Here is a 57,671-nt window from a genome sequence, read left to right on the forward strand (position 1 = left end):
CCATCGATCGCGACCACCCCGAAACGCCCCAACCCGGCCTGCAAACACAACACCAAAACCTGGGCAAACAAGTCAGCTGTGACTTTCGGCGCTATATGGCGGCGTTCTGTGATCGCTATTTGGCGCATTGACCTGGTTGCTCGTGTTGGCTCAGAGCGGGTAGACAGCGTCTTGTATCCCATGGGATTCGAGACATACAGGTATCGCGACACGCCTGTTGGTGACGACCTCTAGTGCTGCGCCCTCAGAGAAGAGTTGCCCGCGCGAGTGCATTAGGTCTCGAGCTGCAAAATCTTACCTACTAGAGTCCCAAGTTCACCTTCAGGCTCCTGATCCAGCCACATCGAAAGCCCCCCCCCGCTCATCAGGGTGATGCACGCGGCGACAACCAGTACTCCAATCACGGCCATCAACCACCAGAGATTCCTGGATTGAGACTGTGGGTTCGACATTCCATGACTCTACGCACATCTGCCGCTCGCACATGAGTGGGACACTCTTGACATGACCTCTGGCGTACAGGCGAATACTCGCTTCAGGATATTGCTACCCGCCGTCGTCATTGTCGTCGTCACCTGGCTGATCTTCTGGATGGCTCAGGGATTCTCAACGATCTGCATTCTCATGGGTCCCTGCCCAGGTCGTGATGTACGCGTGGCGCCCGCGTTGCTTTTCGGCGGGATAATGCTTGCGCCGATGACCGCCGTGATCCTGACGTCCCTCGTTCGTTCGCCAATCGGATGGCTCGTTCGACTGTCATACGTCCTCCTGGTTGGACTGGCGGTGGCGGGGTACGCGGTCGTGAATTTCGTCGGCGGCTTCGGCGTGGACGCACCCTTTCTGGCCGGATTCATCGGAATCTGCGGGACGACCGTGCTCGCCTACTTAGGAATTGCTGGCCTTCGACGCGAAGCCTCGGCGGCGTGACACATCGTTAGCTGACCGCAACGTGGTGGCGCCTTTGGACGCCGCTCCGTTGCTGGTGAGAACGGACTGTAGCTTCGCGGCTGGATCGGTTTCGTCCGGCTGTCTCGTATCCGGACGATGCGAGACAGGTCTGGATGCGAGACAAATCACCTGTTGCTCATCGCCCGCCCGCGTCTCGAATCCCATGGGATACGAGACACGTAGGTTGCGAGTCACATTCGCATTTTGGATGGTATCCCATTGCTGATCGACACTAGTGAGGCCGCAAGGACTCTCATTCGGAGCGCGACGGCGGGGAGACGATTATGACCGCCCCTGTCCCACAGGATTCGGGGATCGGTGTCGATACCGACTCCCGCCCGCCAAGACTCCCGCCGCCGATCGAGATCTCGTCGCCCATCTGGTACTCCTGGCCCGCAAACGTGAGTGTCGTCCCATCCCAAGTGGTGAGGGAGTCGGGAAACACCGGAATGGCACCATCATCGAAACGAACGCAGTTGTCGACGAACGCGAGAGTTCCAATCTTTAGCCCGGCCATCCCGTACCAGTCTTCTGGGAGGGGGTATGTGAGCAGTCCGCTCGGTTCAGGGAGTGGGGGCTCAGCGGTGGTGCAACTGGCAAGCGAGGAGAGGGCTACACAGGCCATGATGATGATCGGTGCACGCCGATGCTGATGGCCGGCACCGGGCATTGATTCGGCCTGACGGATGAGGACCGGTGACAAGGCAACCTCCATCAACGTCGAGAAGTGCGAGCACTGTCACCCTAGCTCGCCAGGCGCACGATCAACGGATGCTTTACCTCAAGCTCCAAGTAGTTCGATACTCATGGCTCATGAGTCGCTTTGATTTGGAGACGCTGCCTGCGAATGTGTCGTGTAGTCGGATCAACCGAGAGCCCGCATGTCTACAGCGATGTGGTGGTCAGGGCCTCTTTTCGCTGTATTCCGAGTTCGGGGCCGTTTGAAACTATATATGTATCTGGCTAGAACGCCCGAATCCGTGCCCGTCTGGCCGCCCGCTGACTGACGCGTGGTCGCATGTCGGTGGAGTCGACCTACACTCGAACGCATTCGAACACACGTTCGACTAAGTGAGGGAGGGCGACGTGAGTGTCACCGTCGTGGACCGCATAGCCACACCCGCCGAGGAGGCCGTCTCCATCGCCTTCCTCGTCACCGGCGACGCGGTGGCCGCAGGCTTCCCATCGCCGGCGCAGGACTACTTCGACGGCTCTCTCGACCTCAACGACCACCTGATCCGAGACAAGACCTCGACCTTCATCGTCCGAGTGTCCGGCGAGAGCATGACCGGCGCCGGCATCAGCGACGGCGACGAGCTCGTGGTCGACCGATCGATCACACCCACGCACGGCAGCGTCGTCATCGCGATCCTGGACGGCGAGCTGACCGTCAAACGGCTCGAACTACACCGCGGGGGAGTAGTGCTGCGCGCCGAGAACCCCGACTACCCCCCAATCCTCGTCCCCGAGCTCAGCGACCTCCAGGTGTGGGGCGTCGTCACCGTCTGCCTTCACCGGCTCCACCGTGCGCTCTGAGCGGCGCATCGGCCTCATCGACGTCAACAGTTTTTACGTTTCCTGCGAGCGGCTGTTCGATCCGAAGCTCAGCGGCCGGCCCGTCGTCGTCCTGTCCAACAACGACGGGTGTGTGGTCGCCCGGAGCGACGAGGTGAAGCAGCTCGGCATCGAGAACGGCACCCCCTGGTTCAAGATCGAACCCCTGATCCGCGCCGGCCGGCTCCCCGAGGTCATCGCCCGCTCGAGCAACTACGAGCTGTACGGCGAGCTGTCCGCGCGCGTCATGGAGCTGCTGGGCCGGTACTCCGCCTGGCAGGAGGTGTACTCGATCGATGAGAGCTTCGTCGGAGTCGACGGCGATGTGACGGAGCGGGAGAAGATCGGCCGAGCAATGCGCGCGGCCGTCGCGAAGAACGTCGGCCTGCCGGTGTGCGTCGGCTTCGGGCCGAGCAAGACTCTCGCGAAGTTCGTCAACAAGGGCGGGGCGAAGAAGCACCCGAGCCTCGGGGGAGTGTGCGATACCGACTGGTACACCCCCGAGCAGATGGACGGCCTCATGGCCTCGCAACACGTCACCGAGCTGTGGGGCGTCGCCGGCCGCACCGCGAAGCGCCTCGCAGAGCTGAACATCCACACGATCCGCGACCTCCGCGACGCCGATCCCATCCTCATCCGCAAGAAGTTCTCCGTCGTCTTGCAGCGCTCCGTCTACGAGCTGCGCGGAATCGACTGCATCCCGCTCGAGGCCGCACGCACGGTCCGGGACCAGCTGATCTTCTCGCGCTCGTTTTCCTCACCCGTGACGACGATCGCGGACATGGAACAGGTGCTCTCCGTCTACGCGCAGCGTGCCGCGCACCGCCTCCGAGCGCAGGGGTCGGTCACCAAGACGATGAGCGTGTTCGCGTCGACGTCGCCTTACGCCGACGCGCCCTACGAGTCCGCCGGCGGCATGGCCGGCTTCCCCGTCCCCACCGACGACCCGGTGACCATCGTCAAGGCCGCCACCGGCACCCTTGTGCCCAGGTTGCGCGAGGGTGCGCGCTACGTGCGCGCCGGCGTCATCCTCACCAACTTGTCTGCGAAGGGCTCTCACGCCCTGCTGGACGTGTTCGACAACGACTTCGACACCAAGGGCCTCGGCGCCACGATCGACGCCGTGACGAAGCGCCACGGCCGCTCCGCGGTCGGCCTTGGCCTCGCCGGCATCCGCAAAGGACCGGTGTGGACGATGAAACGCGATGCGCTGTCGCTGCGCGCGACAACGCACTGGGGAGAACTGGCAACCGCGCACGCACGGTGACCTCTGTCGGCTGCTCTCGCGCTGGGATAGAATGTTCTATAGGAGGTGGTTGCCGTGTCGATCGCTGAGAGGCCCAATGGGGACACTGTTCGCCGGCTACGCAGCTTGCAGGTCGTAACCCGCGTGTCGTACCTCCGCGCGTTGCGGACGGCGGCCGAAGGCACCACTCAGTCGCAGCTCGCCCGCGACATCGGCATCTCGCAGCCGTCGGTCAACAGTGCGTTGAAGTCTGCGGCCGCAGTGCCCGACGTGCGTCCCGGGTTCTCTGGCGCGACGCCCTACGAAATCGCCCAGCGCTACGACGCGGGAGAGCTGACACGGGAGCAAGTCATCGATGAGCTCGGCCGCTGGCCGTATCGTCCAGGCTCGCCCAGCGATGGCTACGACTGGACCACCTTGGACCCGGGGGAGTTCGAGGAAGTAGGTCGCGCTCTCACTGAGCACCTGATCGACGCGGACGCGTACGACGAGATCCTTGACCGCTACAGCGAGCAAGGTCGGTGACGGCGGAGGACTCGTCAGCGATCGCCGCGCACCGTGAGACGGTGCGCGCGTGGGCTCGGGCGGGAGGCCCACTGAGCCCTGCGAGTGAGCGCGCGACGGTCAACAACCGGGACTGGTTCACCCAGGAGTCGGATGGATCGGTCCAGCCTCGCGCTGCCCGCCGACTCATGCACGCCCGCCTCGTGAACGAGTACCGCGCTCACTTTCCCGACGTCCGCTCGGAGAAGAAGGCGATCATCCTCGCCGGCCCACCAGGAGCGGGAAAGTCGACAGTTCTCGCAGACGTGCTCGGCGCTCGCACTGGAAATCCCCATCGGAGCGCTCCGTAGGTTCACCCCGACGGCCGCAGAAGGCGTGCCGGGAGGAGACCCATGTACGGAACGTATCTGCGGCGAGAACTCGTCGGCCGCAAGAAGCAGACGATCATCGTGGCCGCCGGCCTCGCGATCGCCATCGCACTCGTGATGATCGTGAACTCGCTCGCGGCAGGCGTGCGCGACGCGCAGGCGCAGGCCCTCGAGTCGGTCTACGGCGTCGGCACCGACCTGACGGTGACCGGTGCCATGCCCGAGCCCGGGGAGGGCGGCGGCCAGCGGTTCGACTTCGGCGAGGAGGGCGGCGCGACGGGCGAGGACGGCACGACCGAGCTCAGCCAGTCGCAGCTCGTCTCGGAGCCGATGCGCGCCACGCTCGACGCGAGCACCCTCGACACCGTGACCGCCGTTGACGGCGTGTCGGCGGCATCCGCCACACTCAGCCTCACCAACATGACATTCTCGGGCGAGCTGCCGGCGGCCCCCGACGACACCACGACGACCGAAGGCGGCACGCAGGGAACTCCGCCGCAAGGTGAGGGCGGAGGCGGCGGCTTCGGAGGCGGCTCGTTCGGCGTCGACTCGTTCACGGTGCTCGGCATCGACCCCACCTCGACCGCTGTCGGGCCGCTGTCGGCCGTCGAGATCAGCGACGGCCGCGCGCTCGAGAGCAGCGACGAGGGCGGGAACGTCGCCGTACTGGACGCGACCTATGCTGCGACGGCCGAGGTCGTCGTGGGCGACACCATCGACATCGGCGGCGAGGACTTCGAGGTCGTCGGGCTCGTGGCATCGACCTCGGACGAGGCAGACACGGCGTCGAACGTGTACATTCCGCTCGATGTCGCTCAGACGCTCTCCGGCGTCGGCGCGGTCGTTTCGACCGTGTACGTACAGGCCGAATCGTCCGACGCGATCGCGGCCGTGCAGGCCGATCTCGAAGAGGCACTGCCCGACACCACGGTGAGCTCGCAGGCCGACCTCGCCTCGACCGTCTCCGGCTCGCTCTCCAGCGCCTCCTCGCTCATCACGAACCTCGGCACCTGGCTCTCGGTGATCGTGCTCGCCGTCGCGCTCGTGCTGGCCGTGCTGTTCACCATCTCGGGCGTCTCGCGCCGCACGCGCGAGTTCGGCACGCTCAAGGCGATCGGCTGGTCCAACGGACGCGTCGTCGGACAGGTCGCGGGCGAATCCGCGGTGCAGGGACTCCTCGGCGGCGTCGTGGGTCTGGTGCTCGGCTTCGCCGGCATCGTGGCGATCAACCTCATCTCGCCGACGATCTCGACGGCGGCCGCGGCCGAAACGTCGACCCAGGGCGGCCCCGGAGGCGCGGGCGGCGGTCCCGGCGACGGCGCGTTCGGCAACGCGGTCATGCAGCAGGGTTCTACCGACATCGTTCTGCAGGCACCCGTCACCCTGTGGGTGATCGTGGCAGCCGTGGGCATCGCGGTGCTCGGCGGACTCGTCGCCGGTGCGTTCGGCGGATGGCGCGCGGCCCGGCTCAGCCCCGCCGAAGCGCTGCGATCGGTCGGGTGACGCGGCGATGACCGAGATCGCCCCGCCCGCTCTCACCAAGAAGCCGCTCACGAGCTTCACCACGACAGGAGACGAAGACATGACGATGATCGACACCGGCCCGGCCGGAGTGGGGGATGCCCCGACCGCGGCGCTCTACCGACTGACCGATGTGACACGCACCTATCGGCAGAAGCAGCGCGTGATCAAGGCGCTGACCGGTGTCGGGCTCGAGATCGGCGCCGGCGAGTTCGTCACGATCCAGGGCCCGACCGGTGGCGGCAAGTCCACGCTCCTGCAGCTTCTGGGAGCCCTCGACCGACCCTCGTCGGGCTCGGTGATGCTCGCGGGCACGGATCTTGCGAACGCCTCGGATGCCGAACTCGGGCGCGTCCGCGCGCGTGAGATCGGATTCGTGTTCCAGGGATTCAACCTGATCCCGACGCTGACCGCGGCGGAGAACGTCGACATGGCCCTCGAGCCGCTCGGTCTGCCGAAGGCGGAGCGTGCGACGCGCGTCGCCGAGGCGCTCGCGCACGTCGGCCTCGCCGACCGCACCGACCACAAGCCCACCGAGTTGTCAGGCGGTCAGCAGCAGCGTGTCGCGATCGCCCGCGCGATCGTGAAGCGCCCGCGCGTGCTCCTGGCCGACGAGCCGACCGGAAACCTCGACGAGAGTATGCGCGACGAGATCCTCGCCGTGCTGGAGGGGCTGTGCGCCGAGGGGCTCACGCTCATCGTCGTCACGCACGACTCGGCCGTCGCACGCCGCGCGCACCGCCGGCTCCGGCTCGACAAGGGAACCGTGCGAGACATCACGCGCTGACGCAGGAGAGCTCCGAGGACTCTCCTCTCGCCACGACCACCTTCAACCCGGGGAGCAGGGCGCATCGCCGACCGCGACGCGCCCTGCTTCTCGCCGTCGACGACGTCCGGTCGGGCGATGGGGTCGAGATCGCACGCGGACGGGGTATCGGTGGGCGGTTCAGTACAGTAGCCGGTGTGCCACATGACCCGTTGATCAGCGCCCTCGGCGCGGTCATCCGCATCGATGTGTCGGCGCTCGATGCGGCCGACGCCGCTGAGGTCGCGCGAGTGTGGGCCGACGCCGCGCCATCCTCGTCCGACGGGTCGATCCCCGTCGACGTCACCGTGGTGGCGCCCGCAGGGGTGCCGATCGAACGCCTGCTGTCCTCGCTCTCCAAGCGCGTCACGCTCGCCGCGATCGAGGCCAGGCGCGGCGAGGCATGGATGCTGCACGCAGCGGGCATCGCCGACGAGCGAGGACATGTCGTCGTCGTCATCGGGCCATCGGGTCGCGGAAAGACGACGGCGGTGCGGGCGCTGGCGCAACGCTACGGCTACGTCACCGACGAGACGATAGCCATCGATGGATCCGGACGCGTGCAGCCGTACCGCAAGCCGCTGTCGATCATCGAAGGCGCGGTGGCCGTCAAGGCGCAGCGTCCGCCGGGCGAGCTCGGCCTGGGCGCTCTGCCGGCGCCGCAACTGCGAGTGGCTGCGCTCGTCCTGCTGGATCGACGCCCCGACGGGCCCGACGTGCCTATGCTCGAGGAGTGCGATCTGGGCGACGTGCTCGGCGAGCTCGTGGAGCAGACCAGCTACCTCGCAGATCTGCCCCACCCGCTGCGGACGATTGCGGCGCTGGCGGCATCCGTCGGCGGTATTCACCGTGTCGTCTACCGTGAGGCGACGAGCCTCGTCGAAGGGCTCGCCCCGCTCTTTCGCGATCCTGACGCGATCGTCATCGATGTGAGCGAGACCGGTGAGCCGCAGGCTGACGGCGGGGAACGCACGTCGAAGCACAGAATGACAACCGGTCTTTTTCGCGGGGCCTATCTCGATGCTCTTGTCCTGGACCACCCCCGTCGGGTGGCATTGCTGCAGCCGGACACCGACGAGGGGGCGATCCTGCGGGTGATCAGCGGCATCGGGCCGACGTTGTGGAGCGACGCCACGGGGCGTTCGGACGAAGAGCTGGTATCGGTCGTCGTGCGGGCGCACGGCGAGCCGGCGGAATCGGATGCCGCGTCCGCCGTCGCGGCGGCGATCGCTGAGCTCAGCGCGCACGGCGTGGTGGTGCGGCGACAGGACTGATCGTGTCGACGGAGCGGCGGCGCAGCCGCCCGAAACCGCGATGAGGAAGAATGAAGTCGAGCGGCGCATCGCGTCGCGTTGCGCGAAGTACTAGTTGCGCGAAGTACTATGAGCCCAATAGTCTGGCGCCAGACTGGAAACGCTTGCAGCGTGGCCGAGCGCGTGATGCCTGGGGTAATCACGATACGCACGATGGATGGAGAAACGTGAACGACCGAGATCCCGAATCATCAGCCATTCCGAATTCCGAACTCACTCGGCGGGACGAGACGCTCTGGAAAGCCGAGGTCAGCAGACGGGGTACTCTGACCGCTGCCGCCTGGGCGGTTCCGGTCATCGCGATGGCTGCGGCGACACCAGCGGCGGTTGCGAGCGGGGAGTTCAACCTTCAGGCGGACCTCAGAGTCGCTCCTCTCGGTGGCGCCGAGGGGCGATATAACACGGGCAGCAACTACAATGCTGGTGGTTCCGCTAACCCGACGGACTTCCGCCGAGCGTTCGTCATCCAAAATGTCGGCGAAGGGACCTTCACCGGCACGCTGAGGGTCAACTTCTCCTTCCCCCGGATGTGGAACCAGGCCACCGGCAACAACACCAGTGCGTTCAACAACTGGGGCACCAAGGATGTGTTCGCATCCGGTAGTGGCACATTGTTTAGTCCGGCAAACGTGAGCGGTTGGAATACGCCGGTCAATCACTCGACATATGTGCAGAACGTAAAAGGCAGCGGAACGGGGGCCGCGTGGGAGCAGGTGTGGTTGCTGCTCGCTGACACGTACTTCACCATGAGTGGTACCCTCGCGCCCGGCGGCAGCGTCACGTTCGCTCTCAACGCGAATATTCCTAATGCGTGGATTTCCGGCGTCAACGGTGACAACTCTTACCTGCCCGGGTGGATCTATTGGAGATCGCCGGTCACGATCCAGGCCACAACATCGGGTGGTGAGAATCTTGGTACCTACGACACCGGCGTGGGCGCGTGGAATAACGGAATCTGGTACTTCAACGGCGGCGGCCCCTGGGGCTATCTACCTAGTCCTCCCTACGATGCATACGGACTCTACCCCAGCGCCGGGCAGGGGTAACTCCTGACCCGCGTCGGCACGTCAAAGGGTCGCCGAGGTGAGCCCGGTCAATGCGAAGGGGTCACACCGAAATGCCGGTGTGATCCCTTCGCATTGACGTCTCCGTCCCATCCAAGGTGACGCGGTCCTCAGAGCCCGCGCCACCGGTCGATGCGTGTCAGAGCAGATCCCACCGCGTGATCGGCCAAAGGATGACGACGGCCTTCCCGACGATCCCGTCGCGGCTCGCCCACCGCCAGCAGTCCTGATCGGCGTCTGCGACTCGGCAGCGAGCGGCTGAGTCGGATGACGCCGAACGGTGGTCTCCGAGCATCAGGTACGACTCCGCAGGAACGGTGACGCTGTCGAAGCAGCGCGACGACCGTGGGTTCGACGTGCAGTCCAGAGCGCCCGGCTCGAAGGGGAGATCCTCGAACACGTACGGCTCGACGAGCGGCACGCCGTCGACGGTGACCGCGCCGCCATCGGTGCAGCACGCGGCGACCTGGCCCGGCCCGGCGATCACCCGTTTAACCAGCGTATGCCGCCCTGACGGACCGAACCCGGTCACCTCGCCCACCCAGCGCAACACTGAGCGGATCGGATCTTCGCTCGGCGCTGCGCCGCCATCCCAGGCTTCGCCGGCGTCGAAGACGACCACATCGCCTGTCGTGGGCGGCGAGCCGAGGTAGGCGAGCCGGTTCACCAGCACGCGATCACCCGCCTGGAGGGTCTCGTCCATCGATCCCGACGGAACGACGTAGGGCTTCGCGATGAAGCTCAGCACGAGCGCCACGACCGTGAACGCCAGCGCGAGGTGGAACCAGACGGAGCCCGTGATCCGTCGCCACCGCCCCGGATGGTCGATCTCAGCGCTCACGCGATGCTCACAGCGTGAGCGAGCCCGCGATCACGGCGCGGAGGTTCTGGGCGAACGACGCGGGCGAGAATCGCTCGGCGCTTGCCCGGATCGCGTCGGCATCCCATTCCGAAGGAAAGCTGCGCACACTGCGGATCACGCCGTCCACCGTCTCGTCGTCGATGAACAGCCCCGAGACGCCTTCGATGGTCGAGTCGAGGAATCCGCCGGCACGCAACACTAGGGCGGGGTTGCCGAACGCGTTGGCCTCGACGGGCGTGAGCCCGAAGTCTTCGTGCGACATCGACATCAGGGCTCGCGTGTGGGCATAGAGCCATCGGAGCTTCGGCTCGGGCAGGTTGGTGCCGAGAGCGATCACATTGGTGGGCAATGAGGGCGACGGATCGACCCCGACGATGACCAGGGTCTGCTCGGGCATGCGCGCGAAGGCGTCGATCAGCAGTGCCGTGCCCTTGTATCCGCGAGCTCGTGAGACCGACAGGAAGAACTCATCGGGCACGTCCGCGACCTCGGAGCGGGGTCCGGCGATGTCCATCGACATCGGAGGATGCAGCACCTCGGCGCGGATGCCGTAGACCTTCTTGACGCGCTCGGCGACAGAGACCGAGTTCGCGAGATAGAAGTCGGCCGTGCGTGCGGCACGCTGGTCCCAGCCGCGCAGCCGCGGGGCCAGTGCGCCCAAGGCTGCCCGGACGGGCTTCGACTGGTCTTTGACGTAGTCTTCGCGCTGATACAGCCAGCGCGCGGGATTGTGGCAGTAGACGACCTTCAGGGTGTCGGGGTGTGCGCGCAGCCCGTGCGCCCAGCCCGAGGAACTGCACACGAGCACATCGGCGTCGACCACCGGCATGCGCGACCAGGCCGGGGCGAGCAGCGGAAGCCCCCACCGCATGTCACCGCCGAACGAATGCAGCAGTCGTGACGTGCTCTCGGTGATCGTGAACTCGTCGAACCCCTGGAACGTGTTCGCAGGGTCGAAGACGGACGTGATGATCTCGCGCGCGTCGAGCCGACGGGCGATTTCAAGGGCCACACGCTCTGCGCCGCCGCGCTGAGTGAGGTAGTCGTGAGCGACCACCGTCACAGGCGATGACGATGTGCTCATTGCATGCGCACGCGTCCATACTTCCACGAGTCCCCCAGAGACGGCGTCGAATGGTTTCGTGATCTGCTCTGCGGCGTCGTCCGACGGGGCGATCAGCAACAGTGCTCCCACGAGTTTCGGGCGCTACGGAACGGCCTGAGCCTCTCGTTGTTGCAGGCAGCGCGCCAGCAGCCCGCATCCACGTCGACGCCCGGCAGCGCGCCGCCGCTTCAGCGTGAGCGGTAGTGCGCCCGCAGATCGTGAATCGCCTGGGGGGCCGATCGCACGCCGCGGGAGAGGCGGCGCCACCAGCCGGCGATGACCGCGCGCGCACCGCGTCCGATCGCGGGATCGATGGCGCGCAGCTCATCGGCGGTGGGGAACACCGCGCGCCGGATCACGTGCACCCTGTGGGTGAACGACGCTCCGCGCAGTTCGAGCAGCCACGCCGTCATGCGGTGACGCGCGTGCGCGTGCAGCCGCCAGCGGCGCAGCGCCTCGGACGGGTGTGCGTCTTCGGGGACGTCGAAGCCGAGGGAGAGCAGAAAAGGGCGCGCCGTCTGCAGCGCACCGGTGTCGTGTGCGCAGGCGAGAACCGCGCACGCGAGTGCCTCGTCGTCGCGAACACGTGCCAGCAGCGCGGTGTAATCGCGCATCTTGCGGCTCTCGGCGGCGGCATAGCCGGCCTCGCGCAGCGTGTGCAGCGCGAGCACGAGTACGGTGTCGGCGCGCCCCGTGGTGTCGACCTCGACGCCGGCAGCCGAGAGCGACTGCCGTCGCTGCCACACGTGGTCGAACGTCGTCCCGGCCTCGCCGATGAATCCCGGCCAGTAGTGATGTACGTCGATGTCGCAGTTCCAACCCGGATGCACCAGCGTGCGCGAGTGCAGCTCGAGCATGAGGGGAAAGCCCGGTGTCGGGCGCGGAATCCATCCATACTGCGCGAAGGCGGCCAGCAGGTCGTCGAACCGCGCCGGGTCGACGAGCACGTCGACGTCCTGTGATTGCCTCTGCTCACGCAGGCCCTGGGCTGCGGCGAGCGGTCCTTTGAGGATGAGCGCGCGGATGCCGGCGCGGTGCGCGATGTGGTGCGACAGGGCCGTCGCCAGCAGCACGGCGTCTTCGAGGTGCAGCTCGGCCGCTGCAGGCTCGGTGTTCTCCGGCATCAGAGCAGACCCCACCTCGGGATCGGCCACAGGATCATGACGGCCTTTCCGACGATGCCGTCGCGGCTCGCCCAACGCCAGCAATCCTGATCGGCATCCACGACTCGGCATCGAGCGGCCGAGTCCGATGAGCCTGAGCGGTGGTCGCCCAGCATCAGGTACGACTCCGCGGGAACCGTGACGCTGTCGAAGCAGCGCGACGAGCGGGGGGTCGACGTGCAATCGACGGCGCCGGGCTCGAAGGGGAAGTCCTCGAACACGTACGGCTCGTCCAGCGGCACGCCGTCGACGGTGACCGCTCCGTCGTCCGTGCAGCACGCAGCGACCTGACCCGGCCCGGCGATCACCCGCTTGACCAGCGTATGTCGCCCCGACGGACCGAATCCGCTCACCTCACCCGCCCACCGCAGCACCGAACGGAGCGGATCCTCGGCTGCCGGCGCATCGCCGTCCCAGGCCTCATCGGCGTCGAAGACCACGATGTCTCCGGGTACCGGCGACGAACCGGCGAACGCGAGCCGGTTGACCAGCACGCGATCACCCGCCTGCAGAGTCTCGTCCATGGATTCTGACGGGACGACGTAGGGCTTCGCGACGAAGCTCAGCACCAGCGCCATGACGGTGAACGCCAGAGCGAGCTGAAACCAGACCGAGCGCGTGATGCGTCGCCACCGCGTCGTCTGCGCAGTCGCGGGCTGCAGCCCGCCGTCCCCGCTCACAGTGCGCGCGCCCCCGCGATCACTTCGCGGAGGTTGTGGGCGAATGACGCGGGGGAGAAACGCTCCGCTGCAGCACGGATCGCCTCCGTGTTCCACTCGGCGGGGAATGTGCGCACGGCTGTGATCACGGCATCCACCGTCTCGTCGTCGATGAACAGTCCCGATACGCCCTCGACGGTCGAGTCGAGGAACCCGCCCGCACGCAGCACGAGCGCCGGACGCCCGAACGCGTTGGCCTCGATCGGGGTGAGTCCGAAGTCCTCGTGAGACATCGACATGAGGGCGCGTGTGTGGGCATAGAGCCAGCGCAGGTGCGCCTCCGACACATTGCCCAGTGCAAGCACGTTGCGCGGCAGCGAGGGCGACGGCTGGACACCGACGATGACCAGGGTTCGCTCGGGCATGCGGGCGAACGAGTCGATCAGCAGCGACGTGCCCTTATAGCCGCGGGCGCGCGACACCGACAGGAAGTACTCGTCGGGCACGCCGGGAACAGCGTCGCGCGGGCCGGTCACGTCGATGGAGAGGGGGGGATGCAGGACCTCGGCGCGAATGCCGTACACGCGCTCGATGCGCGCGGCCACCGACACCGAGTTCGCGACGTACAGCTGAGCCGACTGCGCCGCGCGCTGGTCCCACGAGCGCAACCGCGGCGTCAGCGCGGCGAGTAGCGCGCGCACGGGCAGCGACTGATCCGTGACGTAGTCGGCGCGCTGATAGAGCCAGCGCGCAGGGTTGTGGCAGTAGACCACTTTCTTCGTGCGTTCGGTGGTCGGCAGCCCGTGCGCCCACCCCGAGGAGCTGCACACGAGCACGTCGGCGTCGACAGGGGGCATCTGGGACCATGCCTGCGCGAGCAGCGGCAAGCCCCAACGCATGTCGCCGCGCAGCGAGTGCAGTGCGCGCGAGGTGCTCTCGGTGATCGTGAACTCGTCGAACCCGTGGAAGGTGTTGGCCGGGTCGAAGACGGACGTGATGATCTCGCGTGCGCCGAGCTGGCGCGCGATCTCGAGCGCGACCCGTTCTGCACCGCCACGCTGGGTGAGGTAGTCGTGCGCCACGATCGTCACCGGTGAAGCCGAGGCGGTCATCGGGACAGTCGGATGCTGTCGTCCGGCTGCACAGAGCCCGCGGAGGCGGGAGGTGCGCAACGGCGGTCCCACGACCGCACCCGAGCAGGCATTGATGTTCCCACGTGTCCCCCAGAGACGGCGTCGAGTGTCACGTCGTGATCTGATCCGCCGCGCGGGCCGAATGGTCAATCTCCGACAACTCGCCCACGAATTTTCGGGTCCGAGGGCAATCTGAAGCAGACTATACCATCTGATCCGCCCCTGGATCGCCCCCTCCGATGGTGTTTGATCGGACCATGTCAGCAATGCCGTCCGCCGACCGGCCGCGGCGCCGCACGCGCAGGATGCGGCGCACGGTGGTCGTATGCGCAACCGTGTGCGCAATCCTGGGGGCCGTAGCGCTCCAGGTGCTCGTCTTTCCGCCGCTCGATGAGCCGGATCCCGTCGATGTGATCGTGGTCCTTGGCCGCCCGGTGCCCGAGCGAGTGAATGTCGCCGAGGACCTCATGGCGCACAAGCTCGGTGCGACACTGCTGATCTCGGTGGACGACTACGGCATCGATGATGCGAGCAACGTCGTTCCGTGCCGACAGTCGCGGCCGTATCCCGTCATCTGCGAGGTGCCCGATCCGTTCACGACGCAGGGCGAAGCGCGCATGCTCGGCCGCTTGGCGATCGAGCACGGCTGGCGCAGCGCGCTCGTGGTGACCTCGACGTATCACGCGGCCCGTGCGCGGCTGCTGTTCGGGCGGTGTTTCGACGGCCGGCTGCTCGTCGTCTCCGACGGCGCCGGTCTGTCCTTGTTCGAAGGCGGCAGGCAACTCCTCTACCAATCGGCGGCGCTGGCCAAGGCGGTCTGGACCCCCGGATGCTGAGCGGCCGGCCGCAGCCGGCCCGACGCCGGCCACTATCGTGGGTCCCGTGAGTGTTCTCGTGACCGGCGGCGCCGGATACATCGGCGGCCATGTCGTGGCCGCCCTGCAGCTGCGCGGGGAATCGGTCGTGGTCGTCGACGACCTCAGCACGGGAGTCCCGGAGCGTGTCTCGGGCCTCCCGCTCGTATCGTGCGACCTCGCGTCCGATGATGCGGCCGATCAGGTCGAGGCGGTCCTGCGTGAGCACGAAGTGCACGCCGTCGTCCACCTCGCGGCGAAGAAGCAGGTCGGGGAGTCCGTCGAGCGACCCGCGTGGTACTACCGGCAGAACGTCGGTGGGCTGGCGAACCTGCTCCTGGGAATGGAATCGGCCGGGGTCTCTGACCTCGTGTTCTCCTCGTCGGCGGCCGTCTACGGCAGCGGGACCGGTGAGCCTGCGCGCGAGAGCGACACTCCCGAGCCGATCAACCCCTACGGTGAGACGAAGCTCGCGGGGGAGTGGATGGTCGGGGGCGCGGTGCGCGCCGGATGGCTGCGCGCCGTGTCGCTGCGCTACTTCAACGTTGCCGGGGCCGGGAGCGAGCTGCTCGCCGACCGGTTCGCGACCAACCTCATCCCGATCGCGTTCGAGCGACTTCGCGCCGGCGAGGCGCCGCGTGTCTTCGGTGATGACTACCCGACGCCCGACGGCACCTGCATCCGCGATTACGTGCACGTGGCCGATCTCGCCGACGCACACCTGGCGGTGCTCGATGCCCTCGCCGCCGGCGGCCCGGTACCGGCCGCTGTCAACGTCGGAACGGGCACCGGATATTCGGTCTTCGAGGTGCTGGCGACCATCAGAGACGTCACCGGCATCGCCACGCCGCCGATCGTGGGCGCCCGCCGACCCGGCGATCCGGCGACGCTCATCGCCGACGCGTCGCGAATCGGCGCGGAACTGGGCTGGTCGGCCCGGTTCGGCCTGCGCGAGATCATCGCGTCGGCCTGGGACGGATTCCGCGCCGCGCGCGCCGCATGACAATGCCGTCGGACTTCTCCGCTCCCGCGAACGGCGCCGCACCCCCGGTCCGTCGCGCGCACGCACTGGCGGTGACCGACTCCGACGACCATGTCGTGGTGCTGCGCCTGGACGATCCCCGGTGCGAGCCGTACATGCTGCAGGGCACTGGCGTCGCGCTGTGGCGCGAGATCGATGACAGGCGCAGTGCCGAGGAGATCGCCCGGGTGCTCGCCGAGCGCTATGGCGCAGATCTGGCGGCGGTGCGACGCGACGTGCTCGCGTCGCTGGCCGTGCTGGTACGCACGGGACTGCTTCTGCCGGGCGGCGACGGCGACGCCGCCGGATCACCCGGACAGTAGCGCGCCTGGCCGTGGACGCTTGCCGGTCCAGCCGCACGCCGCACGAAGAGAGCCGGGCGCCTCGCCGATCTTCGCCGCCGACGAGGGCCAGTAGTATGGGCGGGCATGACTGTGCTGGCGGGGACGGTATCGCGGCAGCACACCGGGCGAACTGAGGGCGGAGCATGACACGGGGGAAGATCGCGCTGGGGCGTGTGACGATCGCCGCCAATAACGGCGCCATCGCGGGTGGCGAGGTGATGCTGCTGAACATCGCGCGCGCCTGCGAGGAACTCGGCGTCGACACGGTCGTCGTCGGCCCGTCGCACTCGTCGGACCTGGTCGATGCGGCGCGTGAGGCGGGGCATCGCACAGTGGTCCTCGAGGCGAGCACCCGCAGGGAGTGGATGCGGGCGCTGCGCCGGTGGGACCGGGATCAGCGCGAGGGACTGCTGTGGTGCAACGGGCTCGTGGCGGCGATCGCGACGACGGGGCACCCCGATCGGATCGTGCACGTGCACTCGACGGTGGCCCCTGCACGCAAGGCAGCGCTGTCGATCGCCCGTCTCGGCGCGCTCGCGACCGTCGTGCCGTCGACCTCTATGCGCCGGGACGTGCGCGCAGCGGATGTCTTCCCGAACTGGGTCCGGCCCATCGAGCGCCGCAACCGAGAACGCCGCTCCGACGAGGCATTCGTCGTGGGATATCTCGGCCGCATCTCGGTGGATAAGGGCGTGCCGATTCTGGCCGGCGCGCTGGGGCGGCTGGAGCAGTCGCATCCCGGCCGGTTCCGCCTGCTCCTGGCCGGCGATGGCCGTTTCGTCTCGCAGCGCGATCAGCGTGCGGTGGAAACAGCCCTCGAGCCGCTCGACGGGCTCGTCGAGCGGCTCGGCTGGATTGAGCCGACGGAGTTCTTCGACCGCGTCGATCTGATCGTCTGCCCGTCGGTGTGGGCCGAGCCGTTCGGTCTGGTGGCCGCCGAGGCGATGGCGACGCGGACACCGCTGCTGGTGAGCGACGCGGGGGCGCTGCCCGAAGTCGTCGGGGGAGATGACGCCGTCATCGTCGCTGCCGGAGACGTGAATGCCTTGGCCGCGGCGATCCTCGATCGTGCCGACGGCGTGGGCGACGCCGCCGCAGCCGTGCAGGCGGGGTTCGCGCGGTGGGAGGCGGAGTTCTCGCCGGAGGCCGGTCGGGAGCGCACCCGGCGACTTCTCGCCGGGCTGGGAAGGATGCAGCCGGAGGTCGGCTATCCCGAGGCCGCGGACGTCGGCCACGAATAGCCGCCGCCATTCGGCGGTGCCTCCCGTACCCGTGCGGCCAGCGCGATCCCGAGCAGCAGGAACGCCGGAAGAGTGAAGAAGACCTCGCCGAGCCTCGTCGCGCAGAGCAGGACCGCTACGGTGGCCGCTTCGATGGCGACGTCGTCGAAGGTGCGGGGTGAGCGCGCTCCGACGCGGAACCCCACGACGACGAACAGCGCGACGACGGCGAGGAGCATGACCCAGCCACCCTCGACGAGCAGCACGAGATACGAGTTGTGGAAGAACCATCGACCACCGGCGACGGTCACTTCGCCTTCTCCGACGCCGAGTCCGTACCACGGCGCCTGGGACACCTTGATCAGGGCCGCGCTGTCGATGCGCGATCTCAGCGCATCCGAACCGGCACGCTCGGCGTAGTGGCCGATCTCCGCGAGGTTGTCCTCCACCCAGCTGAATGCGAGATAGATCGCGAGCGCGAGCACGGCACGCAGCCCGCCGCCGAGTCGGGTGCTCAGGACGAGCCAGATGATGCCCCCGGCGAACGCAGCCATCGACGTGCGCGAGTCGGTCAGATAGAGTCCCGCCGCGCCGGCGATGAGGATGAGGGCCTTGGCCCAGGTCGGCCGGACGAAGGCGATCAGCAGCAGCGGCAGCACCGCGAAATACAGGCCCGCCCTGTTCTTGTCCTCGAGGAAGCCGGTGAGCAGGCCGCCATAGTTGTCGGGAGCCAGGCCCGCGTAGAACAGGGCGGTGTTGGCCACCAGCCCGACCCCGGCACCGATCATCACGGATCGGAGGTCGATCCGCGCGCTGGCGATGAAGCCGACCAGCACCATGAGGATCGCGAACCTGGCCAGTCGTCTTACCGGATCGATGTCGTTGACGAGAGCGACCACGGCGAGGTATGCGACCAGGAGCACGCAGAAGTACACGTACCAGCTGATCGGGCGCAGCGAGCGGCGCGGGTGCCGGAACGCGGCGATGACGATGAGCGCGAGGGCGGCGATGTCCGACAAGGGCAGTTCCAAGGGCCCCGGCAGAGCGATCCGGAACACGAACAGACCGCCGAGCAGGGCCTCGAGCAGGCGGAAGTGCCACCGGTCGGAGGAGGACACGCGGTCGCCCGAGACTGCCTGCGCGCAGGCGTGTGATGCAGGGAGCACGTCGGGACACCTCCCAGAGCGGAACGGACGATCGGCAACGGCTGTGAGTCTACTGGGGCGGTCTTCGCGCGTACGTGACACATGTGCGCCAGCCCGCGTGGGGACCCACCGTGCGTGCTGGTAGTGTGTAGTCGAGCTTTGAAATGTCCGTAAGTGCGCGCTCTCTGGGGAGAGCGTCCTGTTCTTGAGAGGTCACGGCCGTGCCATGACGGTACTCGACTTCCTCCGCCTCACGCGCAAAAACTGGATCATTCTGATCGCCGGCATCGTTCTGGGAGCGATCGTCATGTTCGGCTACACCCAGGTGCAGCCGCGCGTGTATGCGGCCAGCTCCGCGGGCTATGTGGTCGCCGGCGGTGAACCCGGTCTGATCGATGCCCTGAGCGGGGCGGAGGTGGCCTCGAACAAGGCGCGCTCCTTCATCCCGCTCATCACGAGCCGCGCCGTGTTCGAAGAGATCGCAGCCGATCCGGATCTGGACCTCGGCGGCCAATCCCTCGACGGGCGATTGTCGGCGTTCGTCGCGGAAGGCAGCGCCCTGCTCCAGGTATCGGCGACGGCGTCCACACCCGAAGCCGCCGCCGCCCTCGCCAACGGCGCACTGGATGCCGTGGCGACCGTGGTCGGACGTCTGGCCGCCGGGCTCGGCGGCCAGACGTCGTCGATCGCGGTCGTTCCGCTCGAGAACGCCGTCGCACCGACGGCGCCTGTGAGTCCGGATCTGCGCACGAATGTGCTTCTGGGCGCGATCGCGGGGCTCGCTGTCGCGTATCTCCTCATCTTCTTGCGCCGGGCCGCGGACGTGCGCATTCGCACCGCCTCGGACCTGTCCAAGGCTGCCGGTGGCGCCGGCGAGCTCGGCAGGATCCCCAAGTCCTCGCAGCTGGCTGGCGCCGATCGCAAGCTAGCCGATGCCGATGCCCGTGCCGCCGAAGCGTTCCGCCGGCTGCGCACCAATCTGCGCTTTTCGAGCGTCGATGAGCAGGTGCACAGCGTCGTCGTGACCAGCGCCAACGCCGGTGAGGGCAAATCGACGGTGGCGGTCATGCTCGCGAAGGTGCTGGCCCACTCGGGCCAGCCAACCGTGCTCATCGACGCCGATCTGCGCCGCCCCTCCGTTTCGGGCCTGACCGGTGTGGACGGCAGCATCGGCCTCAGCGAGGTGCTGAGCGGCCAGGTGCAGATCGATGACGCGCTGCGCACCACGGACACACCGGGTCTGTTGGTGCTGCCCGCCGGTCATGTGCCGCCGAATCCTTCCGAGATGCTCGGCTCGCATGCGATGAGCTCGGTCCTGGCGGGACTGTCGGAGCACTACTTCGTCGTCATCGACGCGCCACCGGTGCTTCCCGTGACCGATGCCGCGCTCCTCAGCGTGGCGGCGGACGGCACGATTCTCCTCGCGACGGTCGGAAAGACACGCAAGGAGGACATGGCACTCGCGAGGCACACGCTGGACCAGGTGCACGCGCGGATCCTCGGCACGGTCCTCAACAAGGTATCGGGGCGCGAGACCGGTGAGGGCTACGAGTACCAACGCAACGCGAAGTACTACGCCAAGGGCCCGGAGTCCGTTCCCGCGGCCGCGGCAGTGCCGGCTCCCGCGACCCGGGCAGACGGTGAGACATCGTTCGACGGGGCGAGGCTGCGCCGCGCTGCCCGTCGAGGGGACTGATGCCCACTCTGCTGTTCGTCTGCCAGGCAAACATCGCCCGGTCGGCCTCTGCTGAGCTCCTCGCCCGCCACGCCATCGGCGGGGAGGGGGCGTGGGAGGTCGCCAGCGCAGGCGTCGACGCGCTGGCAGGTCACGGCGTCGACCCCGAGCTCGCGCGGGCGCTTCACCGGCGCGGGATCGGCACTTCCGCTCACATCGCACGTCAGGTCGATGCGGACATGCTCGCGGATGCGGACCTCGTGCTCGCCTTCGAGGCGCGACAGCGGACGTGGATGCTCAAGGAGTCACCCGCATCGGTCCGCTCGACATTCACGATCCGTCGCGCAGCGCACGCGCTTCGACGGCTCCCGAGGCGGGCCGAGCCGCTGAGCTTCCTGGCCCTGGATGACGCACCGTACCTCGGTGAGGACGATTTCGCCGACCCTTACGGACGTGGCTCAGCCGCCGCCGAGAGCGCCGTCGCCGAGATCGCGGAGCTGCTCGAGGTCATCCTCGCTGCGGTCGGCGCGACACCGCGGGTCACGGCATCGCCGCTCCGGGGGATGTCGCAGGGCGTGTCACCGGGAGCGCTTCTGTGATGTCGGCAAGGGAGCCGCATCCACGTCCGACCGTGTCCGGCGTCTCGGTCATCGTCGCCCACTACGGCGATCCTGCGACGACGTCTGCGCTCGTAGCTGCGCTGCAGGCCCACTCCGAGCCGCTCATCCGGGAGATCATCGTCGTCGACGATGCTTCGCCGATCGCGTTCCCGGAACGCCTCGGGGTCAATGTCATCCGCCGTCAGCGCAACGGCGGCTTCGGCGCGGCCGTCAATACCGGCGCCTCCGTCGCCGTGGGCGAGCTGATCATGGTCCTCAACAGCGACCTCGATATCGGCGCATCGTTCGTGCGCGATCTCGTCGGGGCCGCGGCGCCGTGGCAGCCCGCGGTCGTGAGTCCGCAGATCGTGCGTCCCTCGGGCGAGGCGGAGTGGGTCGGCCGCCACTTCCCCCGTACCGGACACTACGCGGTGGAGTGGCTGACCCCGTTCGCTCGCTTCCGTCACAGGCGCGGACTGCACGAGGCGGTCGGACACGACACCCGCTGCGTCGCGGGGGCGGTGGTCCCGGTGGACTGGGTCGCAGGTGCGGCGATGCTGATCCCGCTCGCGGAGTTCCGCGCGGTGAATGGCTTCGACGAGGGCTTTCACATGAACTGCGAAGAGGTCGATCTGCAGCGCCGCCTGCGGAGCCGGGGCGTCCCGTCGGTCTTCGCCGGAACGGTCACCGCCGTGCACGAAGGCGGCGGCTCGTCGGATCCTGCGAGGCGACGCCGGTGGCTGGTCGATTCACGGCTTCGCTACGCGCGCAAGTGGGGCGAAGGCCCGCGCCGCCTGCAGCTGACGCTCGCCGGGGCATCGCTGGTGAACTTCGCGGTCAACGGCGTTCGACAGCTTGCGCGGCGACCGATCGATGCGCGGCGGATCCTCCGCGACGAGCTGAGGCTGCTGCGAGGCGCGCAGTGAGCTCCTCCGCGCGGGGACGTCGCGTCCTGCTGGTCAGCCCTGTCTTCCACGGATATTGGCGCGCTGTCCGCGACGCACTCGAGGCGCGTGGGCACACTGTCGTCGTGCACTGCTACGACGCCCCCGCGAACCTGCGCCAGCTCGTGCGCAACAAGGTGGCGCACGAGCTGCCCGGTCGAGCAGCGGCGCGCTCGGCGCAGCGGGCGATCTGCGACAGCGCCGTCACGGCGCTGCGTGAGTCGCGAGCCGATGCGCTTCTGGTGATCAAGGCCGATCTGCTGGGGGAGCGCTGGTGGCAGGCGGTGGCCGAGGCGCGCGTGCCGACGGTGCTCTGGCTGTACGACGAACTGACGCGGATGGACTACTCGCTTGAGACGCTGCGCGAGATCGGTCCGATCGTGAGCTACAGCCCGCGCGACGTCGCGCGACTGCGGGCCGAAGGCATCGCCGCGACCTACCTGCCGGACGGGTTCGACTCGCTCGCAGAGTTCGTCGCCCGACCCACCGGGGCGGCCACCTTCGTGGGAGCGCGCTATCCGGGGCGAGAGCGCCTCATGCGAAGGCTCGCAGCTGCCGGCATCCCGGTGAAGGCATATGGGCGGGAATGGTCTCGCCGCCCGTGGGACATCGTTCGCACCCGGCGGTTCGCGAGCCCCGGCATCCCGGCCGGTCCGGACCTGCCGCGCAACGACTATTACGGCGTGATGGCCGGCTCCCTCGCCGCGCTGAACATCCACGGAGACGATCACGACGGTTTCACGATGCGCACCTTCGAGGCGCCCGGCGTGGGCGGTCTCCATCTCGTCGACCGCCCGGATGTCGACCGATACTACGACGTGGGGACGGAGACGCTGGTGTTCACCTCGCCCGAGGAGCTTGTCGACCACGTCGCCCGGGCGCAGCGCGAACCGCAGTGGGCCGGCGCCATCCGCGAAGCAGGCAGGGCACGGACCCTTGCCGAGCACACGCTCGTGCATCGCATGGGCACAGTGGAGGCGCAATGGCACTGACATTCCCGTCCGACCTCCATGCCTGGCAGCGCTGGCAGAACTCTCGCAACCGGCTGCGCCGTGCACGAGACCTCGCGCAGCGCCCGTCACCGCCCTCGCTGTGGCTGGCCACCACCGGTCCCTCACCGTCGCTGCTGGTCGCGGTGGACTCGACGACACCGAGCTCGGTCGCCGCGTTCGCCGAACCGCTGCGTCATCTCGGGGACGCCCCCGTCGCGGTGCTCTCTCTCGCCGACATCAGCGCGCAGCTGCCGGGGGAATGGACCGTCCGCGCCCTCGACGGCGAGCGCGACCTGCCCCGCGAGCTCGGCGCGGTGACGACGGTCTTCGCCGCGGGGCACTTCCTGCCGGCGGGCGTCGCCGCCCACGCATGGGCGCGCGCGCTCGGCGCGCGGTTCGTCGTCGCGCAGCACGGGCTGCTGACACCGTGGGCGCCGCCCCTGCCCGAAGATGCGCATCTGCTGGCATTCTCCGACGCCGATGCGCGCTATTGGGCCTCCGGACGATCCGACATCACCCACGAGGTCGTCGGATCGCAGCTGTTCTGGCGGGCGCGACAGCGCAATCTCCGGCCCGATCTGCAGGCGCGGCCGCTGTTCCTCGGCCAGCTGCACGGCGCCGAACTGCCCCGGCGGATTTCGGCGCGCTCTGCGGGCCGTTTCTGCGAGAGCGTCGGGGCGACCTACCGTCCGCATCCGTCCGAGACGGACCGGCTATCCCGTCTGCAGCATGCGCGCTGGCGTCGTCGGGGAATCGATTTCGACACCTCCGGCAGACCCCTGAGCGAGAATCGCCGTCCGGTCGTCTCGATCTTCTCGACGGGCGTCCTCGAGGCCGCTGCGGCCGGCATCCCCGCGTGGGTCAGCGCCGTGCGTCCTCCTGCATGGGTTCTCGATTGCTGGGAGCGCTACGACATGTCGGTGTGGGGCGGCGATCCGACCCCACCCCCGGACGTCGCCGATCTCGAACCGGCCCAAGCCATCGCGGGCAGCCTGCGCCGGCTGGCGACAGGAGGATGACGATGAGCGAGGAGACCTCGAACATCCTGTGCGTGATCCCGGTGCGCGGTGGATCCAAGGGCGTACCGGGGAAGAACCGGCGCCTCGTGGGCGGCAAGCCGCTCGTGGTGTGGACGATCGAGCAGGCGCTCGCCGCGCGGCCCGCCCTCGACGTGCTCGTATCGACCGATGACCCGGAACTGGCCCGCATCGCGCGCGAGGCGGGGGCCGACGTGCCGTTCCTGCGCCCGGACAGCCTCGCGCAAGACGAGACGGCGACGGAGCCGGTGATTGTGCACGCGATCGCACATCGCACCTCCGAGGGGCGACGCCCTGACGCGGTCATGCTGCTGCAGGCCACATCGCCGCTGCGGCTGCCCGGCACCATCGATCGGGCCGTCTCGCAGTTCCGCGAGACGGCGGTCGACTCGCTGGTGGGTGTCGTGCCGCAGACCCCGTTCCTGTGGCGACGGGGCGACCCGGTCCTGGCCCACTACGACATCGACGCGCGACCTCGGCGGCAGGAGCTCGACGCGGATGGCTACTTCTACCGTGAGACCGGTTCGCTCTATCTGACCCGCACCGAGATCTACGAGCAGCGGCACAATCGCCTCGGCGGCGATGTGGGACTATTCGTGATGGTCGACGTCGAGGGGATCGACATCGACACAGAACTCGACCTGAGCCTCGCAGCGCACGAGCTGCAGCGGCTATCGACAGCGGACGGCGACCCGACGAGATCGTCCGCACCAGAGGAGACCGCCCTGTGATCATCGAACGCAACCTCGGACCGTACATCGTGTTCGCGCAGGATCCGGTGCTGGTGGGTCTGCAGAAGATCAGCGCCAACGGCGAGCGCATCGTCTTCTGCGTGGACGAGCACGGGATCCTGCGCGGGTCGCTCTCGGACGGGGACTTCCGGCGCTGGATCGTCGCCCACCCCACCGCCTCGCTCGAGATCTCATGCGGCGAGGTCGCCAACGTCGCCGTGCGCTCGGCGGCGGCAGAGGCGAACCCCGCCGAGCTCACCCCCCTGTTCGGGCGCGGAGGGATCTCCCACATCCCCCTCGTCGACGATCGCGGGCACCTCGTCGGGATCGCGATCGACCGCAACGATGTGCTGCGGATCGCGGACCACGAGATCGGCGAAGGACACCCGGCATTCGTGATCGCCGAGGTCGGCAACAACCACAACGGTTCGGTCGATCTGGCCAAGCACCTCGTCGATCTGGCGGTCGAGGCCGGCGCGGACGCGGTGAAGTTCCAGCTGCGTGACATGGATGCCCTTTATCGCCAGGGCGGGGGAGCCAGTGGGGGAGAAGATCTCGGCGTGCAGTACACGCTCGACCTGCTGGCGAAGTACTCACTGTCGGCGGAGAGCCTGTTCCGCGTGTTCGATCACGCACAGGAGCGGGGCATCCCGGTCATGTGCACTCCGTGGGACGCGCCGAGCGTGCAGGCTCTCGTGGACTACGGCATCCCGGCGCTGAAGATCGCCTCGGCCGACCTGACCAATCACGAGCTTCTCCGCGATGCCGGCTCACGTCACCTGCCGCTGGTGCTCAGCACCGGCATGTCGCGCGAGACGGAGATCCTCGAGACGACGGCGCTGCTGCGATCGCTCGGCACCGGATACGCGCTGCTGCACTGTCAGTCGACCTATCCGGCGCCGTTCAAGGACGTCAATCTGGCCTACCTCGACCGCCTCGCCGAGATCGGAGAATGCGTCGTCGGCTACTCGGGTCACGAGCGCGGCTGGCACGTGCCGATCGCGGCCGTTGCGCGGGGGGCACGGATCATCGAGAAGCACTTCACGATCGACCGGACGATGGAGGGCAACGACCACACGGTGTCGCTGCTGCCCGATGAGTTCCAGGCGATGGTGCGGCAGATCCGCGACGTGGAATCGGCGATGGGGGATGCGAGCCCGCGGGTCGTCTCGACGGGTGAGCAGATGAATCGCGTCAATCTCGCCAAGTCGCTGGTCGCCGCTGGGCCGCTGGCCGCCGGCGACGTGATAGGCGAGGTGGACGTCGCGGTCAAGAGCCCCGGCCGGGGCCTGCAGCCCAACGCGCTGCCCAAGCTCCTCGGACGAACGCTGCGCCGAGAGCTGGCAGCCGGCGACTTCTTCTTCGCCGGAGACCTGACCGACACGGTGCCGGTGGGCCGGCAGTTCGAGTTCCGCCGCCCGTGGGGCCTGCCGGTGCGCTATCACGACTTCTCCGCGCTGATCGCGGACTGCACGCCCGATTTCCTCGAGTTCCATTTCTCGTACAAGGACCTAGAGGTCGACCCCGCGTCCGTCTTCGACGGTCCGCTGGAGATGGGTTTCACGACGCATCTGCCGGACCTGTTCGCGGGGGATTTCCTCGTCGATCTCGCCTCGAGCGACGACGAGGTGTGGGAGCGCTCCATCGCGGAGGTCCAGCGCACCATCGACGTCACCCGGTCCCTCAAGGAGTGGTTCCCGCGCGAGAGCGAACCGATCATGGTCGTCACGATGGGCGGGTTCACGAAGGATCGTCACCTCGATCCCGCCGAGCGACCGGCGATGTACGCGCGCATCGGGGACGCGCTGAAGCGCCTCGATACGACCGGCATCCGGATCGCCGCCCAGACGCTCCCGCCGCACCCCTGGCTGATGGGCGGCCAGGCGTTCCACAACCTCTTCGTCGACCCTCGCGACACGGCCGAGTTCGCCGTGGCGACCGGCACCGGGCTCTGCTTCGATGTCTCGCATTCGAAGCTCGCGGCGAACTTCCTCGGCATCCCGTTCTCGGAGGTGGTTGCGACACTTGCACCGCTGACGACGCATCTGCATCTGGTCGACGCGACCGGGATCGACGGGGAGGGCGTGCAGGTCGGCGAGGGAGAGGTCGACTGGCCGCAACTCGCTGCGACGCTGGAGGAGCTCGCCCCCGGCGTCTCCTTCATCCCCGAGATCTGGCAGGGCCACGTCGACAGCGGAGCCGGATTCTGGACCGCGCTCGATCGGCTCGAACAGTGGTTCTGACGCCTGACCCAATCGCGCTGTGGGTCATCCCGGTCGCTGACATCGGTGGGGTAGCTCGCCACGTGCTCGATACGGCGCGTCAAGGCGTGCCGGGGTGGCGCCTTGTGGTGCTGTGCCCGCAGGGTCCGCTCGCCGAAGAGCTCCAGGCGCGGGGAGCCGCAGTGGTGACGGGCGAGTTCGGGCCCGACGCGGGAGTGCTCGCTTCGGTGCGCACTCTCCGGAGGGTCGCCCGCGCGCTCCGCCCCGCCACCGTGCACTCGCACCTGGCCTACGCCGACATCATCGTTGCGGCAACCCCGCTGCCGGCGGGCACGCGCCGGTTCACGACTGAGCACGGAATCGCCGGGCCGGATGCCGTGTATCACGGCTCCGCGGCGAAATCCCGCATCATGGGCGCCGTGCACCACCTCCGGCTCCGCCGCTTCGACGGGGTGATCGCCGTGTCCGAGGCGACCAGGCGCGCGATGATCGCGAAGTGGCGGCCGCGGCAGCAGATCTCCGTCATCCGCAATGGCGTCGATCTGCCCGAGGGCATCGTTCCGCGCTCGCCCGCGGCCGGACCGAGCGGCGCAGACCAGGCGCTCCGCATCCTCTCGCTGTCGCGTCTTGCTCCCGAGAAGCGCATCGATGTCCTGATCGACGCCTTCGCTCTCGTACACGCCGAACGCTCCGACGCGACGCTCACGATCGCCGGCGCCGGCCCCCTCGAGCAATCGCTCCGAGCGCAGGTGACCCGAGCAGGGCTGTCCGGTGTCGTGAGCTTCCCCGGGTTCGTCGATCCCGAAGAGGCCATCGGTGCCGCCGATGTCGTCGTGCAGCTCTCGGTGTGGGAGAACTGCTCGTACACGCTGCTGGATGCCATCGCGCGCGGGGTACGTGTCGTGGCATCGGATGTCGGGGGCAACGCGGAGATCGTGCCGGCGGGCTCACTCGTGAGCGATCCGGAGGATCCTGCCGCCGTTGCCCGCACCTTGGCGGCCATCGCGTCCTCCGGTGTCGAGGCCGAGTGGGGCGAGGTCGACGACGTCGCGGTCATGGTCGAGCGCACGAGCGCCGCCTACCAGCGGTGAGGACGAGGGGATTCTCGCAGTGACAGACGAACGAGAGATCGGATCGGGTCCGCATCCGCCTGCCGTGCGCACGCTGGTGATCTGCCCGACGATCTGCCCCGGCGGTGGTCCTCCCGGCTACACCTACAATCTGCGGGCGGGTCTTGCCGAGCTGGTGGACGATCCCGAACTCGGTGCGACGGCCGGCGGCGTTCGTTTTCTGGGAATCGAACTCGGGACCAGGAATCGTGCGACCGGTGCTGCCCCGGCGGACCTGCGCGAGGCGCCGAACAGACCCGCCTCGGCCCGCCTCGCCGCTGGGACGCGCGCGGCTGCGCGAAGGCTCAGCCCGCGGGCGGCATGGCGTCGGGCTCGGAAGACGCTGAAGCGGTGGCGCACCATTGCCGGCGCCGACATCGTCGTCTTCCAGGGGTATCAGCCGGCGGCGGAGGCGCGCTGGGCGCGCCGTGCGGGCAAGACCGTGATCTACATGCCGCATTCGCCGTCGATCTTCGCCGACGAGGTGCGGATGATGCGTGCGCTGACCGGTTCCGATCAGCCGGTCGGCGACTCCGAGCACCGGGCGCTGCAGAACAAGGAGCGTGCGCTGTTCGCGGCCGCGGACGTGGTGGTCTTTCCCACCGCGCACGCAGTGGAGCCGTACAAGGACGCGTTCGGCGAGGTGCTGGCCTCTCGCCGCGTCGCGTACGTTCTGTCCGGCGTCGAGCCGCCGGCGATCGCCGACACCACGGGTGCGGGGCCGGACGCGCTCTTCTCGGAAGCAACGACCAACGTCCTGTTCGTGGGCCGCTATGTGCCGCACAAGGGATACGACCTGTTCCTGGACGCCGCCGAACGGCTCACCGGCGAGGGGGTGGATGCCGCATTCTGGACGCTCGGCGATGGCCCGCTGAAGCGGCCCTCGCGCAGCGTGACCGATCTGGGCTGGCGCGACGCCCCACATGCGGTCATCGCGCAGGCCGACATCATCGTCGTGGCGAACCGGACCGCTTATTTCGACCTGCTGCCCCTCGAGGCAGCCGCGCTGGGCCGAGGGCTCGTCCTGACTCGCGTCGGCGGCAACATCGATCAGCTCGAGCTGCTGCCGGATTCGGTGGGGAGCGAGCCTGATGCGCTGGCCGAGGCGGTGCGGGCGGCAATCGCGCTGAGGCGAGCGTCAGCGGCCTGGGGTCAGCAGAACGCGGAGGCCTTTCATCGCGAGTTCACACACGTCCACATGGCGCGCCGCTGGGCATCGCTGATCGCCGACGTGGCCTCGTCGCGGCGGGATCGCCGGTCACGGCGCCGGTGACGGCTTCGCGGCATCCGTAGCTGCTCCGCTCGCGACGACGAGCGAGGGCGGGGCGTCGACCGGCTGCGGTCGGCGGCGATACCTGATGGTCCCTTCGAGCGCACCGTAGGCCCAGCCGAGTCGCCGTGCGACGTCGATGGTCCCCTTCCGCCGCGCGTCACGGGCGGCGAACGCCACGGCCCGAACGAAAGCCCTCGCCGCACCTCTCACCGACGCGGGGGGAAGCTGGAGGCTGTGCACATACCGGCTGCGCAGCTGCTCGGCCGAACGCGCGTAGCGGCGATACTGACGGAAGGACGAGCGCGGCGTGGGACGCTGCCGGTAGTCGAGGACCGCTCCGGGTTCACCTACCAGCGTGTGACCGGCCAGCTGGAGACGCCAGCTGAAATCGACCTCCTCGTGTCCTTCTCGGAACGACTCGTCGAAACCACCCAGCCCGAACAGGACCTCGGTGCGTACGCCGAGAGCGCAGCCCATGCCATAGCGCAGCGTCCCGAACGGGGCTCGCCGCAAGGTCTGGGTGGCGTCCGCGGCGGTGGGGTCGGCCGGCCCGAGCCGTCCCGTCAGAGGCAGGCCCCCGGCGGCGTCGGCGCGATCGAGGGCCGCGCGGATCGCACCGATGAACCCGGGACGGATCTGGTCGTCGGCGTCGATGAAGACGACCCGATCGGCACGTGCGGCGCGGGCACCGACGTTGCGTGCGTGCCCGACACCGGCGACAGCGCTCGAGTCGACGACGCGAAGCGACCCGAACGCGTCGGAGTATGCGCGCGCGACCGCCACCGTCCGGTCGCGCGAGCCGTTGTCGGACACGATGACCTCGAGGTCACGGGCCTCCGGCTCGGCCGCGATCGCATCGAGCTCGTCGGAGAGCATCGATGCGCCGTTTCGGGTCGGGATCACGACGGTGATCGGAGGCACCGGCCCGTCCTCTGCGGCGATCAGCGGGTCGTGCTCGGCGGTCGAGGGGCCGTACACGGCAGTGACCCTCCGTTCGAACTGAGGCCAGCCGTAGCGCCAGCTCGCCCACTGCGCACCGCGAGTCGCACCGGCCCGGGCTGCGTGCGGATCGCGGAGCGCTTCAATCAGCTGCTGCGCGAAGTCTTCGGCCGAATCCGCGCTGCGGGGCATGAAGGCCGCGTCGCCGATGCCCTCCGCCGCGATGGAGGTCAGCGCCGTGGGAACCCCCCGCGCGATCGCCTCGAGGACCTTGAACTTGACTCCGGCGCCCTGCTGGAGCGGAGCGGCCAGCACTGCCGAGCTCGCGTAGAGACCGTCGAGGTCGTCGACGAATCCGGCGTAGGTGACGCCCGGAGCTCGGGGGACGAGCGGGGCGATGCTCTCGGGCAGCGAGCCGGCGACGTGGAGCTGCGCATTCGGCACGGCACGTCTGACGATCGGCCACACCGCATCGACGAGCCACTGCACCGCTTCGCGGTTGGGTTCGCGCCACAAGGGCCCGATGAACAGGACGCGAGGATCGTGGTCGCCAGGCGCAGTGTCCGCCGGTGCGGGCGGGACGATGTCGGCCGCGATCGGCGGGTAGATGACGGTGGCGCGGTCCGGGCGCGGCAGGATCGAGCGATCCTTCTCGCTGAGCACTACGAGCTCGTCCGCCCATTCGTGAGCGCGTCGTTCCAGCCACCGCGCCTGCGCGAGGCCGGCTGCGGCCTTGATACGGGATCTCAGGCCGCGCGCCGCTGCCAGCTCCCTGGACTTCTGCTGGCTGGCCACATCGTGAAAGGTGAGCACGATGCGCGCGTTCGGGGCGAGGCGTCGCAGGAGGGGCAGCAGAAGCTGCGAACTCTCCCACTGCACATCGACGATGTCCGCTTCGGCGAGCGCGCGGCATGCTTCGGGATGCCGCCGCAGCGCCCGCGCGAAGCCGGCGTGCGGGCTGACGGAGAACGCGTGTCCCCACGCAGCGCGCAGCCGGCGGAGCGGGAGGATCGGCGGACCATCGTCGTAGGGGATCAGGAGATGGGCGGCGGCTCCGGGCTGTACCGCTTCGATGCTGCGGGGCGTGCGCGGAGCGATGACCAGGGTCTCGGCGGTGCCCAACGCGCGATACAGCTGCAGAAGGTAGCGCTCTCCGGCATTGTCGGGCTTCGGGTTGGGCAGCATCGGCGAGACGAAGACGATCTTCACGTGAGTCTGCCCAGTTCGACGAGGTGGCGGAACTCTGCGTTGCGCTCGCTGAGGCTCGACATGTCTCCTTCGGCGGCGATGCGACCGTCGGACATGAAGACGATCCGATCCGCGTTCTTGACGGTCGACAGCCGGTGGGCAACGACCAGGATCGTCATACGACCCTTCAGCGCATCGATGGTCTCTGCGATCTGCGCTTCCGTGGCGTTGTCGAGGGCCGACGTCGCCTCATCGAGCACGAGCACGGCAGGACGCCGGTACAGCGCTCGGGCAATGCCGATGCGCTGCCGCTGACCACCCGACAGGCGCACGCCGCGCTCGCCCACTCGGGTGTCGAGACCCTGGTCGAGTGCGGCGATGAACGACGTGAGCTGCGCCGAGGCGAGAGCCTCTTGGATGGCGATTTCGTCGATGTCCTCGTCCGGCACGCCGAAGGCGATGTTCTGCCGAAGCGTCCCGTCGAAGAGGAAGACATCCTGCGACACCATGCCCAGGGAGTCGAACCACGTCTGGGGATCGTCGTAGATCGAGCGGCCGCCGCTGAGGATCTGGCCCGAGGTGGGGGTGAGCAGTCCCAGCACGAGGTCGAGAAGCGTGCTCTTGCCCGCTCCACTGGATCCGACGAACGCGGTCATCTCGCCGGAGCGCACGATCGTCGTCACGCCGCGGAGGATCTGTTCGTCGGAGTCGGGATAGGCGAACACGACGTCGTCGATGACGATGTCTCCGCGGTGCGCTTCGATCGACAGCCGCTCCTCTTGATGCGGTGTGTGCTGCCCGAATTCCTCGATCTCGGCCACGAGGAGCTTCATGCCGGCCTCGCCCGCTCGAATGCTCGTCATCATCGCCGATACCTGGTTCATCGTCGGCAGCAGCCGCACCGAGGCCACTGCGAACAGACCGAGCACAGAGAGGGCGGTCGCACTCGACGACGTCGCGAACAGGAGGACGGTGAGCAGGATGATCGTCAGGATGAACACGATCTCGAGCGCGTAGCGGGGAAGCTCGCTCATGAGAGTGAAGCTGCGCGCCGCGTGAGCGCGAGCGGTCCGGGCGGCCCGGTACCGCTGGACATAGGCGCCGGCCAGAGCGGCGATCCGCGTGTCGCGGAACCCCTCCAGGCTGGGCGTCACCACACGCCACCCTGCGACGTCAGCGGCAGCGACACGGTCGCCGATCGCCAGCTGCCGCGACTTGAGCAGCGCCTGGATGCCGAGGGTCGCCGAGGCGAACACGGTGATCGCGACGATCGTCGCGAGGGGCGAGACGATCAGGAGCACGGCGGCGATGCCGACGACGGTGATGAGGTTCGACAACAGGGTCACCAGGCCGGTGAGCACTCGGCCGAACGTCTCGTCGATGGACATGCCGAGATTGCGGTAGATGGCCGGGAGGGCGCGCATTCGATGGGTCGAGTACGGAGAGAGCAGGTAGGCGCGCAGCAGCTCGCTCGCCGTATCGGCGGCGAGCTGATTGATCCGCCCGAGCAGCCACCAGCGGAAGGCGATCGATACGACGCTCTTCAGGATGAACGCTGCGGCGATGAGAGACCCGCACAAGATGATCAGGGTCTGCATGTCGTCCGTGCCGAAGAACCCGGCGAGCCATCCGCCGTACGTCCCGGATGTGCCGTTGGTCAGCAGATCGAGCAGGGGCAGCATCGCCGCGACGCCGAGCATGTCGAGGGCGGCCAGCAGCACCGAGCCGAGCACGGCGCCCACGAGCCAGCCCCGGTGCCGCCCCGGCAGCAACGACATCGCGATCCGCAGGTGTTCCAACAGGTTGGAAAGCTTCATCTCCGCCTTGCCTCTCGCTCTTCCCGCGCGCGGACGCATGCCGACAACGTCCGGCGGGCCCACTCATCCCAGTTGAGATCGCTCGCCCAGCGGGCGCGCGCGGCCTCGCTCAGCCGCGACCGGAAGGCCGGGTCGGCGAACGGCGGGAGGGCTTCGGCCGCCGCCTCTGCGAGTTCGTGCGGCGAGTCCGTGTCGGCGCCGACGAGCACTCCCGTCTCATCGTCTCGGACGATGCTCGCGACGCCGCCCACGTTCGCGGCGATCACCGGCAGGCCGTGGGCTGCCGCATCGGTGAGGGTCACGCCGGCGGCGTTGGCGCTGGTGAGTTCGAGCAGCACATCGGCGCGAGCGTATTCGGCGCTGAGCGCGGCGGGATCGAGCCGTCCTCGTGCCCGACACCACTCCGGCAGGCCCGCCGGCGCATCCCCGACGATGGTGAGAACGACCTGTGTTCCCCGGTCCTGCGCTCGCCGCACGGCCTCGACGGCGACATCGCCGCCCTTGCGGTGCCAGTCGCTCGCGACCAGCAGCGCGTTGAGCACGTGCGGCGCGGAGTCCTCGCGCGTCGGAGCCGTGAGCGGCTCGATGCCCGGTCCGGTCGGCGCGAGCACGCACTGATGCGTCCCGACGGCGTAATCGCGCACCAGCGAATCGATCGCCCACTGCGACGATGCGACGAACACATCGGTCGCCCGGGTCGAGCGTTCGGCGATGATCTCGGCCTGCAGCGACGAAAGCGGATGCAGATTGCTGAACATCGGGTAGAAGCCGCGAATCGCTGCGAAGGTCGCATCCGATACCTGTACGACCGGCACGCCGACGTCTCCGAGGAACGCGAGATCGGTCGACGCGACGACGCCGAGCACCACGTCAGGAGCGGCCGCGCGGATGCGGCGGCGCACCGAGCGGCCGCGCGCGATCGCCGTCGCCAGACCGAAGCCCCACAGGTAGCTGCGGCTGCTGACGGCGCCGAGCAGCCGCGCAGCGCCTCGATCGAGCAGCGAGGTCGGCTGCTGGGCGGTCGAGAGGGGAACGACGTCGGCCACATCGCTGAGTGCGGCGACGATCAGCGGAATCATCCCCGACCAGGCGTCGGGGTCATCCAGACGCCAGGGGGTGACCACGGCGATGCGCAGGCGATTGCTCTCGGGCTCGGTGTGAGGAGGTATTCGCATCGATGCGTCCCTCGCGCACCGCGCACGGTCGGGCATCGCCGATCTCGCGGTGCGGTTAAGGGTAGCCACCATCACAGAGTAGTCGTCGCCGCGGAGAGGTGCCGACGCTGCGCGAGCATCTGCATGCAAGCATGGGGTATGGCACAGACTCCTCGACTCGCGGTCGTCATCCCGGGCGGTCAGCCGAACACGAGCGACGGTCGCGTGAAGATCGCTCGCAAGACGGTCACCGGGATGGTCGCCTATCAGGAGCGGTGGCCGGGTGAGGTCGTCATGGTCGGTCGCGATGCTGGCGAGGACGGCAACGTGGGACTCGGCGGGGAGTGGGTGCGCGCGGAGGATCTGCCGTTCCGCCTGCATGTCGCCGGCGATCTCGGCGAGGCGCTGGCGTCGGCTCGCCCGGACATCGTGCTCGCGCCGCATCATCCGGACTTCCGTGCCGTGTTCGACGCGTCGGTGCCTGCGGCGTTGACCAGCGAGATCCCGGCTCGCGACGCCGCGATCCCCCCGCTCGAAGAGCGGCCCGCTCCCGTCGCGCGGGCGCGGATCGTGGCGGGAGCCGTTCGCTACGAGGGGCAGCTGCGCCGCATGGCCAAGCGCGCGGCGGGGCTCCAGTGCAACGGATGGAGCGCGTGGGAGGCGTACTCGCGGTTCTCGCCGGATCCGCTGCTGTTCTACGACACGCGCCTGACGCGTGCGCAGGTGGACGAGGCGAGCCTCGACGATCGAGAGCTCCTGCCGGACGGACGTCTACGGATCGCCTTCTCGGGCCGGTTCGTCACCGGGAAGGGGCCGATCTACGCGGTGCGCCTCCACGATGAGCTTCGAGCGCGCGGGGTCGCACACACCATGACGCTCGTCGGCGGGGGTCCACTGGAATCGGTTCTGCGCGTCGCGGCGGACGGCGACGTCCAGTTCTTGGCACCGATGGATTTCGACACCGAATGGGTCCGCTGGGCGCGCGAGAGCGTCGATGTCATGGTGCTTCCGCACATTCAGGGAGATCCGTCCGGAACCTATCTCGAGTCCGGCGGACTGGGAGTTCCCGTACTCGGATTCGACAACACCGCGTTGCGCAATCTGGTGTCGAGGTTCGATCTCGGATGGGCCGTTCCGCTGCGAAACGTGCAGGCGCTGGCCGACATCGTCCAGCGCCTGGTGGCCGATCGCGGGCTGCTCGCCGATCGCGGCGAGCGAGGGCGACGATTCATGCAGGAGCATCACTTCGATGCGGAGTTCGATCGCCGCATCGAGCATCTGGTGCGGATCCTCGCCTCGAGATAGGCGCGGGCGGTGCGGTCAGGCCTCGGCGATGCGCCAGCGCGGATCGTATGGATCGCGGTGGCGCTGCCCGTCCTCATCGATGAAGTGGTGTTCGGGCGCGACAGCGAGATGGTCGGTCTGAAGCACGGAGGCCAGGTAGCCGCCCCAGAACGAGAAGGTGGAGTTGGCCAGAATCAGGGTCCGGGCCGAAGCGAGAACGGCGAGGTCGTCGAACATGCTCGTTCGCTCGGGCACGACCCGCATCGTCCCGGGCAGGAGTGGTGCGACGTTCTCGACGCACCACGGCACATCGTCGGACACGACCACGACATCGTCGACGGCCCGCCCGCTGCTGCGCAGGATCTCTATCGAACCGGTGATGTTCCGCTCGATGTCCAGTCCGTACATGGCCGTCAGCTCGGGGTACTGGTAATAATCGCCGCGTCGCACGTTGAGGACGCAGGTGTCCGGCCCGATCCACGAACGTGCGGCGTCGAGCCGTGCGCGAAACGCGGGCGACGACTCGACGAGCGCGATGCAGAATCTCTCCAGCTCGGCGCGGGTGAAGGACTGACCGAAGTAGTGGCGGTGTTCTCCGACCCATTCGCTGAACAGTGTGGATGCCTCGTCGCGGCGGATGGAAAGGTGGCTCACCAGAGGAAATTCGGTGAGCCACTCGTCGATCACCTCGTGATGAAGGACGCGAACCGGTCGGCGCTCGGTATCGCGCGTGTAGGCCCACATCCAGTAGTAGAGGTAGTTGCCGCCGCGGGTGAGGGGAGAACTGATATGGACGGTGGGGGCTCCCAGCACTTTGCCCACAGGGGTGAGGAGCCCGCCCCGCAGCGCCACCTTCGCGCGGTGCCGGAATATGTCGCTCATGGTCATCGTCTGTCCTCGTCCGTCGCAGGCTGGTCGGGCGCACGGCTCCGGCGACATCGGCGGGTCTGCGCCTGACCGCTCGGCCAGCCTAATCGGTGATGTGCGTGGCGCCCCGGCTGCTTCGTGCCAGCGCATCGAGGGCGAGCGCGACCTCGTGCCACGTGCGTCGGAACGAGAATCGCTCGACGGCTGCCGCTCGTGCCGCGGCGGCGATGCGTTCACGCCTGGTGTCGTCGGCCAGGATGGCGCCGATCACCTGAGCGGTGCCGCGCGCATCGTGCAGCGGGATGGCGAGATTCGTCACCCCATCGTCTATGTAGTCCCCCATGGCCTCCGTCGCCGTCACCGCGACGCACCGGCCGCACGCCATCGCTTCGAGGAGCACACTCTGCCCCGTCGGATACGCAAGGTCATGGGTCGGTACGACGACCAGGTCGGCGGCGCGGAGATTCTCCCGATGCTCGGTCATCGACACCATCCCCGCGACGGTGACGTTCGCCGGGATGTCAGCGGGATCGATACGACCGGTGCTCGTGACGATGTGGAACCGCGCGTCGGGAAGGAGGCGGGCCGCATCGAGGAGCGTGTCGAAGTCGCGTCCGCGATCGATGCCGACGCTCAGCACCTGGAATCGGCGCGACACTGCAGGATCGGGGCAGTACCAGTCGGGGTCGACGCCGAACAGCACCGGCACGATCTTGTCTCCCGCGCCGATGCTCGCGAATATCTCCACTTGGTTGCGGGAGAAGACGAAGACGCGGTCGATGCCGGCCAGCGCGTGAGCGATCCGACGGCGATCCGCTTCCGTGCCGGTGGCGATCTCTTCGGCCCACCAGCACGAGATGGCCGCGAGCGGCCGATTCGCATAGGGCGGCAGGCCTCTCTGCTTCAGCGTCGAAGGGAGCACGGCCATCCCCTCGAGGAGCGCGAGCACGACGTCCGAGCGCGCAGCGCTGACCGTGCCGCGCACGGCAAGGTCCACCCGCACGCCGGATCTGTGCTCGATGACGTCTCGCACCTTGCGGTGCACGCGCCCCTCCGCGGGACGCACGGGCATCAGATCGATGCCCTCGTCCATGAGCAGGTGCACGCAGTACGGACCCGAGACCTGCTGGTCTGCCGGGAGACGATGCTGATGGCGTCTGACGCCGTGGTGGTCGAAGAGACCGAGCACGCGCAATTCGGGCACCGCCCGAGCATACCGGGCGTGCGGCTCGGGCGATGCGGGATGGCGAGCGAGCCGGCCGATGCGATCCGCCGGGCGCGTCTGCCCGAGTGGGGTAGATCGCTAGAGTTGTCGCGTGACCCGAGCCAGCGTGATCGTGCCGAGCCGCGGCGGGGCCGAGCGTCTTCCTCGATTGCTGGCCGCTCTCGGCGCGCAGACGCATCCCGACGTGGAGATCATCGTCGTGGTCGACGGTGACATCGATGGCTCGGAGGAAGTCCTCGAGCGATCACCGATCACCGTTCGGAGCATCGCCTTCGCCGAGAACAAGGGGCGGTCGGCCGCTCTGAACGCGGGCTTCGCCGCAGCGACGGGCGATGTGCTGATTCGATGCGATGACGACCTCGAGCCCGCGCCGGGGTGGGTCGCTGCCCATGTCGCTGAACATGCCGGCGAGTCGGTGGGTGTCATCGGGCTCTATCGCAATGTCTATCCGGACAGCCCATATGCGCGTGCCTATGGACGCAAGGCCGACCTTCTGTTCGCCGAAAAGGCGTATGCGACGCCCGCGGAGCGCACGTGGCGGTATTGGGCGGGCAATGCATCGGTGACGCGGGAGACGTTCGCTCGGATCGGCCCGTACAGCAGCGCCTACCGCTCGTACGGCTGGGAGGACGTCGATTGGGGATATCGACTCCACGCCGCGTCGGTTCCCGTACGCATGCTCCCCGGCGCCGAGTCCATCCATCACTCGCCGTCCGTTTCCGCCGCGATCCGGAGCAAGCGCGCCTACCTGTCGGGTTCGGCCCGCCGGACGTTCGAAGGGCTTCACGGCGTCGATGCGGCGGGTCCGCTCAACCGACCGGGCGGGGTGTGGGGCGGTGCGGTGCGGGCGCTCGCGTGGCGGGCGGGCGAAGCGAGAGTGCAGCGCGTCGCCTCGTTCGTCGACCGGCTCATCACCGTCGTGCCGCGCCCGATGGGTGAGAAGCTCGTCGCGCTCACCGTCGAGTCCGCCGCGATCGCGGGATATGACCGAAATGAGCCCAGTCGGTCTCTGGTATGAGCCGTGCGGAGCGGCATCCGTCATACCGCTAATCTGACCGAGTGACCATCGGGGACCGTCTGTCGTCGCGCGACAACGCGTTGAACTTCGTTCGCCTCGCGCTCGCGGCCACCGTCATCGTCAGTCACGCATGGCCCGTCGGCGGCTTCGGCGATTCTCCGGTCGTCGGGCTCGGAGGCTGGGCGGTCGACGGCTTCTTCGTCCTCTCGGGTTACCTCATCGCCGGGTCGAGGATGCGAAACGCGTTCTCCCGGCTGGCCTGGCGCGCGGGCCGTCTATTGGTGCAAAACCGATCGGTTTTGCACCAATAGGGTGTCTTTCCCCGAGGTGCCGGAATCTCGCGGGTCGGCTTGGTGTGTGATTTTTAGCGCTTTGTGGCGGCGTTCTGTGCTCGCTAGGTGGCGCTTCGCGTTGCTTGTCCATGTCAATTGCGAGCGAACCTCAGCGACATGTCCCACGAGGTCACGTCCCGTGCAGTTGCTGGGGACTGCCTCCATTCCCGGCCGCCAAATCGTCGCTCGGGTCCTCACAATGTGAGCGGAATTGTGTGCAGACATCAGTGTTTCGGCGGGTGGCCGAATATCTTTTTCCTGATCTCGGCTGAAATTCATCTTGCTCAAACTGTTGACGAAAGCTCTTGAGACAGGTTCACTCGAAGTGGGGGAAGCAATGGTGCTCCGCCATATGAAGAGCATCTCGGATGGCATCGACCCGTCGACGACCTCGGGCCGGCTGATGCTGAACATGCTCGCCACTTTGGCCGAGTACGAACGCGAGCTGATTACCGAACGGGTGAACGCAGGAATCACAGCCGCCCGAGAAGGCGGCACCAAGTTTGGTCGGCCTCTGTCTGATCCCGTGGTCGTAGCCGACAAACTCAAGCTCGTCACGGAGGCCCGGGCGAAGGGCCGGACTGCGGAGGATGCGGCAAGGCTCGTCGGGTGGAGCCGGGCCACCCTGTACCGGCATCAGCAGGCCGTCGCGGCGCGCGAGAGCACCACCGTGTAGGTGACTTGTGGACGCGGCCGAGCGGTGGCGTATTCTTCGGCTGTATGTCGAAGACCAGATCCCGCTCGCGGTCCTCGCCCGGGAGACCGGGATCTCTGCACGGACCCTGCAGCGCTGGAATCGGCTCTACCGCACTGGCGGCGTCGCGTCCCTGGACCTGCACGCGCGCATAGACAAGGGTGTCCGCCGAACTTCGGTCGAGACGGTCGCGTTCATCGAACGGTTGGCGCTCACTCGGCCGCGCCCGAGTCTCGCCACGCTGCACCGTCTCGCTGCCACCGATGCTCAAGCGCGTGAGCTGCCGGAGCCGAGCTATGCGACCGTGAGGGAGATCGTGCAAGCTCTCGATCCGGCCCTTGTCACCCTGGCACTCGAGGGGCCGATCTCGTACCGGGATAAGCACGAGCTCGTCTTCCGGCGCCGCGCTGAACACCCCAACCAGACCTGGCAGTCCGACCACACCGAACTCGACATTCTCATCGTCGGCGCCGACGGGAAACCTGACCGGCCATGGCTGACCACCGTGATGGACGACCACTCCCGCGCCGTCTGCGGGTACATGGTCTTCACCGGCGCCCCCTCAGCCATCAACACTGCCCTGGCTCTTCGGCAGGCGATCTGGCGGAAGACCGACCCGGCCTGGGCGATGTGTGGAATCCCGGACATCCTGCACGTCGACCACGGATCCGACTTCATCAGCGACCATATCGAACGAACTGCCGTCGCCCTGCACATCAGGATCATCCACTCGACCATTGGCCGACCCCAAGGACGAGGAAAGATCGAGCGGTTCTTCGGCACCGTCAACACCGAACTCCTGGCCGCCCTACCTGGCCATCTCGGGCCCGGCAGCCGGACTCCGACGCCTGTCATCGACCTCGCCGGGCTCGACCGTGCGATCGGCGAATTCATCGGCGCCTACAACGACCGGACCCACAGCGAGTTGGGCATCTCCCCGCGAGACGCTTGGGTAGCCGGTGGGTGGCTGCCTCGGATGCCCGACAGCCTTCAAGAACTCGACGGCCTGCTCCTCACCGTTCCGAAAAACCGGGTCGTGCAACGTGACGGGATCCACTTCCAGGGCCAGCGCTACCTCGCCCCCACTCTTGCCCCGTTCGTCGGGCACACCATCACCATCCGGTACGACCCCCGCGACATCTCCGAGATCCGCGTGTACGACCGGGATACCTTCATCTGCACCGCGATCGACGAAGCCCACCCCAACCTCAGGCTCAGCCTCCGTGACATCGAAACCGCCCGCCGGGCCCGCCGCAAGCAACTGCGCCGAGCCATCAACGACCGCATCCCAACCGTTGCCACCCGGGAAGAACCCCGCACCCCCGAACCCACGAAGCGGCGGCCGAAGCTGCGCACCTACGAAGAGGACGAGTGATGAACCAAGCATTCATCGTCACCAAAGAACACCGGCGCTTCGCCGAATTCGCCAACGCTGTCCGCAAGGAAAAGACGATCGGAATCTGCCACGGCGCCGCCGGCGTCGGAAAAACCAACTCCGCTCGCCGTTACGCAAACTGGGACGCCCTTGAGCCCTACATCACCGAATGGGGGCCCCGCGGGGACCACGATGCAAAGTTCTACGCCCTCGCGAACCGATCCCGAACCGTCTTCTACACACCCGAAGTCCTCTGCCGACCAAAAGACCTCATGCACGACATCGACTACTGGCAGATCAAAGTCGGCATCTGCGCCGACCAGCACATCCACGCCAACGAACCGCCCCCACGAAAGATGGGAGACATGACCCGCCACGTTGAGCTGCTCATCATCGACGAAGCCGAACGACTCACCCCAACCGCGCTCGAGATGCTCCGTGACAGACACGACCGAACCCACCTGGCAATGATCCTTATCGGAATGCCGGGAATCGACGAACGATTCCGCCACTACCCCCAGCTCTACAGCCGGCTCGGATTCTCACACCACTACCGTGCCCTCGGACGCGAAGAACTCCTCTTTGTCCTCGACCGCCACTGGACACGACTCGGCAGGACACTCGACCCTGACGACTTCACAGACGCGCAAGCCATCGCCGCCATCGAACGCATCACCCGCGGCAACTTCCGCCTCCTCGAACGACTCTTCCCTCAGATCAACCGCGTCCTCAAGATCAACCAACTGGACACCATCACGGACGACGTCATCGAAGCCGCCGCCAGCATCCTCGTCATCGGCAACTAGCGACACGAAACGATCACAGAACACCGCCAAAAAGCGCCAAACTCCACACAAGTCAGCCATCACACCTTCATGCTGCTGCCGAAAACGACACAACACCGTGTGATCAGGCACGTCCTGCGCGCACAACACCCGGAACGCAACGTCCTCCGAACACGCCCGCTCAATCACCCGAGACGAACTGATTCCCCGAGCCGAGGCATACAACCACAAGCCCAAAAGCATCTCCGGGTCATACCCCTCACGGCCCGTGCCACCGCGCCGCGAGGCCGCATGTAAAGCGCTCGTGTCCAAGGCGGCGACCACGTCCAGAATGAACCACGCCAAATGATCCTCGGACAACCAATCCCGCATATCCGGCGGCACCAAAAACAACTGATCACGCTCGACAGGACGATAGTTCAGGGCCATGAACCATGGTCCCAAACCCCGGGTTAACCCGCCGGGACCAACACTCGAAAAAGCAACACGCTCTATAGCGGCCGCGGTCACCCGTCCGAGGTGCGGTGAGCCGAAATGCGCCGCCGGCATGGGCGGAGGGGCCCACGGTGGGCCCTGGCGGAGATTCTCCCAGCGCCCTGGCAGGTCTGAGCACGAGTCTCGCCTGTCATACTTAGGTAATGCTTACCTCAGCGGAGTCGGGGACGGGCGCGCCCGCCCGCGGCACCGGCGTGCCCGCCGCGACCGCCGCGACCGCCGCAGCCGGCAGCGCGCTGGATGCGGTGCGGGTGCCGCGCCGCCGGCAGCTCGCCGGTCTGGTCATCGCCGTGATCCTGCTGGCGCTCGCCGTATCGGCCTCCCTCGTGGTGGGCAGCCGGTCGATCCCGCTGGGCACCGTGCTCGACGCGTTACTGCGCCCCGACCTCGGCCTCACCGACCACACCGTGGTGCTCGACCTGCGGGTGCCGCGCACGGCCATCGGCCTGCTCGCCGGTCTCGCCCTCGGCCTGGCCGGGGCCCTGATGCAGGGCATCACCCGCAACCCGCTCGCCGACCCCGGCCTGCTCGGGGTCAACGCCGGCGCCTCACTCTTCGTCGTGGCCGGCATCGCCTGGTTCGGGGTCACCTCGGCGCTGGGCTACGTCTGGTTCGCGTTCGCCGGCGCATTCGTGGCCGCCGTGATCGTCTACGTGGTCGGGTCGCTCGGCCGCGAGGGCGCCACCCCGGTGAAACTGGCCCTGGCCGGCACCGCGCTCACCGCGTCGCTCACCTCCCTGATCACCATCGTGCTGCTCAGCGACTCCGAGGCCTTCGACAAGTACCGGTTCTGGTCCGCCGGTTCACTCGTCGCCCGCGACCTCGACTCCGCCCTGCAACTGGCGCCGTTCATCGCCGTCGGTGTGCTGCTCTGCGTGCTGGCGGGGCGGATGCTCAATGCCCTCGCCCTCGGCGACGACCTGGCCCGCGGTCTCGGCCAGAACCTCGTGGCGGCCCGGATCGTCTGCGCCGTCGCGGTGGTGCTGCTCTGCGGCTCCGCCACCGCCCTGGCCGGCCCGATCGTGTTCGTGGGCCTGGCCGTGCCGCACATCGCCCGCCGGTTCACCGGGCCGGACTACCGGTGGATCCTGCTCTACTCCGCGGTGCTCGGCCCGGCGCTGCTGCTGGCCGCCGACGTGCTCGGCCGCGTGATCGCCCCACCCGGCGAGATCGAAGCCGGTCTGATCGTCGCGTTCCTCGGTGCCCCGATGCTCATCGCGCTGGTGCGCCGCGTGAAGCTGGCCGGCCTGTGACCGCCGACCTGACGGCATCCGTGCCCGCCCGCCCGACAGCGGACGCCGCCCCGCTCACCCTCGCCCGCACCCTCAAGCACCGCCGGGAGCGGCGGATCGTGCTCGTGCTGGCCGCGCTGGCTGTCGTGATCGCCGCGGTCAGCCTGATGGTGGGGGCGTACAGCCTCAGCGTGCCCGACCTGCTGCGCACCCTGGCGGGCCAGGGCTCCGGCAGTGAGAACTTCATCGTCTTCACGCTGCGCCTGCCCCGGCTGACCCTGGCGATCCTCGTCGGCGTGGCGTTCGCCGTCTCCGGCGCGCTCTTCCAGACTGTTCTGCGCAACCCCCTGGCCAGCCCCGACATCATCGGCGTCACCGGGGGAGCGAGCGCGGCCGCGGTGTTCGGCCTGCTCGTGCTCGGGCTGGGCAGTGTGGCCACCTCGTTCATGGCCTTCGCCGGTGCGATGGTGGTCGCCACCGCCATCTACCTGCTCGCCTGGCGCGGCGGCGTGGTCGGCTACCGATTCGTACTCATCGGGGTGGGCGTCGCGTTCATGGTGCAGGGCCTGCTCGGCTACCTGCTCTCGCGCGCCGACCTGCGGAACGCCGAGGATGCCCTGACCTGGCTGGTCGGCAGCGTCAGCGGTGCCCGCTGGCCCGAGATCGCGGTGCTGGCCGCGTTCCTGGTGCTGCTGCTGCCGGCCGTGGGCGTGCTCGCCGGGCGGATGCGGATGCTGCAGCTCGGTGACGACACCGCCAGCAGCCTGGGCGTGCACGCCGAACGCTCCCGGCTGGCCCTGCTCGTGGCGGCCGTGGCGCTCGCCGCCCTCGCCACCGCGTTCGTGGGGCCGCTCGCCTTCATCGCGTTCGTCTCCGCGCCCATCGCCCGGCGTCTGGTGGGCACCGGCAGCCTGGCGCTCCTGCCGGCCGCGCTGATCGGCGTGCTCATCACCACCGTGGCGGACTTCACCGCTCAGCACCTGCTGCCGGGCAACCTCGAGCTGCCGGCCGGCATCATCACCGGCGCGATCGGCGCGCCCTACCTGCTCTGGCTGCTCGCCACCCAGAACCGAATCGGAAAGGGCGCCTGATGCCCCAGCCCATCGACCAGGCAGCCCCCGACCAGGCCATGACCGGTCAGGCCGCCCCCGACCAGGCCGCCCTCGACCAGGCCGCCACCGGCCCGGCTGCCCCGCCCTCCGCATCCGCCCGGCACGCCCTCACCGCCACCGGCCTCAGCCTGGGCTACGACGGCACCCGCATCGTCGACGATCTCGACCTCGCCATCGAGCCCGGCGCGATCACCGTGATCGTCGGTGCCAACGCGTCCGGCAAGTCCACCCTGTTGCGCGGCCTGGCCCGGTTGCTGCCGCCGCAGTCCGGCACGGTCACCCTCGACGGCCGGGACATCGCCGGCCTGCCCAGCCGCCAGGTCGCCACCATCGTGGGGTTGCTGCCGCAGCAGCCCATCGCGCCGGAGGGCATCGGCGTGGCCGACCTGGTCGGGCGCGGCCGGTACCCGCACCAGGGCTGGTTCCGGCACTGGTCGAGTACGGACGACGCCATTGTGGCCGAGGCCATGACCGCCACCCAGACCCTGGAACTGGCGACGCGGCGCATGGAGGAGCTCTCCGGCGGGCAGCGCCAACGGGTCTGGATCGCCATGGCGCTCGCGCAGAAGCCCGACATCCTGCTGCTGGACGAACCCACCACCTTCCTCGACGTCACCCACCAGGTGGAGGTCCTCGACCTGCTGCACGAGCTCAACCACGAGCAGGGCACCACCGTGGTGATGGTGCTGCACGACCTCAACCTGGCCGCCCGCTACGCCGACCGGCTCGTCGTCATGCGGCACGGGCGCATCATCGCCGAGGGGCCCCCGGCAGAGGTGCTCACCGAGGCGGTGGTGCTCGAGGCCTTCGGGCTCAGCGCTCGCATCATCGCCGACCCGGTCTGCGGCTCGCCGCTGGTCGTGCCCATCGGCCGGTTCCACGGCACCGACCCTCTCTCTATTTAGGCTAGGCTACCCTTATCGGCCTGCGCGCCGGCCCCCACCTTTCCAGAACCGGAGTCTCCAGTGCCCAGACGTTTGACCACCGTGCTCGCCGCCACCGCGGCCATCGCCGCCCTCACGCTCAGCGGATGCTCCGCCACCGCCGACGACGAGACCGGCTCAGACACCGCGGCCGACGGCTCGTTCCCCGTCACCATCGAGCACGCCTTCGGTGACACCACCATCGACGCCGAACCCACCCGCGTGGTGACCTGGGGCTGGGGCAGCGCCGATGACGCCATCGCCCTCGGCGTCGTGCCGGTCGCCATCCCGTTCCAGGCCTACGGCGGCGACGAGAACGGCGTGCTGCCGTGGATCTCCGAGGCCCTCGACGAGCAGGGCGAGGAACTGCCCACCGTGCTCTCCGACTCCACCGAACCGCCCTACGAGGAAATCGCCGAAGCGGCCCCCGACGTGATCCTGGCCGCGTACTCCGGACTCACCGAGGAGCAGTACGAGCTGCTCAGCGCGATCGCCCCCGTCGTGGCCTACCCCGACGAGCCCTGGTCCACCGACTGGCGCGAACTGATCGAGATCACCGGCACGGCGCTCGGCCGCTCCGACGAGGCCACCACCCTGCTCGCCGACATCGACGACACGATCGCCGAGAAGGCCGCGGCGCATCCGGAGTTCGACGGCAAGACCGTCGCCCTCACCTCCGACAGCGGCGGAGTCTTCTACGTCTACACGGATGCCGACCCGCGCGTGACCTTCGCCACCGAACTCGGCTTCGAGAGCGCCCCGAGCGTGGCCGAGCTGGCCAACGGCGAATCAGCCTTCTTCTACACGCTCAGCTACGAGCAGCTCGACCAGCTCGAGAGCGACGTCATCGTCAACTTCGGCGCCACCCAGGAGGAGTCCGACGCCTTCCTGAACGCCGGCTACGCGCAGGTCATGCCGCAGGTGCAGAACGGTGCGGTCGCTTCCCCGGTCGGCGCGGCGTTCGTCTCCTCGGTCTCCCCGCCCACCGGCCTCTCGCTCACCTGGGGCATCGACGACTACGTCGACCTGCTCTCGACCGCAGCGCTGGCGGCCGACGCCGCGGAGTAATCGCGGCCGGCAGCGAGGGCGGTGGGGAAACCGGTAACCTGGAGACGCCTCCGTTTCGACTGATCCAGACGTCGATATCGTACGAGCCGCACTCCCAGCGCAGGGATGGATGAGGCTCACTCCGGTCGTACGATGCACGGAGCGCTCAGTCGACTCGAACCTGAACGGCCTCGAGTCCCAGGAAAAGGTTGTGCCATGCGCGCTAAACACGTCGTCCCCGCCCTCGCTGCCGTTGCGGCCCTGATGCTCACCGGTTGCGTCGACAATTCGACTCCGGCGCCGTCAGGGTCCCCGGAGGGCGGCGCCGCCCTGATCGAGACCGACGACGCGGCCGCAGCGCTGGTTCCGGCCGAGGTGGCCGACCGTGGCACCCTGATCATCGGAACCGAACCGACCTACGCGCCGAACGAGTTCAAGAACGAGGCCGGAGAACCGATCGGCTGGGACATCGAGCTCGCCAGTGGCCTCGCCGCCAAGCTCGGCCTGACCCCGGAGTTCCAGGTCGCGAAGTTCGACAACATCATCCCGAGTGTGGCCGGCGGCAAGGCCGACATCGGCGCGTCGTCCTTCACCGACACCGTCGAACGCGAACAGCAGGTCGACTTCGTCAACTACTACAACGCCGGCATCCAGTGGGCCTCGGCGGCGGGCACCGACATCGACCCGAACAACGCCTGCGGCCTCAAGGTGGCCGTGCAGACCGCCACCTACGAGGACACCGACGAGGTGCCCGCCAAGAACGACGCCTGCGTGGCCGCCGGCAAGCCCGCCATCGACAAGCTGAAATTCGACACCCAGGCCGACGTGGCCAACGCCGTGGTGCTCGGCCAGGCCGACGCGCTCAGCGCCGACTCCCCGGTCACCCTGTACGCGATCGCTCAGACCGGCGGCAAACTGCAGCCGGCCGGCGAGACCTTCGACGAAGCCCCCTACGGCATGGTCGTCGCCAAGGGATCCGAACTGACCGTGGCCGTGCAGGCCGCGCTGCAGTCGATGGTCGATGACGGCAGCTACGCGGGCATCCTCGATACCTGGGGTGTCGCGGACGGTGGCGTGACCGAGATCACGATCAACGCAGCCGCGAACGGCTAGCCTCCAGCACCCGCTGGAGTCTCTCCGGCGCGGAACACGGTAGCCTTGGCGGGCGTCGGTTGGGCTGTTCCCGAACCGATATCGCCAGGCCGTTCCCCCGGCGCAGGGGTGTATTAGGCTCACTGCAGTCGTACCGTTCCCTGCTATTCGGTCGCACCGAAACCTCGACGCCCTACGAAGAAGGTTGTGCCATGCGCGCTAGATACGTACTCCCCGCCCTCGCTGCCGCCGCCGCCCTGATGCTCACCGGCTGCGTCGACAACTCGACACCCGCCACCGGTGGCGCCAGTGACAGCGGCCCGACCATCGAGACGGATGACGCCGCCGCGGCGCTGGTTCCGGCCGACGTCGCCGACACCGGCACCCTGGTCATCGGCACCGACCCCACCTACGCGCCGAACGAGTTCAAGAACGAGGCCGGCGACCCGATCGGCTGGGGCATCGAACTGGCCAGCGGCGTCGCCGCCAAGCTCGGTCTTGAACCCGAGTTCCAGGTCGCGAAGTTCGACAACATCATCCCGAGCGTCACCGGCGGCAAGGCCGACATGGGGTCGTCGTCGTTCACCGACACCGTTGAGCGTCAGCAGCAGGTCGACTTCGTGAATTACTACACCGCGGGGATCCAGTGGGCGTCCGCGGCCGGCACGGATGTCGACCCCAATGACGCCTGCGGCCTCAAGGTGGCCGTGCAGGCCACCACCTACGAGGACACCGACGAGGTGCCGGCCAAGAGTGACGCCTGCGTGGCCGCCGGCAAGCCCGCCATCGACAAGCTCAAGTTCGACACCCAGGATGCCGCCACCAACGCCGTCGTGCTCGGCCAGGCCGACGCCCTCAGCGCCGACTCCCCGGTCACCCTGTACGCCATCTCCCAGACCGACGGCAAGCTCCAGCTGGCCGGCGAGACCTTCGACGTGGCCCCGTACGGCATGGTCCTGGCCAAGGGATCCGAGCTGACCGTGGCCGTGCAGGCCGCGCTGCAGTCGATGGTCGATGACGGCAGCTACGGCGAGATCCTGGACGCGTGGGGCGTCGCCGACGGCGGCATCGACGAGATCACGATCAACGCGGGCGCGAACGGTTAATCCGTGAGCACCACGAATATGAACGGCGAGTCAGCGGCCACGTCGGAGCCGATCAAGGCCATCCGGCTCCGGCACCCCTGGCGTGTGGTCTTCGCCGTGCTGCTCGTGGCGATCTTTGCGCTCTTCGTCATCGACGCGGCCTTCCGCCCGGCCTACGACTGGCCGGCGGTGGGAAAGTACCTCTTCGACCGTCGTATCTCGATGGCCGCCGTGGTGACGATCCAGCTGACCGTGTTCTCGATGGTGATCGCCATCATCCTCGGCGTGATCCTGGCCGTGATGCGGCTCTCACCCAACCCGGTGGTCAAGAGCGTCGCCTGGTTCTACCTCTGGATCTTCCGCGGCACCCCGGTGTACGTGCAGCTGACCATCTGGGGCCTGATCTCGCTGATCTACACCAGCATCGATATCGGCATCCCGTTCATGGACCCGTGGGTGTCGTTCCAGACCAACGCGGCCCTGAACACGTTCACTCTCGCGATCATCGGCCTGGCCCTGAACGAGGCCGCGTACATGGCCGAGATCGTGCGCGCCGGCCTGCTGTCGGTGGACAAGGGCCAGGAAGAGGCCTCGATCGCCCTGGGCATGAGCTGGTCACAGACGATGACCAGGGTCATCCTGCCCCAGTCGATGCGGGTGATCATCCCGCCGACCGGCAACGAGGTGATCTCGATGCTGAAGACCACCTCGCTGGTCACGGCCGTGCCGTTCAGCCTGGAGCTGTTCACCCGATCACGCGACATCTCGGCCGAGACCTTCAACCCCATCCCGTTGCTCATCGTGGCGTCGATCTGGTACCTGTTCTTCACCTCCATCCTGATGGTGGGGCAGTACTTCCTCGAGAAGCGCTTCTCCCGCGGCGTCGGCGACCGGCAACCCACCAAGAGCGACCCTGCGGCTCCCACGACCGGCGCCATCACCGGTGTGGTTCCCGTCGTGGGATCCGGGCAGCCGACCGTGGTCGTGCCGCCGACAACGGATGCGCCGGGTACGACCGGCCACGAAGGAACACGATGAGCGCGACGACAGTGCGGGGCGCGGCATCCGTTGAGGTGCCGATGGTGCTGGCCGAACAGGTGACCAAGAGCTTCGGCTCCAACGAAGTGCTCAAGGGCATCACCCTCGAGGTCAAACGCGGCGAGGTGATGTGCCTGGTCGGGCCGAGCGGCTCGGGCAAGTCCACCTTCCTGCGCTGCATCAACCACCTCGAGGTGCTCTCGGCCGGCCGGCTCAGCGTGGACGGCGAGCTGATCGGCTACCGCGAGGCCAACGGCAAGCTCTACGAGATGGCGCCCAAAGAGGCGTCGAAGCAGCGCCGCGACATCGGCATGGTGTTCCAGCGGTTCAACCTGTTCCCGCACATGACCGCACTGCAGAACGTGATGGAAGCACCACTGCGGGTGAAGGGTCTGCCCAAGGCGAAGGTGGAGTCGAGCGCCCGCGAGCTGCTCGCCAGGGTGGGCCTGGCCGACCGGGCCGATTACTACCCGGCGCACCTCTCCGGCGGGCAGCAGCAGCGGGTCGCGATCGCCAGGGCACTGGCGATGGAGCCCAAGCTGATGCTCTTCGACGAGCCCACCAGCGCCCTCGACCCCGAACTCGTCGGCGAGGTGCTCGACGTGATGAAGGGCCTGGCCAAGGAGGGCATGACCATGATCGTGGTCACCCACGAGATGGGCTTCGCCCGCGAGGTCGCCGACTCCCTGGTCTTCATGGACGCCGGCGTCGTGGTCGAGTCCGGCCTGCCGAGCGAGGTCTTGGCGAATCCGCGGCACGCCCGCACCCAGGCGTTCCTCTCCAAGGTGCTCTAGCACCTTCCGCGAGACGTGAGAATGCCCCAAAATCTTCGAGATTTTGGGGCATTCTCACAGCGCGCGCGATGCGCAACCGTCCAGATTTCGAGCTCGGATCAACGCCTGCGTGTTCGTCGCGGCCGCCTGCACCCCTGGCCGTGCGGACCGGACCGGACCGGACCGTCAGGATGAAGCCAATGTTCCTGCTAGAGACGCTCTGATCTCTCCGGAAAGTCGACGCCCACGGCAGAGCGAATTGTCATTGCAATAGCGTCCGTCTCGCTGATGCTAACCTCCGCCACGTCCCCGAAATCCGTGCCCCCGCCACCGAGAGTGCCGGCGATATGGAAGTGGAAATGCGGGATTGCTTGGTGCGCCTCGGTCCCGTTGTTCTGCCAGACCGAGATTCCAGGGCGCTGGAAGGTTATGTCAATTGCATCTCCTGCGACGCTGAGCCAATCAATAATCGAGTGTCGCTCGACTTGATTGAGGTCCAATAGAGTTTCCCTATGCTGGACCGGCAGGACCAAGAGATGGCCGATTCCTCTTTGCTCGCGCGTGACGAGCACCGCGACTTCTGCTGACCGAAACAGAACAGTGTAGGGACGTTCACCGCGCAGATAGGCACAGAATGCACACGGCTCCGCCACAGGCACATCCAAATGGGTGTCGCTCATGTCGTTCCCAATTGAACCAAGAATGCATGGAACTCACGCATGTTGATCTTTCCTGCGTCGGACGGGTGGATCGCGATACATAGTTCCTTGGAAAAGAAGGATCGACGTGTTCTCAAAAGGAACGAAATTGCGATGAGCCGAACCACCACCTCTGGCGTGAGACCGGCGATGCGGGATTGTCCCTGACCAATGAGGGGAACGTTGATGCGCTCGCCATTCGTCGTCCTGTCAACCTCATCCCAGGTAGCTTGGAGCGCCTTCTCCACATTCTCGATAGATCCGTGAGCGTTGTTGTGCGTGTCCATTTCCGTGTACGCAACGCAGAAGTATCGCGTTCCGTTCGTCGCCGAAAGTGACGCCACAGTTCCAACTTCATATGCATTGGTTCTGCCCGGTTTGTGGATGCTCCTGAGCGGGGTGTGCGGAAGAAGCGCGTCGTCCATGGCTTTGCCCATGCGGGCCTCCGAACCGTCGAACACGGTGGCAAGCAGCGCGCCCTGTACGCTGCTTTTCGCGATGATTCCATCGCTCGTGGTCACGTCGAATGTTGTGGTGACGCCGATTAGGCTGTTGCCTGGCTGAGCGAACAAGTCGCCAACGACGAGGCGAATCTTTGCTCGATCGGATACGTACTCGTTGAACGGGATCACCGGACGTGAGAGCACGATCGCGGCAACACCTGATCCTCCAACAACAATAAGCACAATGAGGACGTTGCCGATGAAGAAGTCCGGGAAGAAGACCGCAAGTAAGCCAACGATCAAAGCGAAGGCGCCGATACTTGCAAGCCACGTCCTGAAGAAGTCTTTCCAGAACCTCGGGTATTTGAGCTGCCGGGCGTAAGCCAGCACTAGAGCCCCAGGCTCGTGTATGTGGAATCCTTGTAGTAGTAGGACCCCGTGTTCGAGCTGTTGGCGAAAGTGGCTGCGTAGTTGTCCAGAGCTACCTTGATGATCTTTGGCTGGAATGAGACTGACATCGTGTAATGTCCCGCGTCTAAGATCGGCTCCGGTATGAATCCATTAACGATCTCGCGTGAGCCGCCTAGATTTGCAATGACGATTGGGAGGTTGAGTTCTAGCGCCACTTTTATCTCGTATGCCAGAAAGCTCGTGCCATTGCTCCCCTTCCTGCGGGCGGTGGCGCTCCCGAGGAGAACGATTTGCTTGGCGTTCTTCATCCGATCGCGGAGGTTATTCTTGATGGTTTCTGGCTTGCTAGTGTCTCGAGCAATGAAAAGGCTGTGGGCATCGGTGAAGTCGAAATCAATGCTCTCGTTCTTGGACCACGCCTGCATCATCCGGTAGTTATTGATGTCTTCGCTTGCGAAGGCGACGTAGGTCTTGTTGCGGTAGCTCATGGTGCCCCTTGATGCGCGGTCGCGCCTGCTACATGGCCGATCGGCAATGTGCTCTAAATGTAACGGGAACCGGAGTCGGGCTTGTGAGATATGTCGGGTCGTGATGCCGTGGCAACCTTGCTTGAAGGGATGTCACAGTGGCGTCGAGTGCGTAGGTCGACCAGTTCCAGGACCGCCTTGCCAGACATCTGACGACCGAGGACTGGACAACCCGCATGACTGCGTCCATGACGGTCTGGATGCCGAAACGGTAACCCCCAGTTCGGGCGGAGGCGGAATTGATCACTTGTTCTGAAGCAATTCGCCAGTCCAGACTGCGCAGTACGCGTGATTATCCATTCGACGCATTCCAGAACTAGCCTCGCGAGGGGCTAGAAGGCCCAGGGGCCGAAGCGGGTGATGGCCACGACGAGGGCGAGCAGGCCGAGGATCACGCTGGGCATTGTCTCCTTGGCGCCGTCGCCGGCGCGCACGTGCCAGACGACCGCGCCGATCATGATCACGGTGAGCGCCGCCGCGGCTATCGGCACCAGGATCGGGGCGATGCCGGTGACGGCGGGCAGGATCAGGCCGAGGCCGCCGAGCAGTTCAGCGAGACCGACAAGTTTGACGCCGGCATCCGAGTAGTCGTTGGTCCAGGCCATTCCGTTGGCGGCGAGCTTGGCGCGCGGCTGGGAGACCTTCATCAGGCCGGCGCCGATGAAGGCGAGGGCGAGCAGACCGGTGATGATCCAGATGGCGATGTTCATGGGGGGACTCCTGGTGTGGTGGCCTGATCGAGGCCGAGGTGATTGCATCCGAATTAGTTGACGCGTCAAATAAGTTAGCGCGAACTACTTTCTGTGTCAACTAATTCTGGGTAGGCTGGAGTCATGGCTGAACCGGAGTGGCTGACCCCCGTGGAGCACGACGCCTGGATGGCTCTGGCCGAGTTGCTGTTCCGGCTGCCGGCCGGACTCGAGTCGCAGTTGCAGCGCGACGCCGACCTGGCGATGGCGGACTACATGGTGCTGGTGATGCTCTCCGAACGGGACGACCACAGCATGCGCATGAGCGAACTCGCCTCATCCGCCAGCACCTCGCAGTCGCGTTTGTCGCGCATCGTGGCCCGGCTCGAGGCCGCGGGTTACGTCACCCGTGAGATGGCGCCGGATGACCGGCGCGCGGTGATCGCGACCCTCACCGAAACGGGCTCGGCCAAGCTGGTGGCGGCCGCCCCCGGCCACGTGGCCCAGGTGCGCAGGTTGATCTTCGACCGCCTCACTCCGGCCCAGGTGCTCTCCCTCACCGACATCGCGGGCGCGCTCGCCCACCCCGACGACCCCGCGAGCTGTGACCTGAGCACCTAAATCGCCGGGTTTCTGGGGCTCAGCTCACGGGTCGCGAACGCCCGGCCTCGTTGATCGAGCTTGTCGAGCACTGTACTGAGCTTGTCGAACTAGCCCGCGAGACAAGGATAGGAAGCGAGGCCCTTCTGGAGGCGCTGGGGGGAAGCACTCTCGGCGGCGTGCAGCTCTCTGGCGAACAAGACTGATGCGCGTTTCTTTGGGATCTGTAACTCGTAGGCGAAATGCTTGACCGGAACAAATCGTTTCCTGATCCGCTAAACGCGTGGAACCCAGGCCAAAGATGCGCCTCCGGAACGACCGTTGAGCTCGTGGGCACTGCCCATCTATGCGTGATGTCGGGAAGCATTTTGGGCGAGACGACAGGCCGATACTGGTCGAGTGTGACGCTCCACTAGAGTTCGAGGCATGGATAGCGCGACGTTCTTTACCGGCTTGGGCGTGATTGTTTCGGCTTCCTCCGCGATCGTCGCAGTGATCGCGGTGGTCGATGCTCGCTCGTCTCGAAAAGAGGCGGCGGATTCTGCGACGGAAGCTGGGACAGATGCCAGAAAGGCTGCGGAGTCTGCCCAGAAGACTGCGGAGGCCAGTACGCGCGCCGCAGCTGCACTCGAAGTGCGGAACGCACGCGCGGCCAGAGAGGATGCGGCGCGCATTCCGTGGCTTGTACAGAAGTTGAGTCCGGAGCGTTGGCGAGTAACGAACGAGACTGGCATGCGCGCTGAATTCGTGCAGCTTGTCGCGAACGGCATTCGATTTCAAATGGAAGACGACAGGGACTTCCGCGATGTCGAGCGTGGGAATCCGATCTTCATCAACTTCGGCGGAGGGCTGACTGATCCCGCAAGCGCGGACATCGTGATCTCGTGGACGGATGCGACCCGGGATTCGAAGTCGTTCACCATAACGTTGGGGTAATGCACTGAACCCTCCGGCAAAGATCACGCGGCTCTCCTGCTGGAGCTGAGGTCAGCCATCTTACGGGCGGGTTTTCCCCTGGTTGGCGGCCAACGCCCGTGAACTCCCTTTCTCGCTTTCGAGCAGGAGCCGCTGCTGATGAGCCGACGGAGCAGTCGAGAAACGAATCGGCAATTCCGAACTGCCGCTCAGCTAAATCGCTCGGTCAATCACAGGTAGTCTTCGGCCATGACCGAGACCGTTGCCGTAGCCCTAATCACCGCCATCACGGGACTGGTCGGAGCGCTTCTCGGAAGCGTCGCTGCCTTGTTTGGTCCTTCGCTCGTTAGCTCGTCTACTCGGCGAGCTGAACGGCGTGAGATGCGTAGGGCTCGGATTGTCGAATACGTGAAGTCTGGAGTCGCGCTAGTCAACGCCGAGGCTTCTATGGCGACGAGTGAAGGGTCCCAGGCCGAGGTTTACGCTGCGATGGAAAAGCTGAATGCAGACACCATCGATTTGACGTCGCATTTGCGTCGACGCGACCGCAGGGTGAAGGACTGGATGCGTCAAGCAGAGAATGAGATGGACGCGCAGAAGGGTGCTCAGGAGCAGCGCGACTACTGGTCTGCAATCAGCTCTTCGATGCAAGACTGGCACGTCGGGGTGCCGGCGCGAACGGTTTTGGTTCCATTCCAGATACTGCGGGATGGACAGAAAGTTGAAATGAAAAGACTCAAGAAATGGTCTGATTATTCCGGAGCATGATGAAGGCTTGGCGGTCGGTATGCTCTTCATCTGGCAGGTCTGGTCGGGCGCGACCTTTGTTAATCGGCCGTTCGTAGCTAGACAGGGTCGCGGGGTCTCGACAAGCTCGACCAGCGTCGGGTCGCGACCAGCCGCGAGGCGCGGCTAGGAGGCGAGGACCTTCTGGATGCGCTGCAGCGAGACCGACTCGGCGGCGCGGAGCTCCTGGGCGAAGAGGCTGATGCGCAGCTCCTCGATCATCCATCTCGCGCGCACCAGGTTCGCCGCGGCGGTCTCCGGCAGCGGGATGCGGCCGCCGGCCTCGGTGAACTTCGCGGTGGCGGACTGCACCTCGTTCATCCAGACCCGGTCGCGGTTGGGGTTGTCGAGGAGCTTGTCGATGCGTGCGGTGATGCCGCCGAGGTACCGCGGCAGGTGTCGCAGCTGGGCGAGGCCGGTTGCGCTGACAAAACCGGGGTAGACCAGCCCGTTCAGTTGCTCGCGGGCATCCGTCAGCGCGGCGAGCAGGGCCATGCTGGTGGAGGCCTTGAGTGCCTTGTCGGCCGCGCGGGAGGCGGTGAGGATGCGGGCGACGAGGCCGACGGTCTCGAACATCGAGTCCATCACCACGCCGGAGACCCGGTCGCGGATGCTGTCGAATTCGGCCTTCATGAAGACCTGGCCGTCTGGCCGCACCCGGTAGAGCACGTCGTCGACGGCGGCCGCGAGGCAGTCGTCGAACAGGGCCTGGGTGGAACGGTACGGGCTCGTGGCCAGCGACAGCTTCTCGCTGCCCGTGAGGTGCTGTTGCACGTACGCCACCGGTGACGCCGTCGCCAGCAGCAACAGCCGCCGTACCCCGCCAGGCAGGGTGCGGGCCTGCTCGTCGACGGTGCTCATCATGCGGATGCTCACCGAGGTACCGTCGTCGATCAGGGTGGGGTACCCGCGGATGGTGTTGTCACCCTGCTTGGTGTCGATGAACCGGGGCAACTCGATGAAGTCCCAGGTGGTGAGCCCAGAGCGTTCGATGGCGTTCTTCGGTGTGGCCGCGGAGGCCTTGGCGACCGACTCGCGCACCTTGTTGCCCAGGCGGCGTTGCAGCTCGCCGAGGTCCTTGCCGGAGGCGACCGCGCGGCCGCGCTCGTCGATGACCCGGAAGGTCATCCGCAGGTGCGCGGGCACGCGGGAGAGATCGAAGTCACGCACGGTGACGGGCACGTAGGTGAGCCGCTGGATGAGGGCGGCGAGGGTCTCGGCGAAAGAGAGGTCGGTGGTTTCGACAGGCTCGGCCGAACCCACCACGCCTGGCGCTGGCGGCAGCTCGGCGAGCAGCCGCACGGCCCAGTCGGCGGCGGGCACCACGTTACGACGGATGGCCTTGGGCAGCGACTTGATCAGCGACGCCACGAGGTCTGCGCGCAGGCCCGGCACCTGCCAGTCGAAGCCGGTGGGGGAGACCCGGGCGAGCAGCGCGAGCGGAACCTGCACGGTCACGCCGTCGTCCTCCGCGCCCGGCTCGAACCGGTAGCTCAGCGCGAAGCGCTGGTCGCGCTGCTGCCAGGACGGCGGGAAGAGCGACTCGTCGACCTCCGGCGCATCCTCGGGCACCAGCGCCTCGGCGGTCATGGTGAGCAGGTCGGGCGTCGCGGCGCGGGCGACCCGCCACCAGGTCTCGAAGGTGCGGGTGCTGTGCACGTCGGCGGGGATGCGGCGCTGGTAGAACTCGAAGACGGCCTCATCGTCGAAGAGAAT

General features: G+C 67.4%; 54 protein-coding genes and 2 pseudogenes (1 of these 56 running past the window's edge). 38 read left to right on the forward strand and 18 right to left on the reverse strand.

The window, feature by feature from the left end; all coding sequences use genetic code 11:
• The first annotated feature begins 504 nt into the window (after window positions 1-504).
• Window positions 505-927 carry a hypothetical protein gene (locus K2F54_RS15125; protein ID WP_220606687.1) on the forward strand — a complete coding sequence of 141 codons (423 nt, stop codon included), beginning with the start codon at window positions 505-507 and terminating at the stop codon, window positions 925-927.
• A gap of 274 nt (window positions 928-1,201) precedes the next feature.
• On the opposite strand, the gene K2F54_RS15130 is transcribed toward K2F54_RS15125, so the two are convergent.
• Complete coding sequence (locus K2F54_RS15130) at window positions 1,202-1,651, reverse strand: hypothetical protein (RefSeq protein ID WP_220606688.1); 450 nt, start codon at window positions 1,649-1,651, stop codon at window positions 1,202-1,204.
• 407 nt (window positions 1,652-2,058) lie between these two features.
• Here K2F54_RS15130 and K2F54_RS15135 point away from each other — a divergent pair, with 407 nt between their 5' ends.
• The 7 genes from K2F54_RS15135 (at window position 2,059) to K2F54_RS15165 (ending at window position 9,305) form a co-directional block, all read left to right on the forward strand.
• Window positions 2,059-2,484, forward strand: coding sequence for a LexA family protein (locus K2F54_RS15135; RefSeq protein ID WP_308287693.1), 426 nt, complete (start codon window positions 2,059-2,061; stop codon window positions 2,482-2,484).
• Window positions 2,474-3,769, forward strand: a complete 1,296-nt coding sequence (locus K2F54_RS15140) for a Y-family DNA polymerase (RefSeq protein WP_104277456.1) — start codon at window positions 2,474-2,476, stop codon at window positions 3,767-3,769. Before K2F54_RS15135 ends, K2F54_RS15140 begins: the two co-directional genes overlap by 11 nt.
• Before the next feature lie 54 nt (window positions 3,770-3,823).
• Window positions 3,824-4,273 (forward strand): hypothetical protein, encoded by a 450-nt coding sequence (locus K2F54_RS15145; protein WP_104277455.1) that lies wholly within the window; start codon window positions 3,824-3,826, stop codon window positions 4,271-4,273.
• A 371-nt stretch (window positions 4,274-4,644) separates the two neighbouring features.
• Window positions 4,645-6,123: an ABC transporter permease gene (locus tag K2F54_RS15150; protein ID WP_220606689.1), complete on the forward strand. Its 1,479-nt coding sequence runs from the start codon at window positions 4,645-4,647 to the stop codon at window positions 6,121-6,123.
• 79 nt (window positions 6,124-6,202) lie between these two features.
• Window positions 6,203-6,928, forward strand: a complete 726-nt coding sequence (locus K2F54_RS15155; RefSeq protein WP_220606746.1) for an ABC transporter ATP-binding protein — start codon at window positions 6,203-6,205, stop codon at window positions 6,926-6,928.
• Window positions 6,929-7,104: 176 nt separating this feature from the next.
• Entirely contained in the window at window positions 7,105-8,220 is a 1,116-nt protein-coding gene (locus tag K2F54_RS15160) for a P-loop NTPase family protein (protein WP_220606690.1), read from the forward strand.
• 206 nt (window positions 8,221-8,426) lie between these two features.
• A complete protein-coding gene (locus tag K2F54_RS15165) occupies window positions 8,427-9,305 on the forward strand; it encodes a hypothetical protein (protein WP_220606691.1) in 879 nt (292 codons plus the stop codon).
• A gap of 157 nt (window positions 9,306-9,462) precedes the next feature.
• On the opposite strand, the gene lepB (K2F54_RS15170) is transcribed toward K2F54_RS15165, so the two are convergent.
• The 5 genes from lepB (K2F54_RS15170) to K2F54_RS15190 form a co-directional block, all read right to left on the reverse strand.
• Entirely contained in the window at window positions 9,463-10,164 is a 702-nt protein-coding gene (gene lepB / locus K2F54_RS15170) for a signal peptidase I (RefSeq protein ID WP_220606692.1), read from the reverse strand.
• 7 nt (window positions 10,165-10,171) lie between these two features.
• Complete coding sequence (locus K2F54_RS15175) at window positions 10,172-11,242, reverse strand: glycosyltransferase (RefSeq protein WP_220606693.1); 1,071 nt, start codon at window positions 11,240-11,242, stop codon at window positions 10,172-10,174.
• A 236-nt stretch (window positions 11,243-11,478) separates the two neighbouring features.
• Window positions 11,479-12,414: a nucleotidyltransferase family protein gene (locus tag K2F54_RS15180; RefSeq protein ID WP_220606694.1), complete on the reverse strand. Its 936-nt coding sequence runs from the start codon at window positions 12,412-12,414 to the stop codon at window positions 11,479-11,481.
• A complete protein-coding gene (lepB, locus tag K2F54_RS15185) occupies window positions 12,414-13,133 on the reverse strand; it encodes a signal peptidase I (RefSeq protein ID WP_220606695.1) in 720 nt (239 codons plus the stop codon). Before lepB (K2F54_RS15185) ends, K2F54_RS15180 begins: the two co-directional genes overlap by 1 nt.
• Complete coding sequence (locus tag K2F54_RS15190) at window positions 13,130-14,224, reverse strand: glycosyltransferase (RefSeq protein ID WP_220606696.1); 1,095 nt, start codon at window positions 14,222-14,224, stop codon at window positions 13,130-13,132. Before K2F54_RS15190 ends, lepB (K2F54_RS15185) begins: the two co-directional genes overlap by 4 nt.
• 287 nt (window positions 14,225-14,511) lie before the next feature.
• On the opposite strand from K2F54_RS15190, the gene K2F54_RS15195 reads away from it, so the two are divergent.
• The 4 genes from K2F54_RS15195 to K2F54_RS19630 all read left to right on the forward strand — a co-directional run bounded on the left by K2F54_RS15195 (window position 14,512) and on the right by K2F54_RS19630 (window position 17,705).
• Window positions 14,512-15,081, forward strand: a complete 570-nt coding sequence (locus tag K2F54_RS15195; RefSeq protein WP_220606697.1) for a YdcF family protein — start codon at window positions 14,512-14,514, stop codon at window positions 15,079-15,081.
• Between the two features lie 46 nt (window positions 15,082-15,127).
• Window positions 15,128-16,102, forward strand: a complete 975-nt coding sequence (galE, locus tag K2F54_RS15200; protein WP_220606698.1) for a UDP-glucose 4-epimerase GalE — start codon at window positions 15,128-15,130, stop codon at window positions 16,100-16,102.
• 71 nt (window positions 16,103-16,173) lie between these two features.
• Window positions 16,174-16,443, forward strand: coding sequence for a PqqD family protein (locus K2F54_RS15205; RefSeq protein ID WP_220606699.1), 270 nt, complete (start codon window positions 16,174-16,176; stop codon window positions 16,441-16,443).
• Window positions 16,444-16,637: 194 nt separating this feature from the next.
• Window positions 16,638-17,705 carry a glycosyltransferase family 4 protein gene (locus tag K2F54_RS19630; RefSeq protein ID WP_220606700.1) on the forward strand — a complete coding sequence of 356 codons (1,068 nt, stop codon included), beginning with the start codon at window positions 16,638-16,640 and terminating at the stop codon, window positions 17,703-17,705.
• Here the strand turns inward: K2F54_RS19630 and K2F54_RS15215 are convergent.
• Window positions 17,672-18,850, reverse strand: a complete 1,179-nt coding sequence (locus K2F54_RS15215; RefSeq protein WP_220606701.1) for an O-antigen ligase family protein — start codon at window positions 18,848-18,850, stop codon at window positions 17,672-17,674. The two genes, K2F54_RS19630 and K2F54_RS15215, sit on opposite strands and share 34 nt — an antisense overlap.
• A 205-nt stretch (window positions 18,851-19,055) precedes the next feature.
• Here K2F54_RS15215 and K2F54_RS15220 point away from each other — a divergent pair, with 205 nt between their 5' ends.
• The 9 genes from K2F54_RS15220 to K2F54_RS15255 all read left to right on the forward strand — a co-directional run bounded on the left by K2F54_RS15220 (window position 19,056) and on the right by K2F54_RS15255 (window position 29,411).
• Window positions 19,056-20,525 (forward strand): tyrosine-protein kinase domain-containing protein, encoded by a 1,470-nt coding sequence (locus K2F54_RS15220; RefSeq protein WP_220606702.1) that lies wholly within the window; start codon window positions 19,056-19,058, stop codon window positions 20,523-20,525.
• Entirely contained in the window at window positions 20,525-21,103 is a 579-nt protein-coding gene (locus K2F54_RS15225; protein WP_220606703.1) for an arsenate reductase/protein-tyrosine-phosphatase family protein, read from the forward strand. The genes K2F54_RS15220 and K2F54_RS15225 overlap by 1 nt, the downstream gene beginning before the upstream one ends.
• Window positions 21,104-21,135: 32 nt before the next feature.
• A complete protein-coding gene (locus tag K2F54_RS15230) occupies window positions 21,136-22,029 on the forward strand; it encodes a glycosyltransferase family 2 protein (protein WP_308287690.1) in 894 nt (297 codons plus the stop codon).
• Window positions 22,030-22,133: 104 nt separating this feature from the next.
• Window positions 22,134-23,039 (forward strand): CgeB family protein, encoded by a 906-nt coding sequence (locus tag K2F54_RS15235; RefSeq protein WP_308287691.1) that lies wholly within the window; start codon window positions 22,134-22,136, stop codon window positions 23,037-23,039.
• Window positions 23,030-24,058, forward strand: coding sequence for an RNA-binding protein (locus K2F54_RS19350; protein WP_255577164.1), 1,029 nt, complete (start codon window positions 23,030-23,032; stop codon window positions 24,056-24,058). The genes K2F54_RS15235 and K2F54_RS19350 overlap by 10 nt, the downstream gene beginning before the upstream one ends.
• Window positions 24,059-24,060: 2 nt before the next feature.
• Complete coding sequence (locus K2F54_RS15240) at window positions 24,061-24,807, forward strand: acylneuraminate cytidylyltransferase family protein (protein ID WP_255577165.1); 747 nt, start codon at window positions 24,061-24,063, stop codon at window positions 24,805-24,807.
• A complete protein-coding gene (locus tag K2F54_RS15245) occupies window positions 24,804-27,050 on the forward strand; it encodes an N-acetylneuraminate synthase family protein (protein ID WP_220606706.1) in 2,247 nt (748 codons plus the stop codon). Before K2F54_RS15240 ends, K2F54_RS15245 begins: the two co-directional genes overlap by 4 nt.
• Window positions 27,041-28,120, forward strand: coding sequence for a glycosyltransferase family 4 protein (locus K2F54_RS15250; protein ID WP_220606707.1), 1,080 nt, complete (start codon window positions 27,041-27,043; stop codon window positions 28,118-28,120). Before K2F54_RS15245 ends, K2F54_RS15250 begins: the two co-directional genes overlap by 10 nt.
• A 19-nt stretch (window positions 28,121-28,139) precedes the next feature.
• A complete protein-coding gene (locus K2F54_RS15255) occupies window positions 28,140-29,411 on the forward strand; it encodes a glycosyltransferase family 4 protein (protein ID WP_220606708.1) in 1,272 nt (423 codons plus the stop codon).
• On the opposite strand, the gene K2F54_RS15260 is transcribed toward K2F54_RS15255, so the two are convergent.
• Genes K2F54_RS15260 through K2F54_RS15270 form a run of 3 tightly spaced genes read right to left on the reverse strand, consistent with a single transcriptional unit; the run spans window position 29,397 to window position 34,434 of the window.
• Window positions 29,397-31,559, reverse strand: a complete 2,163-nt coding sequence (locus K2F54_RS15260; protein ID WP_220606709.1) for a glycosyltransferase — start codon at window positions 31,557-31,559, stop codon at window positions 29,397-29,399. The genes K2F54_RS15255 and K2F54_RS15260 overlap by 15 nt on opposite strands.
• On the reverse strand, window positions 31,556-33,355 hold the full coding sequence (locus K2F54_RS15265) for an ABC transporter ATP-binding protein (protein ID WP_220606710.1): 1,800 nt from the start codon (window positions 33,353-33,355) through the stop codon (window positions 31,556-31,558). The genes K2F54_RS15260 and K2F54_RS15265 overlap by 4 nt, the downstream gene beginning before the upstream one ends.
• A complete protein-coding gene (locus K2F54_RS15270; protein ID WP_220606711.1) occupies window positions 33,352-34,434 on the reverse strand; it encodes a glycosyltransferase family 4 protein in 1,083 nt (360 codons plus the stop codon). The genes K2F54_RS15265 and K2F54_RS15270 overlap by 4 nt, the downstream gene beginning before the upstream one ends.
• Window positions 34,435-34,668: 234 nt before the next feature.
• Between K2F54_RS15270 and K2F54_RS15275 the strand changes: the two genes are divergently transcribed.
• A complete protein-coding gene (locus tag K2F54_RS15275) occupies window positions 34,669-35,814 on the forward strand; it encodes a glycosyltransferase (RefSeq protein WP_220606712.1) in 1,146 nt (381 codons plus the stop codon).
• Between the two features lie 15 nt (window positions 35,815-35,829).
• On the opposite strand, the gene K2F54_RS15280 is transcribed toward K2F54_RS15275, so the two are convergent.
• Window positions 35,830-36,681, reverse strand: a complete 852-nt coding sequence (locus K2F54_RS15280; protein WP_220606713.1) for an alpha-1,2-fucosyltransferase — start codon at window positions 36,679-36,681, stop codon at window positions 35,830-35,832.
• Window positions 36,682-36,763: 82 nt separating this feature from the next.
• Window positions 36,764-37,864, reverse strand: coding sequence for a glycosyltransferase family 4 protein (locus tag K2F54_RS15285; protein WP_220606714.1), 1,101 nt, complete (start codon window positions 37,862-37,864; stop codon window positions 36,764-36,766).
• A 112-nt stretch (window positions 37,865-37,976) separates the two neighbouring features.
• Here K2F54_RS15285 and K2F54_RS15290 point away from each other — a divergent pair, with 112 nt between their 5' ends.
• The 5 genes and pseudogenes from K2F54_RS15290 (at window position 37,977) to K2F54_RS15310 (ending at window position 42,110) form a co-directional block, all read left to right on the forward strand.
• A complete protein-coding gene (locus K2F54_RS15290) occupies window positions 37,977-38,903 on the forward strand; it encodes a glycosyltransferase family 2 protein (protein ID WP_220606715.1) in 927 nt (308 codons plus the stop codon).
• A gap of 41 nt (window positions 38,904-38,944) precedes the next feature.
• Window positions 38,945-39,214 carry an acyltransferase family protein gene (locus K2F54_RS15295; RefSeq protein WP_220606716.1) on the forward strand — a complete coding sequence of 90 codons (270 nt, stop codon included), beginning with the start codon at window positions 38,945-38,947 and terminating at the stop codon, window positions 39,212-39,214.
• Between the two features lie 373 nt (window positions 39,215-39,587).
• Window positions 39,588-39,911 (forward strand): annotated as a pseudogene (locus K2F54_RS15300) (recombinase family protein); the annotation flags it as partial.
• A 7-nt stretch (window positions 39,912-39,918) separates the two neighbouring features.
• Window positions 39,919-41,304 carry a Mu transposase C-terminal domain-containing protein gene (locus K2F54_RS15305; protein WP_220606718.1) on the forward strand — a complete coding sequence of 462 codons (1,386 nt, stop codon included), beginning with the start codon at window positions 39,919-39,921 and terminating at the stop codon, window positions 41,302-41,304.
• Window positions 41,304-42,110, forward strand: a complete 807-nt coding sequence (locus tag K2F54_RS15310) for an AAA family ATPase (protein WP_220606719.1) — start codon at window positions 41,304-41,306, stop codon at window positions 42,108-42,110. The genes K2F54_RS15305 and K2F54_RS15310 overlap by 1 nt, the downstream gene beginning before the upstream one ends.
• A gap of 84 nt (window positions 42,111-42,194) precedes the next feature.
• On the opposite strand, the pseudogene K2F54_RS19720 reads toward K2F54_RS15310, so the two are convergent.
• Window positions 42,195-42,638, reverse strand: a pseudogene (locus K2F54_RS19720) (transposase); the annotation flags it as partial.
• Between the two features lie 89 nt (window positions 42,639-42,727).
• Here K2F54_RS19720 and K2F54_RS15315 point away from each other — a divergent pair.
• The 8 genes from K2F54_RS15315 (at window position 42,728) to K2F54_RS15350 (ending at window position 50,907) form a co-directional block, all read left to right on the forward strand.
• Entirely contained in the window at window positions 42,728-43,837 is a 1,110-nt protein-coding gene (locus K2F54_RS15315; protein WP_220606720.1) for a FecCD family ABC transporter permease, read from the forward strand.
• Window positions 43,834-44,907 carry a FecCD family ABC transporter permease gene (locus K2F54_RS15320; RefSeq protein ID WP_308287692.1) on the forward strand — a complete coding sequence of 358 codons (1,074 nt, stop codon included), beginning with the start codon at window positions 43,834-43,836 and terminating at the stop codon, window positions 44,905-44,907. The genes K2F54_RS15315 and K2F54_RS15320 overlap by 4 nt, the downstream gene beginning before the upstream one ends.
• Window positions 44,907-45,833, forward strand: a complete 927-nt coding sequence (locus K2F54_RS15325) for an ABC transporter ATP-binding protein (protein ID WP_255577167.1) — start codon at window positions 44,907-44,909, stop codon at window positions 45,831-45,833. Before K2F54_RS15320 ends, K2F54_RS15325 begins: the two co-directional genes overlap by 1 nt.
• A 60-nt stretch (window positions 45,834-45,893) precedes the next feature.
• Window positions 45,894-46,919 carry an iron-siderophore ABC transporter substrate-binding protein gene (locus K2F54_RS15330; protein ID WP_220606721.1) on the forward strand — a complete coding sequence of 342 codons (1,026 nt, stop codon included), beginning with the start codon at window positions 45,894-45,896 and terminating at the stop codon, window positions 46,917-46,919.
• A gap of 195 nt (window positions 46,920-47,114) precedes the next feature.
• Window positions 47,115-48,011 carry an ABC transporter substrate-binding protein gene (locus tag K2F54_RS15335; RefSeq protein ID WP_220606722.1) on the forward strand — a complete coding sequence of 299 codons (897 nt, stop codon included), beginning with the start codon at window positions 47,115-47,117 and terminating at the stop codon, window positions 48,009-48,011.
• A gap of 191 nt (window positions 48,012-48,202) precedes the next feature.
• A complete protein-coding gene (locus K2F54_RS15340) occupies window positions 48,203-49,096 on the forward strand; it encodes an ABC transporter substrate-binding protein (protein ID WP_220606723.1) in 894 nt (297 codons plus the stop codon).
• 18 nt (window positions 49,097-49,114) lie between these two features.
• Window positions 49,115-50,113, forward strand: a complete 999-nt coding sequence (locus K2F54_RS15345) for an amino acid ABC transporter permease (RefSeq protein WP_220606750.1) — start codon at window positions 49,115-49,117, stop codon at window positions 50,111-50,113.
• Entirely contained in the window at window positions 50,110-50,907 is a 798-nt protein-coding gene (locus tag K2F54_RS15350; RefSeq protein ID WP_431193895.1) for an amino acid ABC transporter ATP-binding protein, read from the forward strand. Before K2F54_RS15345 ends, K2F54_RS15350 begins: the two co-directional genes overlap by 4 nt.
• A gap of 188 nt (window positions 50,908-51,095) precedes the next feature.
• On the opposite strand, the gene K2F54_RS15355 is transcribed toward K2F54_RS15350, so the two are convergent.
• From K2F54_RS15355 to K2F54_RS15370, 4 genes are all read right to left on the reverse strand, one after another.
• Window positions 51,096-51,566 (reverse strand): HIT family protein, encoded by a 471-nt coding sequence (locus K2F54_RS15355; protein ID WP_220606724.1) that lies wholly within the window; start codon window positions 51,564-51,566, stop codon window positions 51,096-51,098.
• On the reverse strand, window positions 51,563-52,417 hold the full coding sequence (locus K2F54_RS15360; RefSeq protein ID WP_220606725.1) for a macro domain-containing protein: 855 nt from the start codon (window positions 52,415-52,417) through the stop codon (window positions 51,563-51,565). The genes K2F54_RS15355 and K2F54_RS15360 overlap by 4 nt, the downstream gene beginning before the upstream one ends.
• Window positions 52,417-52,926, reverse strand: coding sequence for a TIR domain-containing protein (locus K2F54_RS15365; RefSeq protein WP_220606726.1), 510 nt, complete (start codon window positions 52,924-52,926; stop codon window positions 52,417-52,419). The genes K2F54_RS15360 and K2F54_RS15365 overlap by 1 nt, the downstream gene beginning before the upstream one ends.
• A gap of 371 nt (window positions 52,927-53,297) precedes the next feature.
• Window positions 53,298-53,675: a DoxX family protein gene (locus tag K2F54_RS15370; RefSeq protein WP_220606727.1), complete on the reverse strand. Its 378-nt coding sequence runs from the start codon at window positions 53,673-53,675 to the stop codon at window positions 53,298-53,300.
• A gap of 123 nt (window positions 53,676-53,798) precedes the next feature.
• On the opposite strand from K2F54_RS15370, the gene K2F54_RS15375 reads away from it, so the two are divergent.
• From K2F54_RS15375 to K2F54_RS15385, 3 genes are all read left to right on the forward strand, one after another.
• Window positions 53,799-54,275, forward strand: a complete 477-nt coding sequence (locus K2F54_RS15375) for a MarR family winged helix-turn-helix transcriptional regulator (protein ID WP_220606728.1) — start codon at window positions 53,799-53,801, stop codon at window positions 54,273-54,275.
• Between the two features lie 405 nt (window positions 54,276-54,680).
• Window positions 54,681-55,190: a hypothetical protein gene (locus K2F54_RS15380; protein WP_220606729.1), complete on the forward strand. Its 510-nt coding sequence runs from the start codon at window positions 54,681-54,683 to the stop codon at window positions 55,188-55,190.
• A 228-nt stretch (window positions 55,191-55,418) separates the two neighbouring features.
• A complete protein-coding gene (locus K2F54_RS15385) occupies window positions 55,419-55,937 on the forward strand; it encodes a hypothetical protein (RefSeq protein ID WP_220606730.1) in 519 nt (172 codons plus the stop codon).
• Window positions 55,938-56,081: 144 nt separating this feature from the next.
• Here the strand turns inward: K2F54_RS15385 and hrpA are convergent, their stop codons facing one another.
• Window positions 56,082-57,671 carry the 3' portion of an ATP-dependent RNA helicase HrpA gene (hrpA, locus tag K2F54_RS15390; RefSeq protein WP_220606731.1) on the reverse strand. The gene runs 2,376 nt beyond the window's last position, so 1,590 of the gene's 3,966 nt are visible here — the last part of the coding sequence; its start codon lies off the right edge, out of view; the stop codon is at window positions 56,082-56,084.

It is taken from the genome of Cryobacterium inferilacus (assembly GCF_019599185.1).
Classification (GTDB): domain Bacteria; phylum Actinomycetota; class Actinomycetes; order Actinomycetales; family Microbacteriaceae; genus Cryobacterium; species Cryobacterium inferilacus.

Coding starts and splice junctions, on each gene's coding strand:
- K2F54_RS15220 (WP_220606702.1), top strand. CDS start 19,056: ATGACGGTACTCGACTTCCTCCGCCTCACGCGCAAAAACTGGATCATT.
- K2F54_RS15375 (WP_220606728.1), top strand. CDS start 53,799: ATGGCTGAACCGGAGTGGCTGACCCCCGTGGAGCACGACGCCTGGATG.
- K2F54_RS15350 (WP_431193895.1), top strand. CDS start 50,110: ATGAGCGCGACGACAGTGCGGGGCGCGGCATCCGTTGAGGTGCCGATG.
- K2F54_RS15345 (WP_220606750.1), top strand. CDS start 49,115: ATGAACGGCGAGTCAGCGGCCACGTCGGAGCCGATCAAGGCCATCCGG.
- K2F54_RS15275 (WP_220606712.1), top strand. CDS start 34,669: ATGGCACAGACTCCTCGACTCGCGGTCGTCATCCCGGGCGGTCAGCCG.
- K2F54_RS15225 (WP_220606703.1), top strand. CDS start 20,525: ATGCCCACTCTGCTGTTCGTCTGCCAGGCAAACATCGCCCGGTCGGCC.
- K2F54_RS15125 (WP_220606687.1), top strand. CDS start 505: ATGACCTCTGGCGTACAGGCGAATACTCGCTTCAGGATATTGCTACCC.
- K2F54_RS15325 (WP_255577167.1), top strand. CDS start 44,907: ATGCCCCAGCCCATCGACCAGGCAGCCCCCGACCAGGCCATGACCGGT.
- K2F54_RS15355 (WP_220606724.1), bottom strand. CDS start 51,566: ATGAGCGACACCCATTTGGATGTGCCTGTGGCGGAGCCGTGTGCATTC.
- K2F54_RS15265 (WP_220606710.1), bottom strand. CDS start 33,355: ATGAAGCTTTCCAACCTGTTGGAACACCTGCGGATCGCGATGTCGTTG.
- K2F54_RS15365 (WP_220606726.1), bottom strand. CDS start 52,926: ATGAGCTACCGCAACAAGACCTACGTCGCCTTCGCAAGCGAAGACATC.
- K2F54_RS15310 (WP_220606719.1), top strand. CDS start 41,304: ATGAACCAAGCATTCATCGTCACCAAAGAACACCGGCGCTTCGCCGAA.
- K2F54_RS15380 (WP_220606729.1), top strand. CDS start 54,681: ATGGATAGCGCGACGTTCTTTACCGGCTTGGGCGTGATTGTTTCGGCT.
- K2F54_RS15335 (WP_220606722.1), top strand. CDS start 47,115: ATGCGCGCTAAACACGTCGTCCCCGCCCTCGCTGCCGTTGCGGCCCTG.
- K2F54_RS19350 (WP_255577164.1), top strand. CDS start 23,030: ATGGCACTGACATTCCCGTCCGACCTCCATGCCTGGCAGCGCTGGCAG.
- K2F54_RS15190 (WP_220606696.1), bottom strand. CDS start 14,224: ATGACCGCCTCGGCTTCACCGGTGACGATCGTGGCGCACGACTACCTC.
- K2F54_RS15385 (WP_220606730.1), top strand. CDS start 55,419: ATGACCGAGACCGTTGCCGTAGCCCTAATCACCGCCATCACGGGACTG.
- K2F54_RS15340 (WP_220606723.1), top strand. CDS start 48,203: ATGCGCGCTAGATACGTACTCCCCGCCCTCGCTGCCGCCGCCGCCCTG.
- K2F54_RS15240 (WP_255577165.1), top strand. CDS start 24,061: ATGAGCGAGGAGACCTCGAACATCCTGTGCGTGATCCCGGTGCGCGGT.
- K2F54_RS15195 (WP_220606697.1), top strand. CDS start 14,512: ATGCCGTCCGCCGACCGGCCGCGGCGCCGCACGCGCAGGATGCGGCGC.
- K2F54_RS15150 (WP_220606689.1), top strand. CDS start 4,645: ATGTACGGAACGTATCTGCGGCGAGAACTCGTCGGCCGCAAGAAGCAG.
- K2F54_RS15370 (WP_220606727.1), bottom strand. CDS start 53,675: ATGAACATCGCCATCTGGATCATCACCGGTCTGCTCGCCCTCGCCTTC.
- K2F54_RS15155 (WP_220606746.1), top strand. CDS start 6,203: ATGACGATGATCGACACCGGCCCGGCCGGAGTGGGGGATGCCCCGACC.
- K2F54_RS15180 (WP_220606694.1), bottom strand. CDS start 12,414: ATGCCGGAGAACACCGAGCCTGCAGCGGCCGAGCTGCACCTCGAAGAC.
- K2F54_RS15270 (WP_220606711.1), bottom strand. CDS start 34,434: ATGATTCCGCTGATCGTCGCCGCACTCAGCGATGTGGCCGACGTCGTT.
- K2F54_RS15315 (WP_220606720.1), top strand. CDS start 42,728: ATGCTTACCTCAGCGGAGTCGGGGACGGGCGCGCCCGCCCGCGGCACC.
- K2F54_RS15280 (WP_220606713.1), bottom strand. CDS start 36,681: ATGACCATGAGCGACATATTCCGGCACCGCGCGAAGGTGGCGCTGCGG.